Source organism: Streptomyces sp. NPDC031274, assembly GCF_055570235.1.
This window is the reverse complement of sequence record NZ_JBVIHP010000025.1, coordinates 1-56,239: the sequence shown is the minus strand read 5'-3', so window position 1 is coordinate 56,239 and position 56,239 is coordinate 1. Positions and strand designations below refer to the sequence as shown.

Genomic DNA, 56,239 nt, shown 5'->3' with positions numbered 1-56,239 from the left:
TACACGTAGTCCATCGCGGCGACCTCGCCGACCCGGGTCCGCTCGAAGGGTTCGTTGCCCCAGCGCGCGACCAGGAAGCCGCCCATCAGGATGAGCCCCGCCATCAGCGCGGCGACGGGCGCGAGGCTCACCCGGTCGCGGTCACGCTCCTTCGCGGTGATGCCCGCGCGCGGGAACAGCGCGAGTCCGGCCAGGAGCGCGGCCCCCGGCAGGGCGAACATGAAGACGCGGAGTGCCATCTCGCCGCCGTACGACTGCATGCCGAAGCCCAGGAACGGCACGAACGTCAGGACGAGCAGCGAGCGCTCCGTGTACTTGTGGTCGCGCCGTCGCCACCAGCCCCAGCAGGCGAGGGCCATGACGCCGCCGGCCAGGGCCACGCGTGCGTAGAGGACGAGTTGGTGGGTCGAGCTGCCGCCCTCGATCCGCCCGGACACCGACGACGACACATTGCCGCCGACGCCGCCGATCCCACCGAACAGCTCGTCGAAGTGCCCCGACCAGTAGGGCTCCGCGAGGAAGCCGAGCCAGACGGCGACGAAGACGGCGAAGAGGATCGGCAGGCCACGCAGCTCCGAGCGGCCCACCAGGACGAGCGCGGCAAGGACGCCGAGCATCACGAACGGCGTGAGCTGGTGTGCCGGGACCGTCGCCGCGAACAGGGCGATCAGGACCCCGAGCAGCACCGCGCGCTGGCGCCGGTCGGCGGGTTCGACGTCGAGCTCGCCGGGGCGGCGCTTGGCCCACAGGACGTGCGGCGCGCGGAACCACACGAGGAGCACCGCGACGAACACCAGATAGAGCAGATACGTGAAGCCCTGCGGCGAGAAGTAGTCCTGGCCGACCCAGCCGCTCAGGGCGAAGATCCACAGGCCGGTCCACTTGGCGCGCCAGCCCGCCCGCATGGAGCGCGTGAGCAGCAGCATCGGTGCCAGGTAGAGCAGTTGCATGGCCAGCGGCCACCAGCGGATGACCTCGGTCATGTCCGAGACGCCGCACGCCTTCGCCACGAACGTGGCCGCCGCGAAGAACCCGGGCCAGCTCCAGCGCGCGTCCAGGTCGGGCACCGCGGAGCCGGTCCTGTCGATGTACTCCATGAAGCCGAGGTGCTGCCAGGCCGTCGCGAACCGCGGCTCGTCCTCCAGGACGGCGGGCAGCGCGTGCAGGCACACCACCGTGGCGATCAGCGTCGCGAGGAGCAGGGCCTGATGCGGCCGTTCCATCCAGAGCAGCGAGGCGAAGACGACGACGAGCAGCGCGGCCCCGAGCAGGGTCGGCGTGGGCAGGACGGAGATGAGCCCGAGTCCGCCCATCTTGTCCAGGTCCGCCTCTGTGATGCCGAGGGCGGGCAGCCAGTAGAGGGCGAGCGCGAAGGCGAGGAACAGCGCCATGAAGAGGGCGCGGCGGCGGGGGAACGGTTCGGGGTCGACGACGGGCTCGGGCGGGGACTGAGCCACGCGTGAGTCGGTGCCCGGTTCCTCGGCGGGCGCCGTGACGGCTGAGGACACAGAGGCGGGCATCGGTGAGGACGGCGCCGGTTCGCGGGGCTTGAGCGGTGTTCTCAGCGCCCAGGTCGGCCGGTGCTCCATGTCGTCCCCCTCGTCCCGCTCGACCCGCCCGTCCCGCTCGGCCCCCGTGCCCGCGGGCTTCTCAGGAGCGGACTTCCCGGGCGCGGGCTTCGCGGAGAACGTGGTCCTCCCGAAAGCCGGTGTCCGCGTCCCGTACGCGGGCGTCCCCGGCCCGGGACGCATGTCGGGCCTGCGCTCCGGATGCTCGAAGTCCATCTGCACGGCCAGTTGCAGCGTGTCCGAGTCCAGTGTCTCGCGCAGCGCCCAGGCGGGCCCGCGCCGCTCCTTCGCCTGGCCCGGCACTTTGTCGGCGGGCGGGGGCGGCGCCTCGGATGTCCCCAGGTCGGCGAGATCGCCGTCCGGTGCCGCGTCGGCCGGCGCGGAGGAGGGAGCCCCCCGCGCCGCCCGGTACAGCTTCGGCGCCGCGATCGCCACGATCACGGCCAGGCTGGAGACCTCCGCGACGCCCGCCCCCGTGAGACCCATGCGCGGCAGCAGAAGGAGTGTCAGGCCGAGCACCAGCAAGCACAGCAGACCCTGCATCCAGGCGATCCCGGACGTACGGCTCTGCGCGCGCTGCACCGCGAAGTACGTCTCCATGACCACCCGCAGCGCCGCGCCCACCGCGAACCAGCGCAGCAGCGGCGTCGCGGCGTCCGCGTACCCCTGGCCGAAGACCCGCAGGATGAAGGGCGCGCAGAAGAAGAGCAGACCGCACACCGGCAGCATGATGCGTGCCATGCGGCGCAGCGCGGCCCGGGTGTTCGCCGCGAGCCGCGCCGGGTCGTGCGCGCCCTCGACGGTCAGTGACGCGCCCATGTTGATGGCGAGCAGATTGACCGTGCCGCCGATCGTGGTGGTGATGTAGAAGTACGCGTTGTCGACCGAGCTGACCTGCGAGGCGACGATCACCGGTACGAGATAGACCACGGCGAGCGAGAAGAGGGAGCCGGTGTAGTCGCCGGCCAGGAAGCGGCCCATCTCGCGCAGCGTCGGCGGCTGCGTCTTGTCGTGGGTCGCCTCGATGTGCCGTGGCACGAGCCGCCGGAAGACCAGCCAGCCGAGCGGCAGGACCGACACGGCGATCGCGGCGACCCACGACACGAACACGCCCGCCGTCGGGATCGCCGCGGCCACCGCGATGAGCAGCCCCAGCTTGACGACCGAGAAGATGGTGTTGCCGACCGGCACCCACAGCGCGCTGCGCAACCCCGTGAGCACCCCGTCCTGCAGGGTGAGCACCGACCAGGCGACGACCGCGGCGATGAAGCCGAGGCCGTTCAGCGGGCCGTGCAGGAATCTGTACGAGGGCCCCCACAGATCGAGCGTGAGCAGGAAGACCAGCGCGGCGACCGACACGACCAGCGAACTGGTCGCGTAGGTACGGACGATGAGCTTGCCCGTGGCGCGTCCCGCGACGGGGATGAAGCGGGCGAGGGCCCCCATCAGGGTGAGGGCGGTGAGGCCCGCCAGGAACTTCATGGCGGCGATCGCCGCCGAGCCCTGGCCGACCGCCGACTCGGAGTAGTACCGAGCGGCGGCGAGCCAGAAGCCGAGGCCGAGCACGCCGGAGATGCCGGTGTTCAGCATCAGTGCGTAGGCGTTGCGGAACAGGGGACTGCTGTTGCCGCCGCCGGAGCCGCCCCTGCCGGGCAGGCGCATCCTGCGAGGCCTGCCCGACCTGCCGGACGGCGGCTGCTGTTCGGCGGCGGGAGTCCCAGAGACGTCTGCCTGGGCGGTCGACGTGTCAGACACGGGTACGAGTTGCCTTCCGGCGGGCCTGTCGGGCTCTGCGGACCACGGCGTACCCCTTGGTGTGGGCACGGTCCCTGGCGAAATTGCGGGCGATCGAGCGACCCTCGACGAGGCGCTCGAACTCCTCGATGCCGGTGGAGCGGCGTACGGTCACCCGCTGTAGGGCGAACGGACCCTGTGCGCGCCGCGCGAGGCCGTTGCCGACCGCGAGCGACTGGGTGAATCCGGCGCCGCGCACCGTATGGCGCACCCGGCGGCTCGAATAGCCGTACGGGTAGGCGAAGGAGGCAGGGCGGGTGCCCAGTTCGTCGGTGAGGATCTCCTTGCAGCGCAGGAGCTCGAACCAGAGGTCGTCGTCGTCCAACTGGTCGAGCTGCGGGTGCGTATGACTGTGCCCGCCGATCTCCGTTCCCACCGCCGCCAGTTGGCGCACCTGGTCCCAGTCGAGCATCAGGTCGAGACCGCCCCCGGTGTCGTGCGCTCCGCGCAGCCAGCCCGTGGAGATGAACAGCGTCGACGCGAAGCCGCGCTCGGCGAGCACGGGCAGCGCGTGCCGGTGCACGCCTTCGTAGCCGTCGTCGAAGGTGATCAGGACGGGCTTCTTCGGCAGTGACCGGCCGGGAGTGCGCCAGACCGCGGCGAGCTCGGCCGTGGTGATCGGTGTGAACCCCCGCTCGCCGAGCAGTTCGAGCTGCTCGGCGAACGACCTCGGAGACACCGACAACTGCCGTGTGTCCAGGGTGGGTTCATGGGCGATCGAGTGGTACATGAGGATCGGCACGGGAGCGGTCATGGCGGTCCCCCTCGGCCGGTCGGTGCCGTGCTCATGCGGCAGCCCCCTCCCCGCCGTCCGCGTACTTCTCGATCTCCACGACCGAGAAAGTGGCGTCTGCCCTGCGCGCGCGGACGCTGCCGATGACGTACCCCCCGGCCGCCGTGACCACGCCCGCCACAATGGCTCCCGCGCGGCCCGCGCCGCCCGGACGGGCGAGCAGCGCGTCACGCACCCCCCGCCCGACACCTGCGGGCAGGACACGCGTGGCATAGCGCCGCTCGGACTCAAGCCCCTTGTCCGTGCCGACGCTTCGGGCGACGAGCGCCTTGGACAGGCCTTCCGCGTACGCCCGCGTACGGAAGTAGCGGAAGCGCTCGCGGGCCGCGGGGACGCGGTGGTGGATCACCGCGCGGTCGTCGATGAGCAGGATCGCGTCCGGCCTCGCCCGGGTGAGACGGATGCACAGCTCCGTCTCCTCGCAGCCCAGCGGACGCTTGTCGCCGTCGCGCCCGATGCCGGTCGCGAAGCCGCCCGCCACCTCGAAGGCGCTGCGGCGGAAAGACGCGTTGCCGCCCAGGACGTTGCGCACCCGCACACGGCCCTCGGGCAGCCCCTTGTACGTACAGCCGACGACCCAGTCGAATTCCTCGGGGAACCAGGCGGGCCTGCGCCGGGACTCCCAGATCGGCATGGTGCGCCCGCCCACGGCGAAGACCTTCGGGTCGGCGTACCCCTCGGCGAAGTGGCGCAGCCAGTCCCGCTCCGCGACGGCGTCGTCGTCGAGGAACGCGATGATCTCGCCGCCGGACGCGGCGATGCCGGTGTTGCGGCCCGCGGAGAGGCCGCGGGGGCCCGCGTTGGCGAGCACCCGCACCCCTTCGGTCTCCTTGTACTCCTTGGCGAGCCGGTCCAGGAGCGAGGCGTTGTGGTCCACCACGAGAAGTGTCTCGAGCGCCGCGAGGGACTGCGCCCGCACCGAGGCGACCGCCGCGAGGATGTCCTCCCAGCGGTCCTCGGTGTAGACGCAGATGACGACGGAGATGCCCGTGACCGTGCGGTCCCCGTGGCGTCCGGAAACGCTCAAGACACCTCTCCCTGACGCGTGCGGAAGGGGACGCCACGCGTGCGGCGCCGCTGCGCACGGCGGTTGGAGCGCTCCGTGAGGATCACCTTCAGGACCCGCAGGCCGTCGCGCACGGCCCTGAGATTGCTGACGCCGTGGATGCGCAGATACTCGTGGCTGGGGATCTCCTGCACCTTGAGCCCGGCCTTGACGACCCGGATGTTCATCAGGGTCTCGACCTCGAAGCCCGTGCAGTCGAGGTCGATCTTGTCCAGGCAGTGCTTCCAGAAGGCGTTGTAGCCGTAGCAGAGGTCGGTGTAGCGGGCGCCGAACTTGGCGTTCACCACGGCGCACAGGACGTGGTTGCCGAGCTTGCGGATCGGCGTCATGTCGTCCGTGGCACCGCCGTTGGCGAACCGCGAGCCCTTGGCGAAGTCCGCGCCGGAGACCAGCGCCGAGACGTAGCTGACGATCTCGTGCCCGTCGGCCGAGCCGTCCGCGTCGACCATGACGATGATGTCGCCGGTGCACGCCTCGAATCCGGTGATCAGGGCGTCGCCCTTGCCCTTGCCCAGTTGGGGGACGACCTTCACGTCCGGCCACAGTTCCCGCGCGACGGCCACCGTGTCATCGGTGGAGTTGCCGTCCACGAGGACGACCTCGTGGATCCAGTCGGGCAGTGACTTGAAGACGTAGGGAAGATTCTCCGCTTCGTTCATCGCGGGAATCACGACGCTCACCGGCGGTGTGATCGCCAAGTGCGTCGAGATCGGCCGGTAGTTTCCGGACAGCGCCGGTTTGTCTAATGGACCTTGGTCCGGCTCGGCGGCCGGGCGCACAAAAGAACTCACGAGTCTGATCCCTCTCGTCCGGTGGACCGCCCACCCCCGGGCAGTCCGGCTATGTATCCGGTTCGAAAGGGGGGTTCTCACTTACGCATGACGAAATGGATCTCCGTGCACGCCAAAGTGAGCTGGCATTGCGCGGGACGTAACTCGGCACGAATCGAGCAGCCGAGCACGGCACCCCCCTACCGCGCCCCGCACCGGAACCACCGCGATCTTGAGCCCTCCCCTAGATCGCATTGCGTGATGGACCGATGCGGGTGGATGTACGACGGTATTGATGATTGAGACCTTATGGCAAGGCCTGGAACGAGGCCTCACGTTTTTGATGATTTGGCCGGTCTTGGTGGGCACATATGGAGCGCCCCGTTCCTGCCTTCTTTCCTCTATTCCTGCTTTCTTGATCGAATTTGACCCATGCGTTTCAGCAGCTTGTCGGCCGGTTCGAAGAGTTCCGGCCGGGACAAGACGGTGTTGCGCAGGGCCCTTACCGGAGCGCGCCGCGCCCGGTGACCGATCGCCGCGGGATGGCGCAGAGCCACCCACCCCTCGGACACGGTGAGTTCACGTGTCTTCAGGGAGTCCTTGTACTGCTTCTGGCCCCGCCCGAGATCGAGATACGCGATGCCGTCGGCGGCGGCCGCCTCGGCCATGCGCAGATGCAGGATCAGGCCGGGCGAGTATTTGGCGAACGCAGGGTCGTAGGCCGGGAACCACTGGGCGAAGATCCGCTCGGAGCAGAGCCCGAAGTGCGCTGCCACCGGCGCCTCGTCGACGTAGAGAACGGAGAGCAGGCCGGTGAACTGATCGGACCTGGTGTGGAAGAGCTGGCGCACGAGCTGCTTGATCCAGGCGGACGCGAAGCGGTCGCTGCGGCCGGTCCTGCGGTACTGGGCCGACTTCCACTCCATCAGGGTGTGCAGGACCTCCGGGTCGCGCTCGTCGTGCACATAGCGGACGACGCCGTGGTGGCGCCCGAGCCTGCGCTCTTTCGAATGGGTCGTGCGGGTGAACTTCGGCGACTTCGCCTTGAGTTGGCCGAGATATGCCTCGTACCCCTGGTCGATGTCCATGACGGGGGAGGCGAAGGAGCCGGAGGTGCCTGCCTCGAACGGCTGCTGGCCGGCGGCCAGATGGTCGAACTCGTACATCGCGAGCCCGCAGGCCCGTAACAGTTCCCGCGCGTCCCAGGTGAAGCCGGGCCGATGCACCAGGCCCTGGCAGTCGGAGACGCCCAGACCGATGGCCCGGCCGACGCCGGTGATGGATCTCTGGAACGGGAAGAACGCCGCGGGTTCACCGTCCTCGCGTACGACCGCGATCCGCACGCCACGTCTCCAGTGGCCCACCGCGAGGGTGAACTCCGGTGAGAGGAAGGGATTGGCCATCTCCGGCGAGCCGTTGAGGTGCGCCTTGGACTGCATCGCTGTCCAGGCGACCCGGTCCGCAGCGGTGAGGTCTCCAGGGCGGTGCACGGTGATGTCCACGTCAGGGGGTCCGCCTCGTCGGGGTACGGCGTCGCAGTCGCCGTACCAGTACCAGCAGATAGATGAGTGAGCCGATCACGGTGATGGCGACGACCCCGCCGCGCACCGACCACATGTGAAGGGCGAGCATCCCTTGGGCCACCAACAGGTTGACGGCGACGGCGCCGGAAACGGAAGCCACGATCCGGCCCCATGGCTCAAGTCCGCCGAGCGCGGCACCGATCGCACAGCCCGGAGCGGCCAGGAGGAAGAACAGGGTGAAGGGTGCGCGCAGGGGCGATTCGATGTCCGTGAGCGCGAGCAGCGCGCCGACGGCGCCGACCGCCACAGCCATCCCCGCGAGCAACGGCAGCGCTTCTTCGTGACGGCTCGGCGGATCCCCGGGGCCGCGCCCGGTGTCTGATGACGGTGCCTTGATCCTGATGGTCTGCATTGGCGACTTTGCCCCCCGACGCGCCGGATGCCGGGCTTCAATGTCGCGCAGTCGACGGCGGCGCGTCAAGGTGCGGAGGCTGTGTGGAGATGTTCGACCCGGGCCCTTGAACCGGAGGAGAACTCGTTGTGCGCGCAAGGGAATTGGCGGCGAACTTGTTGACATGAGCACTACCGGTGTCGGGAGGTGAGTGGTACCACGGTCGTGGCAGAAATCCTGCTAAGGGAGGTTCCATGAGATTGTCCCGAATCACGGCATACGTATCCTCACTCCTCCTCGCCACCGCCTTCGCCCTCACCGGGGCCACCGCGGCACAAGCAGACCAACAGAGCGACCAACAGGCCGCGGCCACCGGCTATGTGGCGCTCGGCGACTCCTACTCCTCCGGCGTCGGATCCGGCGCCTACGACAGCACGAGCGGCGACTGCAAGCGCACTCCGCGCGCGTACCCCGCGCTCTGGGCAGCCGCGAACTCACCCTCCAGCTTTAATTTCACGGCTTGCTCGGGTGCTCGTACGGGTGATGTTGTGGCCAACCAACTCGGCCCGCTCGGCTCCGGAACGGGTCTGGTCAGCCTCTCCATCGGCGGCAACGACGCCGGCTTCGCCGACGTCATGACGACCTGCGTCCTTCAGTCCGAGAGCAACTGTCTCGCGCGGATCGCGACGGCACGCAGCTACGTCGAATCGACGCTGCCCGGCAACCTCGACAAGGTCTACTCGGCGATCAGCGCCAAGGCACCGGCCGCCAAGGTCGTCGTGCTCGGATACCCCCGCTTCTACCAGCTCGGCGGTGGCTGCGTCGCCGGTCTCTCCGAGAAGGAACGCAGCGCCATCAACAGCGCGTCCGACTTCCTCAACTCCACCACGGCCAAGCGCGCCGCCGACCACGGCTTCGCCTTCGGCGATGTGGCGTCCAAGTTCAGCGGGCACGAGATCTGCTCGGGCGACGCGTGGCTGCACAGCGTGAACTGGACCAACATCGGCGAGTCCTACCACCCCAAGGCCGCGGGCCAGTCCGGCGGCTACCTCCCCGTGTTCAGCGCCGCGGCGTCCTGACCCACTCGGTTCGGCGCGACCCGGTTCGGCGCCACTCAGTTCGGCGCGTAGGAGGAGGCCCCGTCCGTCGGGGTCTCCTTCTCGCATGTCACCGAGTACGCGACGGAGTTGGAGGTGGTCTTCACCGGGCTGCGCACCTCCACGCTGATCGCGTTCGCATACGTCGACCCCGGCTCCCCGGCGACCGTCTCCGTATGGTGCACCTGCTTGGTCTTCCCGCCTCCGGAGGCGAAGCTGAGGGTCTTCCAGCCGGGGTCGCCCGGCGTCCCGGACTTGGTCACCCAGCGGTAGTCGACGGTGACCGGAACTCGTCCCACGGTGAACGTCGCGGTGAACGAAGGGGCCTGCCCCGCGGCCGGTGGGCAGGCACCGCTGTACTGGGTGTACGCGCCGACGACCGAGACCTTGACGCTCTGCGCCGGGTGAGTGGTCGACCCGCCGCCGTTGCCGCCGCCTCCGCCGCCGGTCGTGGAACCGCCGCCGTCGGAACCGCCGTCGCCGCCATCGCCGGTGCTCGACCCTCCGCCGTCGCTTCCGCCCGACGTGCTGTTGCCGCCGCTCTTGCCCCCGTCGGAGCCGCCGTCACTCCCGCCGCCGCCGTTTCCGCCGCCTCCGCCCTCGGAGGAGCCGCTGCCGCTTCCGTTCCCGCCGCCGCTGTCGCGATTGAGCAGGGAGTAGGCGAGCCCGCCCAGAGCGAGCGCGAGGGCGACCAGGCCCGCCGTGAGGACGAGGACCGTGCGGCGCGAACGGGTCGGAGCGGTGGTGGTGGTCGTGGCGACGACGGGTTCACGCTGCTGGTCCGGTGGTGGCGGAATCGGCGAGGGCGACTGGTGTTGCTGTTGCTGTTGTGACGTGATGGTCGGCGTGTACGGGAGGGGCGTCTGGACACTGGGAGTGCCGCCCGCGGCGATCAGCCGCAGCTGGCTCTCGGCCTCCGCGGCGGAGATCCGGGCGGCGGGGTCCTTGCGCAGCAGCCCTTCGATGACCGGAGCCAGCGGCCCCGCGTTCCGGGGCGGCGGCAGCTCCTCGTCGACGACCGCACGCAACGTACTGAGCGGGGTGTCCTGCCGGAACGGCGAGCTGCCCTCGACGGCCGCGTAGAGCAGCACGCCGAGCGACCACAGATCGGACTCCGGCCCTGGGCGCCGCCCCAACGCCCGCTCCGGGGCGAGGAACTCGGGCGACCCCACCACTTCGCCCGTCATGGTGAGCGCCGAACTGCCCTCCACCGTGGCGATCCCGAAGTCGGTGAGGACCACGCGCCCGTCGTTCGCGATGAGGACGTTGCCGGGCTTGACGTCGCGATGCAGGACCCCGGCCTCGTGCGCGGCGCGCAGGGCGGCGAGCACCTCGGCGCCGATGCGGGCGGCGTGCCGCGGCCCCATCGGACCATCGGAGTCGAGGATGTCGGACAGCGAGAGCCCGCGCACGATCTCCATGACGATCCACGGACGGCCGTCCTCGCTCGCCACGTCATAGACCGTCACCACATTGCGGTGCGGGATACGGGCGGCGGCCCAGGCCTCGCGCTCCAGGCGGGCGTACAGCCGGTCGACCTCACTGGCCGGGATCCCCGCCGGGGCGCGCACTTCTTTGACCGCGACCTCGCGGCCGAGGACTTCGTCGCGGGCCCGCCAGACCGTGCCCATACCGCCTTCGCCCAAGGGGGCGAGGAGGCGGTAGCGCCCCGCGATCACACGCTCGTTCCCGCTCACGGGCGTCCCCCATCGGCAGCCGTGCGATTCTCCACAAAATTACCTCAACCGAGTGCTGTTGCCGCCCCCTTGAACACCAATCCACACCCAAGGGCGAATACGACACAGGCGGAACCGAGCGGCAGGAACCGGTGCGTGGCCCGGTGCAGCCACCGGGGCCCGCGGACCCGCCGTGCGGCGAGGGAGCCGACCCGCACCACGAGGAACCCGGCGGCCGTCAGCGTGACGGCGAGCCCCACCCCGTACGCGAGGACGAGCAGCAACCCGAACCAGGCCTCGCCCAGGGCGGCGGCGCCGACGAGCACGACGACGGCGGAGGGGCTTGGCACCAGGCCGCCCGCGAAGCCGAGGAAGAGGGCGCCGCGGAGCGTGGGCGGTGCTGTTTCCTGCGGGTGCGGGTGCGGGTGCGGGTGCGGGTGCGGGTGCGGGTGATGGTGATTTTCGTGTGCGTGCCGATGTTCGTGTGCGTGGTGGTGGGTGGGCCCCCGTCGCCGCCAGGCCCGTCGTAGGAGAAGGGCTCCCGCTCCGGTGACGAGAACGCCGCTGACCACTCCCAGCCAGGCGATGACGGACGGGGCGGCGGCCGAGCCTCCCGCCACGAGCAGCCCCAGGGCGGTCACCCCGAGGGTGTGCGTGGCGGTCACCGATGCGGCGAGGGGGAGCACGTCCCGCAGGGAGGCACGTCCCCTCGCGGCGGCGCTCGCGGCCATCAACGTCTTGCCGTGCCCCGGCGCGAGGGCGTGCAGCGCCCCGAGGAGCAGTGCGGTGGCCAGGGCGAGTGCGGCGAAGCCCAGGGTGAGGTCGTGACGGGCCACGAGGCCGGTGAGGGCCTGCGTCCACCGGTCCGCGCCGCGCGGCAGTACGGAGGCGGCCGGTGCCTCCTGTGGCCGCTCCTGGCCCAGGGCGGGGCCGCCGGAGGCGATCCGTAGGGTGGCGGCGCTTTCGTCGGGCGGCGATTCGAGCAGCCGTGCCGGGTAGCGGGTGAGGCGCTTCGAGACGGACTCCTTCGGTACGTCTGTCGCGCTCAGGGTCATCCGATCGCCGCGCGCCGTGACTTCCCGCCACCCGGGGCCCGGTTGGCCCGCGGCCCTGAACCGGGCGGGGAGTTCGGCGCCCCGGGGGAGCGGGGCGCCGAACTCGCACTCCACGCGCAGGGTGGTCAGGCCGGCCTGGCCGTCCCGGGTGACTGCCCGGGCCCGCTCCACGCGGAGTTCCGCCGCTCGTCCGGCGACCCGCAGCGAGCTTGCGCGGACGGCGTCGTCGCACCGCTTCTCGGCCCAACTCTTCATCCCCACGCGTTTGATGCGGGGTGCGGCCTGGGTGGCCGGGATCTCGGCCAGGTCCTCGACGTGGTCGATCCGTAGGTGCCCTGGGCTCGCCACGAGGCCGTCGTAGCGGTTGACGGTGAAGTTTCCCAGGGGGTGGGACCCGGCCTCGGTGGCGGGCAGCAGCGCGAGCGTCAGCCCTGCCAGCAGGGTGGCCCCGTGGACGAGGGGGCGGCGCCGCCTCATCGGGGCCCCGGGGCGTGTCCTGGCCGAACAGGCTTTTCCGCCCAGCCGCCCGATCGCCCCGCCCAGCCGCCCGATCGCCCCTCCCGTCCGCCCGACTGCCCCGCCCTGAACGTAGTCCCTGCTCGCCTCATCCTCATGACGCCGCCCCCGTCTTCGGCGGGAGCCCCGGGTTCAACTCCCGCGCCGCCGACAGCCAGTGCCGACCCGCGGTCGCGTTGCCCGTCGCCCTCTCGATCACACCCCGGTGGTACATGAACGACGCCTCGTGGAACCCCGTGGCCGTGGCCCGGCGTGCGTACGGCAGGGCCTCCTTGGAGTGGCCGTTGACGTGCAGGGCCCAGGCCAGGACGTCTGCCGTGTGGACCGTGTGCCGCCGTCCCCACTCCGCCTTCGCCGCCCGCAGCGCCGCCCTCCGCTCCGCGCGGTCCCCGTGGTCCGTCAACGCGATCGCCGTGTCCAGGTCCGCGTTGACGCCGTTCGCCCGGGCCAGGGACAGCCACGCGGACACCAGCGCGTACTGCTCCCGGGCCTTCGCCTCGTCACCCCGCGCGCCCCGCGCCTCGTACAACTCGCCCAGCGCGACCAGCGGCCCGGGCAGCGGCGCCCGCGCGACCACCTCCCGAAGCCCCCGTACGGCCCGTCCCGTATCGCCCTGCCCGGCCCATGCGCGGGCCCTGCACTCAAGGGCCGGGAGCGAGGAGGCGTCGGCCCGCAGCGCCGCCCCGCACTGCTTCAGCGCCTCCCCGTACCGGCCCTGACGCCAGGCCAATTGCCCCAGCGCCGTGGCGACGTACGCGACGTCCCCACGGTCCGAGCCCGAGCCGAAGCCCACAGCCCGGGACAGCGCTCGCCGCGCTCCCGCCACATCACCCCGGAGCTCCCGCACATACGCGTACCGCGTGAACACCGGCACCCCGGGCCGCCGGGCGTCGGCCTCGTCCGCGGCCCGCGCCGCCGCCCCGTACCGGCCGAGCTCGACCAGTGCGTCGATACGCGAGGCCAGCGCGCCCTCGCTGTAGGGGTTCACATCGAGGGCGGCCCGCGCGTGGCGCAGCGCCCCGGCGAAGTCGTGCCGGGCGGCAGCCAACGCCGCCTGCCCCGCGAGACCCGCGTCATTGCGCGGCCGAAGCTCCAGGGAGCGGTCGAGGGCGCGTTCCGCCTCGCGGTAGCGCGACGGGTCCCCCTGAGTGCGGGCCTGCTCGACATAGGCGGTCCCCAGCGTCGCCCATGCCCCGAAGTCCCGCGGCTGGTCCCGCAGATGGGACTGGAGCATCGCGACGCCACGATCGAGATCGGCACCCCGCAGCGCACCCGGCGCCACGGCGGCGGACGACGGCGGCGGCCGGTCGGGCCCACTCCCACCGTCGGCCACGACGGCACCCCCGGTGATCGCGACCGCTAGAGCGACGGCCGCCACCACGGTACGAGCGGCACGACCGGCTGGACGAGGCAACGCCATCACTGGCCCTTTCCCTAGATGTCCATGAGGAGAGATGTCGGTGAGAAGAGATGTCGGTGAGAAGAGGTGGAGAGGGCGCGACCCGCAGGGGGATAGGTGCGGGCCGCGCCGGTCATGGGGGCGGGATCAGCCCGCCACTCCGGAGGAACCGCGCCTGCGCCACCACGCGAGCCCGAGTCCGACAAGGAGCACCCCGGCCACCCCGGCGGCCCCGGACGCGATCAGCACGGCGTCGGTGTCGTCGCCGCCACCGGAACCCGAACCCGAACCCGAATCCCCGGACACGGCGCCGCCGCCGAGCGCGTTGCGCGCCGAGCTGTCGTCGGCCTTACCGCCCTTGGCCAGCGGCCCCCGGGAACCCGGCGTGGGCAGCGCCACGTACGGGAAGGTCCCGCCGAACTTCTGGTCGTTGGCGTTCACCGCGTCGCCCAAGTCGTTCTTGTTGCCCGTGAGTTCGCCCTCGACGGCCTGCAGTTCGATGTCGACGACGTCGTCGGCGAGTCGCCGCCCGTTCGGGAACCCGGCGTTGTCACCGTCGAGCACCCCCAGCCGCTTGGGCGAGTCCGCCGGTTCGACCGACGTGTTGAGCCGCAGCGCCTCGGCGGGCTTGACGTTCGGTGGCTTGTTGAGACCCTTCACGCCCGTCAGGAACACCGACACGAGGTCGTCGCGCGGCTCGGCGGGCGCCTTCAGCTTGTAGATCTTCTCCAGGAGCTTCGGCAGCTCGGGCTTGGTCACGTACTTCAGGAAGTCCGCGTCGTTCCAGGGCGCGGACGCGTTGAACTTGTCCTTGTCCTTCTGCGGCACGACCACCTCGTTGACCAGCGGGTTGCCGAGCCGCGAGACCTGGGTCCACGTGCCGCCCGCGTTCTTGCGCTGCGTCGTCGACCAGATGCCGACCGTGGGCTGCTTCGCCGACTGCCGTATCCGGGAGGTGGGCACCTGAAGGGCCAGGGAGTTCACGTTGTAGCCCTTGAGGGTGTCCCTCCCGACCTCCGACAGGTCGCCGCCGTACAGCAGGTCGAACACCCGCAGATCGAGGAAGAAGGGATCGTCGGCCTGCCCCGCGAACGTCGAGCCCCCGCCCTTGACCGGGGTCACCGCCTGATCACGCAGCTTCTTGTAGTTCGGCATGGACGCCTTGCCGACGTGCGACGGCGCGGTGGGCACGTCATCGGCGACCTTCGTGGTCGAGACGGCCTTCTGGTCCTTGAGCTCGATCAGTTCGAGGTCGTACGTCTGCGTCACGTTCAGGTCGGGATCGTCGAGGCTCGTCACGGGCCCGGTGTTGTAGAGGAACGTGTCGCCGTTCTTGGTCTTCGTGTCGAACGTCCACCGGTAGAGGAGGTCGCCCTGCGCGTCCCCGTCGCTGTCGATGTGGACGTCGTACTGGGCCTCGTCGGCCCACGGATAGAAGTTGGGCCCGCCCGCGGGCTCTTCGAAGGGCAGCCAGTTCGCCACGATCGTCGTGGAGTCGGGTTTGTCAGGGCTCACGAACGCGTACACGTCCGTGTTGTCGTACTGGGGCTGCCCGGAGATCAGCGGGGCCTCCCGGTGACTGGAGGCGTTCGCCGCCCCCGGTTCCAGTGCCGTCACGCCGGCGGCTGCGAGCCCCCCGGCGGCCAGCGCGCCACAGACGAGCGTCGCGAGGCCGCGCTTGCTGCGGCGCCCCGTCCGGCTCTTGGCGATAGCTGTCATCGCGTCCGTCCTTACTGTTCCTCGCGCGACCTCGCGCGGTGCGCGCGAGCCGCCTGACGAACGCCATTCGGTGCTCGGTGCCCGGCGGATTGCCCCAGTTCCCCATCCGCCGGCTTTCCCCGCCACGAATCCCGGGTGACCGGACAGTGAGTCACCCGGCCCGGGAGCGGGAGGAAGACAGAGCCGCCCGGGGCCGGGAAGAGGGGACGGGGGAAACGCATGGAGCCGGACGAACTGCTGCTTCTGATCGCGCAGGGGGACCAGTCCGCGTTCGAGAAGCTGTACGGCCTGGTCTCAGGGCCGGTCTACGGACTGGTCCGCCGTGTCCTTCGGGACCCGGCGCAGTCCGAGGAGGTCGTCCAGGAGGTACTGCTCGAACTCTGGCGGACGGCGGCCCGCTTCGATCCGGCGCGCGGCAGCGCCTTCGCCTGGATCTTCACGCTCGCCCACCGCAGGGCGGTGGACCGGGTGCGCAGCACTCGCGCGGCGAGCGAACGCGAACGGCGCGTGGCGGTCGAGCGCGGCGAAGGCCCTGCCTTCGACCAGGTCGCCGAGGCGGTCGAGGCCGGCCTGGAGCGCGAATGGGTACGCGGCTGCCTCCGCCGCCTCACCGATCTCCAGCGCCAGGCCGTCACCCTGGCCTACTACGAGGGCTATACGTATCGCGAGGTGTCCCGGCGTCTGTCCGTCCCGCTCGGCACCGTCAAGACGCGGATGCGGGACGGACTGCTGCGGATGCGCGAGTGCCTGGGCGCGGCCACGCGGGACGCGACATGAAGCGCGGGACTGGGTGGCATGGCTCGGGGCGGCAGTTCAGTGGCTCAGGGCGGCTCCCGCCAGGCATACGGCACCCTCGGCCGGTTCCATGCCTCCGCCCGACAGCGCACGCGGCGAGGCAGATGCCGCTCGAAGCGGTGCGGTTCGCCGGGGCGCGAAGGCGCCAGCACGGCGGGCCCACGGCAACGGGCGGCGACCACTCCGCCGCCCGTCCCGCGCGAGCGGGTGCTGACCGCCGTACATACGACGGAACAGGAGCCGCCCCGGCGGGCGTCGGACGCTCCGAACGCGCCCCCGCGCTCTCGCGTGCTTCTTCCCGCTGCGGCCCTCACCGTCTTCGTCCTGGCCACGTCCGTGATCCTCGCCTTTCAGCTGATCCGTGCCGATGGCCGACTCGCCCGCGAGCGTGCCGAAGCACGTGAGATCGCCCACGTCCTGGCGGCTCCTGGCGCCCTGGCGGCCGGGGAGAGGAGCGCGTGGGGGCCGCGGCATCGACGTCGTCGCGTCGGAGTCCAGGCGGCGCGCCGTGGTGAGCCTGACGGGGCTCGGGGCGCCGTCTCGGGGGCGCGCACACCAACTGCGGCTCGCGCGGCCCGCCTCGGCGCGCCGTTCTCTGGGCCTGCTCGACGGTGAAACGCCGTTGATCGCGACAGGTCTGAGCGCGCCCGGCAGGTCACTGGCAGTGACGGTCGAGCTCGATGGAGGGCTCGAAGAGGCCCACTTCTGCCCCTCTTGTCCAACTCGCCCTGGAATCAGTCGGATTCGGAGAGTAATCGTCAACCTCCTTACGCAGAAGGTGAATCATGCGACCGGGATACGCGAGTGTGGTGCGAGGGCGATAGAGTTAACCTGCCCTGGGCCGGGTGCCCTCGTACGGGTGGGGAGTGACATGGAACAGATAACGGTGCGCAGCAGGGCGCGTGTCCCTGCGATCACCTGCGGGAGCAGCGCGACCAGCTCGCGTCTCGACCGCCATCTCGCAGTGCTGGGCGGCCCCGCCGTTCCGCAGCGTGAGACGGCGGAGGCGACGTTGCTGATGCGTGAGCTGACCTCACGGGGTGCGCATGACCACAGTGGCCGAGGTGCACGTGTGCGAAGGGTCTCCCTCTTCGCTCCCTTGCGCAGGCTGCGGCGGTCGCTCTTTGGGGGTCGCTGACCGCGGGTGGTCGGGGGTTCGGCCGTCGCCAGCGGCGGATTGCTCCCATCCACCCGCCCCTTCCCTTTCCGCACATCACTCATCACACCCCTGCCCTAACACCCGTGTCACGCGCACCTGTTGACGCCGCAACTATCCAGCCCCGATGTGGCTGATGTAGGGGCCGAGCACCCCTGCGCGATCAGCGTGAGCATGGAGCACTCCCCGCGAGCGGCCCGGCCCTGAGTCGCCGCCACACCATGCAGCTCCTCGGCGCGGCCGATATCACCGTCGGCGTGTATGCACCGAGCTGACGATCACTCCGCTGATCTGGGGTTCTTGCGCTGGTTGGCAAGGAAGCGCGCCTTCTTCTGACGATTCCCGCACGTGTTCATGTCGCACCATTTGCGCGTGCGGCTCTGGCTGGTGTCGAAGAAGGCGGCTTGGCAGGTCGGTGACGCGCACAGGGCCAGTTTTCCGTCTCGTTCGCCCGCGATGATGCTGATCGCGTCGGCGGCGATCACGCTGAGGGCGTCTTCCACGCGGGAAGCCGAGCCGAGCCGCCATTGCCGCTTGCCCTCGGGCGTCAGGAACGCCGCGGCCCGACCCTGAACGCTGCGGTCATTGATGACTTGGACAGCGGTTGCGGGGAGAGCGCCCTGGAGCGCGGCCGCTGTCGCGGCGGCGTGGATCGACTCCCTCAGCTCCCGGGCGAGGTCGAGCTGGGCCGTGGTGCAGGAGTCCACGGCGAGGCCGTTCACTGCCAGCCAGTCGATGAGTCGGTGCGGCGCGGGAATGCGCTCCACGGGGTCGCCGTGACGCTCCGACAGGGTCCCCGTGAAGCTGGTCGCCAGCACGCTGCCGAGGCGGAATTCAGGGAACTCAACACGCATGGAACCACCTTAGCAGGTTGCGCACCGGCATGAAGAAATAGTAGAACCGTCTTAGACGGTTCCCGATAGTTCGTAGCCGGTCCCACGATGGCCAGGAGGTCTCATGCCCCGTCCCACCAGCGACGTGCAAGCATTTGAAGCCCACGCGACCGACGCTGACCTCGACGATCTGCGCGCGAGATTGGCCGCGGCGCGACTGCCGGAGGCCGAGACGGTCCATCGCGCCGCGCCCGGCCCTCACCGATGGGAACAGGGCGTCCCGCTCGCCGACCTCGTCGATGTCGTGCACTACTGGCGCACTGAGTACGACTGGCGGTCGTTCGAAGAGCGCCTCAACCAGATCGGCCAGTTCCGCACGACCATCGATGGTCTGGGAATCCATTTCCTGCACCGCCGATCCGCGCGCGCGGATGCCACACCTCTGCTCTTGACGCACGGCTGGCCGGACAGCATTGCCCGGTTCATCGATGTAGTGGACGAGCTGGCGGATCCGAAAGACGCAGACGCGCCGGCGTTCCACGTGGTGGTCCCGTCGCTTCCAGGCTTCGGTTACAGCGACAAGCCGACCACCACGGGGTGGGGAACCGAGAAGATCGCGGCCGCGTGGGTGGAACTCATGGGAAGGCTCGGCTACGGCAAGTTCGCAGCCCACGGCGGCGACTGGGGAGGCAATATCACCACGGTTCTCGGCGGCAGGTTCCCGGCGCACGTTCTCGGCATCCACACCACGTTCGCGGAGGGGCCGCCCGGGTTGACGACGGCCGGGCTGACGGCGGTCGAGCGCGAGTGGGCCGAGGAAACCAGCGACTTCTGGCGCCACCGCGCGGCGTACGCGAAGCAGCAGGCGACCCGCCCGCAGACCATCGGCTACTCGCTCGTCGACTCACCGGTCGGGCTTCTCGCCTGGATCCTCGACAAGTTCGCCGAGTGGTCGGACACCGAGGACAGCCCGTTCGAGACGATTTCCAGAGACCGCGTTCTTGACGACGTCACCCTGTACTGGCTGACGCGGACCGGTGCGTCGGCGGCCCGCATCTACTACGAAAGCCACAACTCGCTCGATCCCGAACTCCGGGTCGACGTCCCGTCAGCACTCACCATGTATCCCCGCGACGTCGAGAAGTGTCCGCGCCCCTGGGCGCAGGAGCGGTACCGGCAGATCGTCCGATGGAGGTCGCCCGAAGCCGGGGGACATTTCCCGTCGCTGGAGGTTCCCGAGTATTTCGTCAAAGATCTGCAAGAGGGCCTCGCGGCAGTCCTTGCCGCTGCCAGGTGATGAGGGGACGCCGACCGGGATAGGGGGAGCATCGCAAGGACGTCCGCTCACCGTCCCCCGTGCGCGTACCGGCGGACGGCGAGCGGTACGCACACGCCGAGCAGCACGAGGGACCAGGCGATGGCCCCGGCCACGGGGTGCGCCACCGGCCAGGCGGCGTCCGCGGGGACGGGCGCGTTGCCGAACAGATCGCGCACCGCCGTCGCCACCGCGCTGATCGGATTCCACTCGGCGACGGTGCGCAGCCACCCGGGGAGCCCGTCGGTGGGGATGTACGCGTTCGAGAGCAGCGGCAGCATGAAGGTCGCGCCGCCCAGCTGCCCCGCGGCCTCCTCGCTCTGTGAGGCGAGCCCGAGCAGGATGCCGATCCATGTCGTGGCGAACCGGAAGAGGAGCAACAGGGCGAAGGCGCCCAGGGCTTGGAGCGGACCGCCCTCGATCCGCCAGCCCATGGCGAACCCGACGAGCATCAGCGGCACAAGCCCCACGGCGGTGGTCAGCAGATCGGCGACCGCCTGCCCGAGCGGGACCGCCGAGCGGCTCATCGGCATCGTGCGGAAGCGGTCCATGACGCCCCGGTGGGAGTCCTGGGCCGCGGTGAACATGCCGGTCATGATGCCGTTCGCGGCGGTCGCGACGAGCATGCCCGGGACGAGGTAGGCGCGGTAGTCGCCGCCGGACATGGCGAGGGCGCTGCCGAAGACGTAGCCGAAGAACAGCAGGAAGACGATGGGCATCGTCTGCGTCATGACGAGGATGGCGGGCGCGTGCTTGATACGCCGCAGATGCCGGCCGAGGACGGCGGTGCCGTCGTAGAGGATGGCGTTCAAGGGGACCTCCGTGCGGGGTGATCGAGTGGGTGGGCGGGAAACTTCCGCCGTGAAGCGGCGGCTCAGGAAACGCGGGAGACGAGCCGCAGAAAGACCTCGTCGAGAGTCGGCGCCCGAAGAGTCGCGTCAACGACAGGAACCCCGGCGGCGTCCAGCTCACGAACGACCCGCGGCAGCGTGAGATCCACGTCGAGAGAGACGACCCCGGCGGTGCGCCGCTCGGCGTCGAGGGCCGGCTCCGTCCCGGTGAGCTGATCGAGGACGACCGCGGCGGCGTGCAGCGCCTGCGCCGTCGTGTCCTGCGGCAGGACGACCTCGACGTACGTCCCGATCTGCGCCTTCAGTGCGGCCGGCGTCCCCCGGTGCGCGGCAAGCCCCCCGTCGATCAGAACGACCTCGTCGGCGAGCTGATCGGCCTCCTCCAGATACTGCGTGGTCAGCAGTACGGTCGTCCCCTCCGCGGCCAACTCCCGTACGGCGTCCCAGATGCCGTTCCTGCTGTGCGGGTCGAGCCCGGTGGTCGGCTCGTCGAGGAAGAGGACGCGTGGCCGCACGAGCAGGCTGGCCGCGAGGTCGAGGCGCCGCCGCATGCCCCCGGAGTAGGTGCGGGCGGGCCGGTCGGCGGCGTCCGCGAGGCCGAACCGCTCCAGCAGCTCGTCGCCGCGCCCCCGCGGCGCCCGCAGCAGCCGCGCGAAGAGCCGCAGGTTCTCCCGTCCGGTCAGATCTCCGTCGACGGATGCGTACTGCCCGGTCACGCCGATGAGCCGACGCACCTCGGCGGCCTCGCGCACCACGTCGTGGCCCGCGACGAGCGCTGTCCCGGCATCCGGTGCCTGGAGCGTGGTGAGCAGCCGCACCGCCGTCGTCTTGCCCGCGCCGTTGGGGCCGAGCAGCCCGCAGACGGTGCCCTCGGGGACGGCGAGATCGAGTCCTCGCAGGGCGTGGACAGAGCCGTAGCGCTTCTCCAGACCCTCACTAAGTACAGCGTACGTAGAAGTCATGTCCGCACGGTACCTCACTACGTACGCTGTACGTAACTAAGATGGAGGCGAGGTGATGATCAATGGCGGGCCGAGCGGCCGAACCGGAAGTGATCTGGGCGCGCCCCGAGCGTGCGGGCCGTGGCCCGAAGCCCGCGTACAGCAGGGCGGACATCGCGGCGGCGGCCGTCCGCATCGCTGACGCGGACGGCATCGACGCGCTCTCCATGCGGAGGGTCGCGGGCGAGCTCGGCTGCGGCACCATGTCGCTCTACAACTACGTGCCGCGCAAAGAAGACCTGCACGAACTGATGGTCGACGCGGTGAGCGGCGAGTACGTGCTGTCGGCGGGAGTGCCGGACGGCGACTGGCGCGCGGAGATGCTGGCGCTCGCCCGCCAGACGCGCGAGATCATGCGGCGCCACCCGTGGCTGCCCCGGACCATGTCGGCGCTCTACGGCTTCAGCCCGAACGCCCTGCGCTACCTGGAGCACTGCCTCGGCGTCCTGGAGGGGCTCGACGCGCCCTACGGCACCAAGATGGAACTCATCGGGATGGTCAACGGCTCGGTCATGACGTACGTCGGCAACGAGCTCGGCATGGCGGAGCGCGCGCGGTCACTGCCGTGGTCGAAGGAGCAGGAGCAGCAGGTGCGGTTCGCCTACCTCGCCGGTCAGGTGGGCACCGGGGCCTACCCGAGGCTCGCGCAGGCGCTCGCGGAGGCGCCCGCGCCGGACGACGGGGACGAGCTCTTCGACCGCATGCTGAACCGGCTGCTGGATTCGTTCGCCTGAGCGGGCCCGGTGCGCGAGGTCTCTCAGGCCCGGCAGCCGGTGGCACGTAGCTCCCGGGGGCACGTGGCTCAGATGAGGGCGAACTGGCCGCCGGGCCCCTCCTCGTGGTGGTCGAGCACCGACGCGGGGCGCCGCGCGGCATCGGGCGCCGGAAGCACACCCGCGCGACGCAGCGCTTCCGCCGTGATGCGGGGGCCGAGATCCGCGGTCAACTCGGCTTGCTCGGGACGGAGTTCCGCGAGAAGCGCCAGCACCGTGATCAGCTCAAGGAGTTCGGACGTCCACGTCTGCGGCCACTCCACGGGCCGGATCGCCTCCAGGGAGCCCGCCTCGCCGGCCGCCATGCGCCGCTCGAACCACAGCTCGAGCACCCGTACCCCGCTCACCTCGAAGTCCCACGCCGCCCGCGGCACCGGCGAGATGCGGCCCGCGTCCACGCACAGCGCCTCCTCGTCGGCGTCGTACGAGAGTTCCGCGGGGCGGGCGGGCAGCGGCGCCCGTACGTAGGGCCGCCGTCCGCCGGGCAGCTTGGGCCGCTCTCCGTCGCCGCGCGCCTGGAGCGCGAGCAGGCGGCGCCCCAGTTCCGTACCCCGTTCCCAGACCCCGGCGTCGGACGTCAGCGGCACCCGGCACCCGGCCGCGGATGCCGGGGGAGCGCTCGCCACGGCCAGCGTCCAGGCGAGCAGATCCCCGGCGCCGACATCGTGCCCGAGCTCCGCGGAGAGGTGGGCGAGCAGCCCCGGCGCCACATTGGGTTCGAGCCCGCCGGGGCGGCGGAACAGCGGGCGGATCCGCCCCGGCCGCCCGGCGGGGGAGCGGCCGTCGGGCAGTACGGCGGAGGCGAGAACCGCGGGGCCCGTGGAGCCGGTGACGTAACCCTGTTCGACGAGGAACAGCTGCCCCTCGCCCGCGACCCGCCACAGTTCCGGGCGTGCGGTGTCGATGAGCCGGTGGTCGGGAATCAGCCACTGCTCGTCGAAGGGGCCGTGCAGGACGCGCACTGGATCGGGGCAGGGGCCCGACTCGGCGGCCAGGGGGACCGTCGCGCCCCGGTGGCCGGGGAGTTGGGCGACCGCGGTGTGCAGGGTGCGTGAGCGCGAGGGGCCGAGGAGTCTTTCGCGCTCGGCCGGGTCCGCCCGCACGAACGTGGCCCAGCGGGATCTGAGGGATGCGGCGTCCGGTCCCATCGGCCACCCGCGGCCCGGCCGGAGCGGTGCGACGGACCACGGCATCAGGTCGGCGAGCAGCGCCGCTTCGTCGTGCGTCACGCCCGGCATCGTACGTCGAGACCCTTACGTCGCGTCGAGGGTGACCGTGAAGGAGAAGCGGTCCCCGCGGTAGTGGATGCGTGCCACGTCCAGGGCGCGGCCCTCGGTGTCGTACGTGATGCCCGTGTAGTGCAGGATCGGGCTGAGCAGCGGCACTTCGAGGAGGCGGGCCGTCTCCGGGTCGGCGAGCGTGGCCTCGACGGTGTCGGTGATGCGGCTGATGCGGACGCCCACGACGTCGCGCAGGACCTTCGTCATGGGCCAGCGCGCCAGATCGTCGAGGTCGACGCGCTCCGCGAGTTCGGGGCGGATGAAGTTATGGGCGTGATTGGTCGGTTCGCCCGTCTTCTCGTCGCTGCGCAGCCGGTGGTACGTCGCCACCTCGGCCAGATCGGGGAAGTGCTCGGCGAGTTCGCCGGAGACCGGAGCCGTGCCGTGCGCGAGCAGCCGGGTGCTCATGCCCGACTGCTGGGCCACGATCGCGTCGACCGATCCGAGCAGCCGGACCGGGGAGCCGCGCCGGGCGCTGGGCTCGATGAACGTGCCGCGCCGCCGGTGCCGGGTGATCAGGCCCTCGTCCTCCAGCTCCTTGAGCGCCTGGCGCATGGTCAGGACGCTCACGCCGTAGTGCCCCGCGAGCTGCTCCTCGGTGGGCAGCCGGAGCGGGGCCTCGGGCGTGCGGCCGAGTATCGAGGCACGCAGGGACTGCGACACCTGATACCAGAGCGGCAGTTTGCGATTCAGGACGATCGAGTCCGGGGCGAATGCGGTCACGGTCTCTCCGAATCAGTCCGCAGCGGCTTCGAAACGGGATCAGTTGCCCGCTCAGTTACCTGATCGGTCACCGGGTCGGTCACCGGATCAGTTTCGAAAATGGCGCTCCAGACCCTCCCACACATCGTCGTATCCGCGCTGCAGATGGGAGGCCTGAGCTGCTTGTTCGGTCGCCGTCACCGGCCAGCGTGTCTCGAACATGAAGGCAAGCCCGTCGTCGATCTTCTGCGGCTTCAGCTCGGCGGCCGATGCCTTCTCGAAGGTGTCGCGGTCGGGGCCGTGGGCCGACATCATGTTGTGCAGCGAGCCGCCGCCGGGCACGAATCCCTCCGCTTTCGCGTCGTACGCGCCCTCGATCAGGCCCATGTACTCGCTCATCACGTTCCGGTGGAAGTACGGCGGCCGGAAGGTGTCCTCGCCGACCAGCCAGCGCGGCGCGAACACCACGAAGTCGACGCCCGCGAGGCCCGGGGTGTCGGACGGCGAGGTGAGCACCGTGAAGATCGACGGGTCCGGGTGGTCGTAGCTGATGGTGCCGAGGACGTTGAAGCGGCGCAGGTCGTACACGTACGGGACGTGGTTGCCGTGCCAGGCGACGACGTCGAGCGGAGAGTGGTCGTACGTCGCCTTCCACAGATTTCCGCAGAACTTGTTCACCACCTCCACCGGTCGCTCGTCGTCCTCGTACGCGGCGACCGGAGCCCTGAAGTCCCGTGCGTTGGCGAGGCCGTTCGCGCCGATCGGGCCCAGGTCGGGGAGCTGGAAGGCCGCCCCGTAGTTCTCGCACACGTACCCGCGGGCGCTCTCGTCCAGGAGCTCCACACGGAAGCGCACCCCGCGCGGGATCAGCGCCACCTCGCCCGGCTCCGCGCGCAGCAGCCCGAACTCGGTGCGAAGGAGCAGGCCGCCCTGCTCGGGGACGACGAGGAGTTCGCCGTCCGCGTCGCTGAACACGCGGTCCGTCATGGAGGAGTTGGCGTGGTAGAGGTGCACGGCCATGCCGGTGCGCTGGGTGGCGTCTCCGTTGCCGCCCAGGGTCCACAGGCCCGCGAGGAAGTCCGTGCCGGGGGCGGGCTCGGGGAGCGGGTTCCAGCGCAGGCGGTTGGGGTCGGGCGTCTCGGCGAAGGGCGCTGTGCGCAGGGCGCCGTTGTCGACGCGGGTGAACGCCGGGTGCGCGGCCGACGGGCGGATGCGGTAGAGCCACGAGCGGCGGTTGTGCGCGCGGGGCTCGGTGAAGGCGGTGCCGCTCAGCTGCTCCGCGTAGAGCCCGAGGGGTGCGCGCTGGGGCGAGTTGCGGCCGTGCGGCAGGGCGCCGGGCACCGCTTCGGAGCTGTGTTCGTTACCGAAGCCGGAGAGGTACGTCAGTGCCTCCGCCGTCTTGCGCGCGCCGTCCGCGTCCGCACGGCCCGCGTCGGTGGTGTGTTCCCGGCTCATCATCGCTCCCTCGTCAACGATTCCTATGGGACACCGTAGGATTCACGTTTTCCTTCCGCAAGGGGGATCCATGGATGTGAACAATGCTCTACTCTCCCGGGATGCCCCACCGTGACCCCCGTCGTGATGCCCGCAGTGATCCCCGCAGTGATGAGAAGAAGCCCCCGCCGCCCCCGAAAACCCTGCGCCGCGTGCCCGTGCAGGAGCGCAGCGCCGAGCGGCTGACCCGCATCCTCGACGCCTGCGCCGACGTCCTGGACGAGGTCGGCTACGAGGAACTGAGCACCCGCGCCGTCGCCCTGCGCGCGGGTGTACCGATCGGCTCGGTCTACCGCTTCTTCGGCAACAAGCGGGCCATGGCGGACGCCCTGGCCCACCGCAACCTCGACGCCTACGGAGAGCGCGTGGCGGCGCGCATGGCCGGGGTGGAGCGCGGCGACTGGCGCGGCGCCGTCGACGCTGCCTTCGACGAGTACCTCGCCATGAAGCGCACCGTCCCCGGCTTCGGCCTGGTCGACTTCGGCATCCCCTCGGCGCCCGGCGCGATGCCCGACGCCAACGCGGACGTCGCCGAGCGGGTGGCGGGACTGCTCGCCGCGCACCTCGACCGGCCGCTGGACAAGAAACTGAGCCGCACCGTGCTCGTCGGCGTCGAAGCGGTGGACGCGGTCCTCCAACTCGCCTTCCGCGTGCATCCGTCGGGCGATCCCGACCTGATCGACGAGACGCGGACCCTGTTGCACTCCTACTTCGCCGGTTCGCTGGACTGAACCCGACCCGCGCAGGGTCCTGACGGCATGCATACCGGTCGGTATGGTGAGTGCGCACGTGCGCCATAGCCGCCGCCCTGGACCCTGGAGGGTTCTCCATGCCCAGCACCGCCCTGCGTATCTGCCCCCTCTGCGAAGCCACCTGCGGGCTCACGCTCACCGTCGAAGGCAGCCGGGTCACCGGTGCGCGCGGCGACCGGGACGACGTGTTCAGCCACGGCTTCATCTGCCCCAAAGGCGCCTCCTTCGGAGAGGCCGACTCCGACCCCGACCGCCTCAAGGGGCCGCTCGTACGCAAGGACGGCGTACTTCAGGAGGCGAGCTGGGACGAGGCCTTCGACGCCGTCGCCGCCGGGCTGCGCCCCTTGATCGAGCGGTACGGGCCGCAAGCGGTCGGCGTGGTGCTCGGCAACCCGAACGTGCACACCATGGCGGGCGGCCTCTACCCGCCCGTGCTCCTCAACTCCCTCGGCACCCGCAACGTCTTCACCGCGAGCACCGTCGACCAGATGCCCAAGCACGTCTCCAGCGGGCTCCTCTTCGGCGACGCGTTCGCCATCCCCGTGCCCGACCTCGACCGCACCGACCATCTGCTCCTGCTCGGCGCCAACCCCCTGGACTCCAACGGGAGCCTGTGCACCGCCCCCGACTTCCCGGGCAAGCTGAAGGCGCTGCGTGCGCGCGGCGGCACGCTCACCGTCGTCGACCCGCGCCGCACCCGTACCGCGAAGCTCGCCGACCGGTACCTCGCGATCCGGCCCGGCGCGGACGCGCTGCTGCTCGCGGCCATGGTGCACGTCCTCTTCGAGGAGAAGCTGACCGACCTCGGCGCGCTCGACGAGCAGGTGGAGGGGGTCGACGACGTGCGGGAGGCCGTACGTCACTTCACCCCCGACGCCGTGACAGCGGCCTGCGACGTGCCCGCCGACACCATCCGCGCCCTCGCCCGCGAACTGGCGGCCGCACCCACCGCCGCCGTCTACGCCCGCGTGGGCGCGAGCACCGTCGCCTACGGCACGCTCACCAACTGGCTGGTCGACGTACTGAACGTGCTCACCGGCAACCTCGACCGGCCGGGCGGCGCCCTCTTCCCGCTCTCGGCGACCGACCGCGAGCCCCGCCCGGCAGGACCCGGCAAGGGCTTCGCGCTCGGCCGCTGGCGCAGCCGTGTGAGCGGGCACCCGGAGGCCAAGGGAGAACTGCCCATCGCCGCGCTCGCCGAGGAGATCGACACCCCCGGCGACGAAGCGATCCGCGCCGTCGTGGCCGTCGCGGCCAACCCGGTCCTCTCCGCGCCGGACGGCGACCGCCTCGACAAGGCCCTGGCCTCACTCGACTTCATGGTGAGCGTCGACCCGTATCTGAACGAGACATCGCGCCACGCCCACGTGGTCCTGCCGCCGCCCCCGCCCTCCCAGAGCGCCCACTTCGACTTCGCCTTCAACGCGCTCGCCGTACGCAACCAGGTCCGCCACACCCCCGCCGCACTGCCCCTTCTCGACGGCGGGATGGCCGAGACGGAGATCCTCGCCCGGCTCGTCCTCGCCGCGAGCGGGATGCACGGCGCCGACCCGGCGGCCGTCGACGCGATGGTCGTCGAGCGGACCCTCGGCAAGGCCGTCACCGAGCCGCACTCGGCCGTGTACGGCCGTGACCCCGAGGAACTCGCCGCTCAGCTCACCGGCGGGAGCGGCCCCCAGCGGCGGCTCGACCTGATGCTGCGCCTTGGCCCCTACGGCGACGGATTCGGCGCACGCGAGGACGGTCTCACCCTCGACCGGCTCCTGGCCCACCCGCACGGCATCGACCTCGGTCCGCTGGAATCCCGCCTCCCGCAGGTTCTCAAGACGCGCAGCGGACGCGTGGAACTCCTCCCGGCCCCGATCGCCGACGACCTTCCGCGCCTCACGAGGGCGCTGAGTGCCACCCCGGACGAGCTCGTCCTCGTAGGACGCCGCCATCTGCGCTCCAACAACAGCTGGATGCACAACGTCCGCACCCTCACCGGCGGCTCCAACCGCTGCACCCTGCACGTCCACCCCGAGGACGCCGCCCGCGTCGGCCTGGAGAACGGCGGCCACGCGCGCGTGGCCGCCGCCGGCGGCTCGCTCACCGTCCCCGTGGAGGTGACCGACACCGTGCGCCCCGGAGTGGTCAGCCTGCCGCACGGTTGGGGCCACGACCGCCCCGGCACACGCCTTGCCGTCGCGGCGGAGAACCCCGGGGCCAATGTGAACCAGCTCTTGGACGGCACGCTCCTCGACCCGCTTTCCGGGACGTCCGTGCTCAACGGCTTCCCGGTGTCCCTTACGGCCCTCGTTCCGGCACCGGCTGCGACAGCAAGTCGTTGACCTGGAGTTTTGCGCTTATTGCTCGCACGTCAACATCTTGTTAACGCTGGAGAACGGGTCCTAACGTCAACCGGACCGCCAGACCTGGTGGGAGTTCGATGGTGAACGTTAGGTAGCCCCCATGCTGACAATCCTCGGATTCGTCATGATCGCCACCTTCCTGGTGCTGATCATGATGAAGAAGATGTCGCCGATCGCGGCACTGGTCCTGATCCCCGCACTCTTCTGCGTATTCGTAGGAAAGGGAGCTCATCTCGGGGACTACGTCCTCGAAGGCGTCGGCAATCTGGCGCCCACGGCGGCCATGCTCATGTTCGCCATCGTGTACTTCGGCGTCATGATCGACGTCGGCCTCTTCGACCCGATCGTCCGGGGCATCCTGCGCTTCTGCAAGGCGGACCCGGTGCGCATCGTGGTCGGCACCGCGCTGCTCGCCGCGATCGTCTCGCTCGACGGCGACGGCTCGACGACCTTCATGATCACGGTCTCGGCGATGTATCCGCTCTACAAACGCCTCAAGATGAGCCTCGTCGTCATGACGGGCGTCGCGGCCACCGCCAACGGCGTCATGAACACCCTGCCCTGGGGCGGCCCGACGGCCCGCGCCGCGACCGCGCTCAAGGTCGACGCGGCCGATATCTTCGTCCCCATGATCCCGGCGCTCGCCATGGGCCTCGTGGCGGTCTTCCTGCTCTCCTACGCACTCGGTCTGCGGGAGCGCAAGCGGCTCGGCATGCTCTCCCTGGACGAGGTCCTGGAGAAGGAGACGGCGAGCGAGACGGTTCTGGTGGGTGCGGGTGGCTCGGCCGGTACCAGCGGCCGTACGTCGCTCATCAAGAAGGCCACTGGGGGAGCGGGCGCCGGAGCGGGCGCCGGAGCGGGCGCCGGAGCGGGTTCCGGCACGGACGCTTCCGACGCCTCCGGTGACGCCGGTGCCTCGGGCGACGACGCCGATGACGACGACGGCTTCCAGGGGCTCGACCCCAACCGTTCCACGCTGCGCCCCAAGCTCTACTGGTTCAACGCCGGTCTCACCGTGGTCCTGCTCACCTCCATGATCATGGAGTGGCTGCCGATCCCGGTCCTCTTCCTGCTCGGCGCCGCACTCGCCCTGACGGTCAACTTCCCGCACATGCCCGACCAGAAGGCCCGCATCGGCGCCCACGCGGAGAACGTCCTCAACGTCACCGGCATGGTCTTCGCGGCCGCCGTCTTCACCGGCGTCCTCCAGGGCACCGGCATGGTCGACAGCATGGCCAAGTGGCTGGTCGACGCGATCCCGGAGGGCATGGGCCCGCAGATGGGCCTGGTGACCGGACTCCTGTCGCTTCCGCTCACCTACTTCATGTCGAACGACGGCTTCTACTTCGGCGTCCTGCCGGTCCTCGCCGAGGCGGGCCAGGCGCACGGCGTCGGCACCCTCGAGATCGCCCGCGCCTCGATCGCCGGTCAGGCCCTGCACATGTCGAGCCCGCTGGTGCCCGCCGTGTACGTCCTCGTCGGCATGGCCAAGGTCGAGTTCGGCGACCACACCAAGTTCACCGTCAAATGGGCCGTGCTCACCTCGCTCGTGGTGCTCGGCTCCGGAATCCTCTTCGGCATCATCTGATGCCATCGACACCGGGCCGCGCCTGGTTGCTGCGCCTCGTCATCGCCTTCAGCTTCGCGCAGGGGGCGGTGTCGATGGCGCGTCCGGCCGTCTCCTACCGGGCCCTTTCGCTGGGCGCCGACGAGCGGGCGATCGGCGTCATCGCGGGTGTGTACGCCCTGCTTCCGCTCTTCGCCGCCGTACCGCTCGGGCGCAGGACGGACCACGGGCGGTGCGCGCCGCTCCTCCCGGTCGGTGTCGTCCTGATCTCCGGAGGGTGCGCCCTCAGCGGTACGGCGGGGTCGCTCGGGGCGCTCGCCGCCTGGAGCGGAGTGATGGGTCTGGGCCACCTCTGCTTCGTGATCGGCGCCCAGTCGATCGTCGCGCGGCAGTCCGCCCCCGACGAACAGGACCGCAACTTCGGCCACTTCACCATCGGCGCCTCGCTCGGGCAGCTGGTCGGGCCGATCGCCGCCGGGTCTCTCATCGGCGGTGACATGGGGCGTACGAGTGCTCTCGCCCTGCTCGTCTCGGGGGCGGTCGCTGCCGTCTCGCTCACCTCGCTGTGGCGCATCGAGCACGCCCGTCCTGCCGGTGCCTCGCCGAAGCGGGGGGACAAGGTCCCGGTGCTCGGCATCCTGCGTACCCGGGGCGTCCCCGCGGGGATCTTCATCAGCCTCGCGGTGCTCTCCGCGACGGACATCCTCACGGCCTATCTGCCGGTGGTCGGTGAGCACCGGGGCATCGCGCCCGCGACGGTCGGGGTGCTCCTCTCGCTCCGGGCCGCCGCGACGATCGCCTGCCGGCTCGTGATGACGCCGTTGATCAATCTGCTCGGTCGTACGGTGCTGATCGTCGTCACGTGTCTGCTGGCCGCGGTGTTGTGCGCGGGCGTCGCGTTGCCGGTTCCCGTCTGGGGGCTGGGGGTGATGCTTGTGCTGCTGGGGTTCTGTCTCGGGGTCGGGCAGCCGTTGTCGATGACGACGGTCGTGCAGGCCGCGCCGGACGGGGCGCGGTCCACGGCTCTCGCGTTGCGGTTGACCGGGAACCGCCTCGGGCAGGTTGCCGCGCCTGCGGGGGCGGGGTTGATCGCCGGGGTGGCGGGGGTTGCCGCTCCCTTCGTGATGCTCGGGGGACTGTTGCTGGTGGCGGCGGGGCTGGGGCTGAGGCGGAGCCCTGCGGGGCCTTCCCCGATCCCGCCCCTTCCCGAAACTGAGGGCTCTGCCCCCAGACCCCCGCTCCTCAAACGCCGGAGGGGCTAAAAGATCACCCCGTCACTCACTTCACCCGCATCTCACACCTCATAAGCCGCTCATGGCCCACCCTGCGCTCAGGCCCCGTCAGGGTCAGCGGCACCCGGGCGTAGGCGATCAGGCGGGCCACGGGGCGTGCCACCCGGCCCAGCCGTTGGTTCCCCTAGTCGATGCGCTCGAGGAAGGTGAGCACTCGGTGATTGACCTGCTCTGCGGCGTGTTCGTCGTGGGACGGAAGGCTGCTGTCGGTGAACAGGTGTTTGTCGCCGGGGTAGAGGAACAGCTCGGCGTCCGCTGCCGTCTCGATGAGCGCACGGGCGGCCTCCACATCGCCCTCCCCGGCGAAGAACGGATCCGCGTCCATGCCGTGGACCGAGACTGGGACCTCCTGCGGCCAGGAACCACCGAACTCCGAGACCGGGACGCACGCCTCAAGCAACAGTGCACCCGTTGCCCCAGCGCGTGTCTGGGCCAACTTCTGCGCCGGCAGAACACCGAGCGAGAACCCGACGTAGACGAGCTCCGCGGGCAGGCCCTCGGCGGCGGCGGCTCCGCGTGCGATGATCGTGTCGAACCCGACCTTCTCGGCATAGCCACTGCCCTCGTCGAGACGGTCGAACACCCGGCCCTCGTACAAGTCCGGTACGTGGACGGTGTGTCCGGCCCGTCGAAGACGCTCGGCGAAGTCGCGAATACCGGCGGTCAGCCCGTGCCCGTGGTGGAAGACCAGAACCTCAGACATGTTGCTCCCCTCATGCCGCGGTGCCCCGGTGACGCCGCGGCATGAGTATGGTCCGTGGCACTGACATCCATGACCTCGGCCCGACAGGATCAGCTCGCGGATCGGTCGGCCGCCGCTGAGTGAGCTGACGAGTTGACGAGCTGACGAGCGGATGTTCCCCGGAGGCGCCGGCTGCCTCCGGGGAACGGGGTGCTGCTCGGGTATCACCCGGTCACTACTGGTACTTGGTCACTGCTGGTACCTGGTTACTACTGATACCCGGTTGCTGCTGGTGTTACTGGACGATCTTGAGCAGCTTGTTCGGCGAACCGGAGCCCGGGCTGGTGACCTTGCCCGAAGTGGCTCCGTTCACCAGGGCCGTGGAGACCTGCGCCGGCGTGGCCGAGGTGTGGCCCGCCAGGTAGACCGCCGCGGCACCCGCGACGTGCGGAGTGGCCATCGACGTGCCGGAGATGGTGTTCGTGGCGGTGTCGCTGGTGTTCCAGCCCGCCGTGATCGAGACACCCGGCGCGAAGATGTCCAGGACCGAGCCGTAGTTGGACCAGCTGGCCTTGGCGTCCGTGTTGCTGGTGGCGCCGACCGTGATGGCCGCGGGGACCCGTGCCGGGGACGACGAGGAGGCGTTGACGCCCTCGTTGCCCGCGGCGACCGCGTAGCTGACGCCGTCGGCGATGGAGTTCTTCACCGCGTTGTCCAGCGTGGTGGAGGCGCCGCCGCCGAGCGACATGTTGGCCACGGCGGGGGCGCCCGCCGTGTGGTTGCTCGTCACCCAGTCGATGCCCGCGATGACACCGGCGGTCGTGCCGGAGCCGTTGTTGTCGAGCACGCGGACGGCCACGATCTTGGCCTTCTTGGCGACGCCGTAGGTCTTGCCCGCAATGGTGGTGGCCACGTGCGTGCCGTGGCCGTTGCCGTCCTGGGCGGTGTTGTCGCCGTCCACGGCGTCGTAGCCGTTCACCGCGCGTCCGCTGATCTCGGAGTGCGTGATGCGCACGCCGGTGTCGATCACGTACGCGGTGACGCCCGAGCCCGCGGTGTCCGGGTAGGTGTAGGTGCCGGACAGCGGCAGGCTCGTCTGGTCGATGCGGTCCAGACCCCAGGGGGCGTTGCTCTGGGTCGCGTCGGCCTGTACCCGCTGGTTCTGCTCGACCGAGGCGACGGCGGGGTCGGCGGCCAGCTGTCTCGCCTCCGCCGCGCTCAGCTCGACGGTGTAGCCCTTGAGTGCGGACTTGAAGGTCTTCTTCACCGACCCGCCGTACTCGGATATCAGGCCCTTGCCCTGGGGCGAGGCGGCGCTGAAGCCCGAGTTCTTCTTCAGGGTGACGATGTAGCTGCCCTTGACGGCATCGGCCGAACCGGAGCCGATCACGGTGCCCTCGGCGGGGGCGGCCTGGGCCGGAAGGGCGGTGACCGCACCGAACAGAGCGGCGGCGGTGGCGGTCGAGATCGCCGCGGCGATCACAGTCTTCTTGCTGCGCAGCATTGCCATTACGAGGGAGTCCTCCTCATAGGCGGCGCGCGCCCTGGGTCGGGCGGCGCAACTGTGGGGGCGTGTACGTGATCGCACACACAGCCAGGAGTGGAGTGTTCCGCTCCCGGCGCGAACAGCAGACTGTCGGCTCTACGGGCGTAGATCAAGGGAGTTGGCGTCATGACATGTGTCTGTCACATGCGCGAAATCGAACTTCGGAGAAACCCTCGGGGGGTAGATGCCGGACCGGGGGGAATGTCCCTCGCCCGGACACCCCTGGTGGAGAAAAACTATCAGCGCTAGTTTGGGGTGCGGACGGGGTACGGACGACAGGGCGGGACGACAGGGCGGGACGACTGGGCGGGACGACTGTCTACGGCCACCTGAACCGCCTGCGGCCACCTGAGACGAGACGACGACTTGAGGAGTGCGATGAAGGCCCACGACGGCATGTACATCGGCGGCGCCTGGCGGCCCGCCGTCGGCACGGACACGATCACGGTCCTGAACCCGGCCGACGAGCAGCCGATCGGCCAGGTCCCCGCCGGTACGGCGCAGGACATCGACGCGGCGGTCGGTGCCGCTCGCGAGGCCTTCCCCGCCTGGGCCGCGACCCCGCCCGCCGAGCGGGCCGCGCTCATCGGGGCGCTCCGGGACCAGCTGGTCGCCCGCAAGGACGAGATCGCCGAGACGGTGACGGCGGAGCTCGGCTCCCCGCTCCCGTTCTCGCAGATGGTGCACGCGGGCGTACCGATCCTGGTCTCCGGTTCCTACGCCGAGCTGGCGGCGACGTACGCCTTCGAGGAGAAGATCGGAAACTCCACGGTCTACCTGGAGCCGGTCGGTGTGGTCGGTGCGATCACGCCCTGGAACTACCCCCTCCACCAGATCGTGAACAAGGTGGCCCCCGCGCTCGCCGCGGGCTGCACGGTCGTCCTGAAGCCCGCGGAGGACACCCCGCTCACCGCGCAGCTCTTCGCCGAGGCCGCGCACGAGGCGGGCATCCCCGCCGGTGTCTTCAACCTGGTCACCGGGCTCGGCCCGGTCGCAGGGCAGGCGCTCGCCGAGCACGAGGGCGTCGACCTGGTCTCGTTCACCGGCTCGACCGCGGTCGGCAAGCAGATCGGCGCGACCGCGGGGGCGGCCGTCAAGCGCGTCGCCCTTGAGCTCGGCGGCAAGTCCGCCAACGTGATCCTGCCGAGCGCCGACCTGACCAAGGCGGTCAAGGCCGGTGTCGCCAACGTCATGTCCAACTCGGGCCAGACGTGCAGCGCGTGGACCCGCATGCTGGTGGACTCCGCGCGGTACGACGAGGCGGTCTCGCTCGCGGCGGAAGCCGCGGCCAAGTACGGCACCCGCATCGGCCCCGTCGTCAACGCCAAGCAGCACGCACGCGTGCGCGGTTACATCGACAAGGGCGTCGAAGAGGGCGCCCGCGTGGTCGCGGGCGGCTCCGAAGTGCCGCGTGAGCAGGGCTACTACGTCCAGCCGACCGTCTTCGCCGACGTCACCCCCGACATGACGATCGCCCAGGAGGAGATCTTCGGCCCGGTCGTCTCGATCATCAGGTACGAGGACGAGGACGAGGCCCTGCGGATCGCGAACGGCACCGTGTACGGGCTCGCGGGAGCGGTCTGGGCGGCCGACGACGCGGAGGCGATCGCGTTCGCACGCCGCATGGACACGGGACAGGTCGACATCAACGGCGGCAGCTTCAACCCTTCCGCGCCGTTCGGCGGTTACAAGCAGTCGGGCGTCGGCCGGGAGCTGGGCCCGCACGGGCTCGCGGAGTACCTCCAGACGAAGTCCCTCCAGTTCTGAACCCTCCTGCCTCCTGCCTTCTGATGCCAGCTTGATGCCAGCCCTCTAAGGAGTACGTCACCGTGGTCCGCGCCGCTGTTCTGCCCGCCGTCGGCTCTCCCCTGGAGATCACCGAGATCGACCTGCCCGAGCCGGGCCCGGGCCAGGTGCGGGTGCGCCTCGCCGCCGCCGGGGTCTGCCATTCCGACCTGTCCCTGACCAACGGCACGATGCGGGTGCCCGTACCCGCCGTGCTCGGGCACGAGGGCGCGGGGACGGTGGTGTCCGTGGGCGAGGGGATCACGCACGTCGCGCCGGGCGACGAGGTGGTTCTCAACTGGGCTCCTGCCTGCGGGAGTTGTCATGCCTGCTCGCTCGGCGAGGTGTGGCTGTGCGTGAACGCGCTGGCCGGTGCGGCCGATGTGTACGCCCACCGCACCTCGGACGGCGCCGACCTCCATCCCGGCCTGAACGTCGCCGCGTTCGCGGAGGAGACGGTGGTGGCGGGCAACTGCGTACTGCCGTCCCCGGCCGGTGTCCCGCTGACGGACGCGGCGCTCCTGGGCTGCGCCGTGCTCACCGGGTACGGCGCCGTGCACCACTCCGCGAAGGTCCGCGAGGGCGAGACGGTGGCGGTCTTCGGCGTCGGGGGAGTGGGCCTCGCGACGCTGCAGGCGGCCCGGATCGCCGGTGCCTCGCAGATCATCGCGGTCGATGTGTCCCCGGAGAAGGAGGAGTTGGCGCGGTCGTCCGGTGCGACGGAGTACGTGGTCGCCTCGGAGAAGACCGCGAAGGACATCCGCAAGCTGACGGGTGGTCAGGGCGTGGACGTGGCGGTGGAGTGCGTGGGGCGTGCGGTGACGATCCGTGCGGCCTGGGAGTCCACGCGGCGCGGCGGGCGTACGACGGTGGTCGGCATCGGCGGCAAGGACCAGCAGGTCGCCTTCAACGCCCTGGAGATCTTCCACTGGGGCCGGACGCTCTCGGGGTGCGTGTACGGGAACTCCGACCCCGCGGTGGACCTGCCTGTCCTGGCGGACCACATCCGCGCCGGGCGCTTCGACCTGAGCGGCCTGGTGACCGATCGCATCGCCCTGGACGGCATCCCGGCGGCCTTCGAGAACATGGTCGCGGGTAAGGGGGGTCGGGCGCTGGTGGTGTTCTAGGGGCCGCTGCGAGATGTACTCAAACGCCGGACGGGCTGGATGCTCGATACTCCAGACCGTCCGGCGTTTGAGTACGAACTCGGCGAACTCGGCACGGCCGGTGATGGCGGCGACCAAGGCATCGGCGGCCTCGCCGCGATCGCCCCGATCTCCGTCAAGGTCAAGATGCTTGCGTGGCGGGCGAGTTCTCGCTGACCGCAGCCGTGGCGGCGGCAGCAGCGGCAGCAGCCGCAGACGGTACGCCCGGCTCCGGCTCCGGCTCCGTCACGTCCGACGGCGCCGGAGCCGTCGTACGCAGCCGTGAGAAGGACTTGGCCGCCGCCAGGAACGCGAGCGTCGTCAGGACGAACGGCCAGGTGAACGTGTGCCCGCCGGACGGCGCGAGGAGCGCCGATATCGCCGAGCTGACGGCGGTCGCCGTGGCGGCGCCCACGATCGCGTACGCGAGCGTCGCACCCCGCGCGGGAAGGAAGACGCCGCAGAGCGCGAGCGCGACGAGCACCGAGTTGTATCCCATCGTGCCGTCCGCGATCTGCGCGGCCGGTGCCCCGAGCGCCCATGCCGAACAGATCCCGACCGCGCTGCCGAGGCACGCGACGGCCCCCGCGCGGCGGCTCGCGACGAAGAGGCCCACGAGCAGCACCGCACCGACGTACCACTGCGGCATGAAGAAGATCTGGGCGAAGTCGGCGAAGAACGCCTTGGCCAGGTCGGCGGGTTGGAGCGAGGTCGGGCCCGTCGCCGCGCGCGTCAGCGCGGCCAGGGCGTCCCCGTGGTGCCAGACGCGCTCGAAGCCGGGCGCCGCGATGGTCATCGCGCTCGCGAGCAGGCAGTACGGGAGGGTGAGCGAGGGCAGGTCCCAGGCGGCGAGGACGTTGACCGCCGCCGCCGTCACGACCGTGACCACCACACAGCCCGCGAGGGCGAGTGCGGCCGTGGACAGGTGCCCGGCGCCGAGGAACACGGCGAAGCACAGGGCGGTCAGGCAGGCGTTGAAGCCTTCGAGGCCCGTCGAGACGCGGTCGTGCGCCGCCCCGAGCAGCCGCGCGGTGGCCGTACCGACGGCCGTTCCCGCCAGGCCGTAGATGCCGTACTCCCAGCCCGCGGCGAAGAGCGCCACGCAGAAGAGGGCACCCGCCGCCGCGCTCGGCAGGAAGGTGACCTGCGCCTGGCCGCGCAGGACGTGGGTGGCGAAGGACAAGGCCCCAAGTGGCTGGCTCTTGGCATCCGTTGAGTGCCGCACGGCTCGCTCCCGTGTTACGTCCATGTTTCGCCCGGCAAGACGAATGCACCTTACATCTATTTATGGGGCGCGGCGATACCGGCGGTGATGCCGAGGTGCGTCTCCAGCGCCCGGGCCCCCGTCGGCGTCACCTTGACCGCCCGCTGCGAACCGATCCGCACGCACCACCCGGCGTCCAGCGCGTGGCGGCACAGTGCCGCGCCCGCGACCCCCGCCAGATGCGGCCTGCGCTCCGTCCAGTCGAGGCAGGCGCGGGCCAGCGGGCGCCTGCCGGTGTGCTCAAGGCCGATGCCCAGCTCCCCGAACCAGCCGATCCCCTCGTCAGTCAGAGCGAACCCCGTGTCCTGCCGCAGCAGCCCGCGCTCCGTCATCGCCCGGGTGATCGTGATCCCCAGACGGCCCGCCAGATGGTCGTAACAGGTGCGCCCCCGCGCCATCGCCCCGCTCGCGCTCGACTCCCGCAGCGTGCGCGGCGGCCGGACCGAGGCCCCGCCGGGGCGCGCGTACGCGGTCAGGTCCTCGATCAGCTGTGCCACCCGCGCGTCGGCGATGCGGACGTAGCGGTGGCGGCCCTGCCGCTCCTCGGCGAGCAGCCCGCCCGCGACCAGCTTCCCGAGGTGCTCGCTCAGCGTCGACGCGGCGACCCCCGCGTGTCGCGCCAGCTCGCCCGCGGTCCAGGCCCGGCCGTCGAGGAGCGCGAGCAGGCAGGCGGCGCGCGTCTCGTCGGCGATGAGCCCGGCGAGCGAGGCGAGGCGGGGTGTCGCGGGGTCCGTCATGGCCCAAGGATGCGCCGGGAACCGTTCGGCGCGCGCCGAACGGTCATCCGGCGGGCGCCGCCACCTGCGGGTACTGGAGCGCGAGACCGTCGAGCAGCGCCCGGAGGCCCGTCTCGAAGGCCCGCTCGTCGACCTCCTGCTGGCGGTCGGCCAGGAGGTGCGCCTGGCCCAGGTGCGGATAGTCGGCCGGGTCGTACGCGGTCCGGTCGTCCACGAAGCCACCGGCGAAGGAGCCGAGCGCCGAGCCCATGATGAAGTAGCGCATCAGCGCGCCGATCGAGGTGGCCTGCGCCGCGGGCCAGCCCGCGTCGACCATCGCCCCGAACACCGCGTCCGCGAGCCGCAGCCCTGCCGGGCGGCGGCCGGGTCCCGAGGCGAGCACCGGAACGATGTTGGGGTGCAGAGTGAGCGCCGCGCGGTAGGAGACGGCCCAGTCGTGCAGTGCCGTGCGCCAGTCGCGCTCGTCGGCGGCCTCGAACATCGACAGGTCGACCTGTGCGCTCACCGAGTCCGCGACCGCCTCCAGGATCTCGTCCTTCGTGCGGAAGTGGTTGTAGAGCGAAGGTCCGCTGACCCCGAGCTCGGCGGCGAGGCGGCGCGTCGAGACGGCGGCGAGGCCCTCGGCGTCCACGAGCGCGCGCGCCGTCTCGACGATGCGATCTCTGCTGAGGAGGGGCTTGCGCGGTCGGGCCATGCGGCACATAGTAGGGCTGCCGCGAGAAACTAGCAGTGCTAATTTAAATCTGACCCGAACGTGGTCCCAAGAGTCGATCCGAAGAGGTGCCCCGCGATGAATCTGGAGCTCAGCGAGGAGCAGTCCGCCGTACGGCAGCTGGCCAAGGACTTCGTGGCCCGCGAGATCGCCCCGCACGTCATCGAGTGGGACCGCGCCGAGAGCGTGGACCGCGGAATCGTGAAGAAGCTCGGCGAGGTCGGCTTTCTCGGGCTCACCGTCGACGAGGAGTACGGCGGCTCGGGCGGCGACCACCTCGCCTACTGCCTGGTGACCGAGGAGCTGGGGCGCGGCGACTCGTCCGTGCGCGGCATCGTGTCGGTCTCCCTGGGGCTCGTGGCCAAGACCATCGCGTACTGGGGGAGCGAGGAGCAGAAGCGGCAGTGGCTGCCGGGGCTCACCTCCGGTGAGTACGTCGGCTGCTTCGGGCTCACCGAGCCGGGCACCGGGTCCGACGCGGGGAACCTCTCGACGAAGGCCGTGCGCGACGGCGACGACTACGTCATCAACGGCTCCAAGATGTTCATCACGAACGGCAGCTGGGCCGATGTCGTGCTGCTCTTCGCGCGGACGAACGACGCCCCCGGGCACAAGGGCGTCTCGGCCTTCCTCGTGCCGGCCGACGCCCCCGGCCTCAGCCGCCGCACCATCCACGGCAAGCTCGGCCTGCGCGGCCAGGCCACCGCCGAGCTCGTCCTTCAGGACGTCCGCGTCCCGGCGTCGGCCATGATGGCGCCCGAGGGCAAGGGCTTCTCCGTCGCCATGTCGGCACTGGCCAAGGGGCGGATGTCGGTCGCCGCCGGATGCGTGGGCATCGCCCAGGCCGCCCTCGACGCGGCGGTGACGTACGCGAGTGAGCGCGAGCAGTTCGGCAAGTCCATCGCGGGGCACCAGCTGGTGCAGGAGCTGATCAGCGACATCGCGGTGGACGTGGACGCCGCACGCCTGCTGACCTGGCGGGTCGCCGACCTCATCGACCGCGGGCAGCCCTTCACCACGGAGTCGTCCAAGGCCAAGCTGTTCGCGTCCGAGGCCGCCGTGCGCGCCGCCAACAACGCGCTCCAGGTCTTCGGCGGCTACGGCTACATCGACGAGTACCCGGCGGGCAAGCTGCTGCGCGACGCCCGCGTGATGACGCTCTACGAAGGCACGAGCCAGATCCAGAAGCTGGTCATCGGGCGGGCGCTGACCGGGGTCTCGGCGTTCTGACGCGCACTCAGCTCCGTACTCGGAACGCGCATTCTGAAGGCGCGTTCTGAGTACGGGAGCTGAGTACGGGAGCGGATGTGCCGTGGCCGCTCCCGGGCGAGACTCTGATCATGAGTGAGACACCGGTCAAGCAGCAGAGCACCACCGCCTACTACGGCCAGGCGGTCGCGTCGTTCGCCGTGGCGCTCGGCGCGACGGCGGTCGGCATCTACAGCCTCGACGTCAGCGGCTGGATCCGCGCCTTCCTCGCCATTTCCGTCCTGTACCTGACGACGTCCGCGTTCACCCTCGCCAAGGTGATCCGGGACCGGCAGGAGGCGGACCAGCTCGTCAGCCGCGTCGACCAGGCCCGTCTGGAGAAGATCCTCGCCGAACACGACCCGTTCAAGCCGGTGGCCTGACCGGCATCCTAAGCGCTTGCTCACCGTCAGGGGTATGGTGTCCTCCCGACGGGCGGAAGGAGCGTGGACGATGAGCACGGCGGAGCAGACCGAGGGCGAGGACCTGCCATGGGGCGAGGTCACGCCTGATGCGGCACGGCGGCTGCTGATCGCCGCCGTCGAGGCCTTCGCCGAGCGTGGCTACCACGCGACGACGACCCGGGACATCGCCGGGCGCGCCGGCATGAGCCCGGCGGCGCTCTACATCCACTACAAGACCAAGGAAGAGCTGCTCCACCGCATCAGCAGGATCGGCCACGACAAGGCCCTGCGGGTCCTGCGCACCGCGGCCGACGGTCCCGGCAGCGCGGCACAGCGGCTCGCCGACGCCGTACGCTCCTTCGTCCGCTGGCACGCCGACCACCACACCACCGCACGCGTGGTCCAGTACGAGCTGGACGCGCTCGGCGACGAGCACCGCACGGAGATCATCGCGCTGCGCCGCCAGTCGGACGCCGCCGTGCGGGACATGATCAACGAAGGGGTGCGGGCCGGGGAGTTCGACGTCCCCGACGTGCCCGGCACCACGCTGGCGGTGCTCTCGCTCTGCATCGACGTGGCCCGCTGGTTCAACGTCGCGGGACAGCGGACGCCCGACGAGGTCGGCGCGCTCTACGCCGACCTCGTGCTGCGGATGGTGGGGGCCCGGGAGCAGGCCTCCTGAGCTCCTCGGCTTCCGAGGCTGCCGAAGCGGCTCAGAAGTAGTAGCGGGAGACCGACTCGGCGACGCAGGCGGGCTTGTCGCTGCCCTCGCGCTCGACGGTGACCTTGGCCGTGATCTGCACGCCGCCGTCCTTGGTCTGCTCGACCTCCGTGAGCACGGCGGTCGCCCGCACCCGGGAGCCCGAGGGCACCGGCGAGGGGAAGCGGACCTTGTTGGTGCCGTAGTTGACACCCATCTTCATGCCCTCGACCCGCATGACCTGCGGCACCAGGCTCGGCAGCAGCGAAAGCGTCAGATAGCCGTGCGCGATGGTCGTCTTGAAGGGGCCCTGCGCCGCCTTCTCCGCGTCCACGTGGATCCACTGGTGGTCGCCCGTGGCGTCGGCGAACAGGTCGATCCGCTTCTGGTCGACCTCGAGCCAATCGCTGTGTCCGAGCTGCTCGCCGACTCCGGCACGCAGGTCGTCGGCCGACGCGAAGATCCTCGGCTCTGCCATGTCCCTGGCCTCCTCAAAGTATTGAACTAAGCGCTTGCTCAGCATGCGGTGTGCGCCGACGTGTGTCAACGGACCGGTCGGCGGAGGGTGACGGACCTGCCATTAGGGTGTGAGGGGTGCCCCAGATCCCAGAGAAGATCCACGAGCTCACGGTCGGCCAGCTCTCGGCCCGCAGCGGCGCAGCCGTGTCCGCCCTGCACTTCTACGAGGCCAAGGGCCTGATCTCCAGCCGCCGCACGTCGGGCAACCAGCGCCGCTACCACCGTGACGCGCTGCGCCGCGTCGCCTTCATCCGTGCCGCCCAGCGCGTCGGCATTCCGCTCGCCACGATCCGCCAGGCGCTCGACTCGCTCCCCGAGGAGCGCACTCCCACCCGCGAGGACTGGGCGCGCCTCTCGGAGACCTGGCGCTCCGAACTGGACGATCGGATCGCACAGTTGGGCCGTCTGCGCGATCACCTCACGGACTGCATCGGCTGCGGCTGTCTCTCCCTGGAGAACTGCGTGCTCTCCAACCCGGACGACGTCTTCGGCGAACGCCTCACCGGCTCCCGTCTGTTGGTGGACCGCCGCTCCCGGTCGTGACGTCGGCCGTGGCCCCGGTCGTGACGTCGGTCGTGGCCTCGGTCCGTTCCTTCGGCCCCAGATGGCGGAAGGCCAGGCTCAGGAGCACCGCGGCGAGCGCGCCCGCCGCCACTCCGCTGCCGAGGATCGTGTGCGCCCAGGACGGCAGCGGCGCGTACAGCTCGGGGGTCATCACCGGCAGCAGCCCCACGACCAGGGCCAGGGCGACCACCACGCTGTCGGAGCCGTGTGTGAGGTCGACCCGGGACAGCATGCTGAACCCGAGGACGGCGATCACCGCGTAGATCACCAGGCCCGCGGCGCCCACCACCGGCTCGGGGATGGCGGCGAGCAGCCGGGTCAGCGGTGTCAGGAGGCCGCAGACGACGAGCAGTACGCCCGCGCCCGCCGTGACGAACCGGCTGCGTACGCGCGTCAGTTGGACGATGCCGATGTTCTCGGCGCTGGTCACCATCAGGGACGTACCGAAGACGCCCGCGCCCAGTGAGACGAGGGCGTCGGCGCGGGCGATGCGCGGCACGTCCCGGCCCGCGTCCGGGGTGCGGCCGACCGCCTCGCTGTTGAGCACCGTCTGCCCGGTGGCCTCGGCGAGCGAGGCGAGCGAGAAGACGAGCAGCGGGATCGCGGCGAGCAGGTCGAAGTGCGGGGTGCCGTAGGGGAACGGGTCCGGCAGGGCGAACGCGGCGCCCGACGCGAGATGGATGTCCGTGCCGAGCAGGAGCGCGACGAGCGTGCCGCCCGCGAGGCCGAAGAGCACCGCCATCTGCCGCCATACGCCGCGCAGGACGAGGAAGAGGACCGCGATCACGCCGAGCGTCGCGAAGCCGACGCCGGGGCCCGACGCCACCATCGGCGCGGTCACCTTGATCATGTTGATGCCGATCAGGACGACCGTCGTCCCCATCACGAGCGGCGGGAACAGCCGCACCACCCTTCCGTAGAAGGGCAGTACGCAGATCAGGAACACGGCGGCGATCAGTACGGAGCCGGACGCCGTGGCGGCCCCGTACTCCTTCCCGATCTGTAGGAAGATCGCCACCGCGGCCCCGCCCGGCAGCATCAGGAACGGCAGCCTGGCGCCGACGCGCAGCGCCCGCACCCCCAGGGACTGGAGCAGTGCCCCGATGCCGCACAGGACCAGGGTGGCGCTGAGCAGCGAGGCGGTCTGACCGGTGGTCAGGCGCAGTGTCGTGCCGATCAGGATCACCGAGGAGACGGGAGCCGCGACCCCGGCGAGCAGGTGCTGGAGGGCGAGCGGTGCCAGGCGCGGCAGGGGAAGGCGTTCGTCGACGGCGGCCACCACGGGCTCAGCCCTTCGCCGGTGCGGGCGCCGGGGTGAGCCAGGGCAGTTCGGACGCGGCGTAGCGGTAGGCGCGGAACACGGCGTTCGGCTCGGACGGGAAGAGCTTGCGGACCTCTTCCTCCTCGTAGCCGCCGAAGAACGGCACGATGTACTCCCAGCACAGATAGCCGTCCGCGGTGACCTCGAAGAGACGGCCCGCGGGGGAGTCGGTGACCAGGGTGTTGCCGTTCGGCAGGCGCTGGGCGCTGCCCATGAAGGGCGCGAAGAACGACTCGCGGGCCGGGTCGTGGTACTCCCAGACGACCTTGCCGCTCGTCCGCTCGATCTCCACGACCCGGCTGAACGGCACGTCCCAGTGCGGCCGGAACACGCCGTTGTCGAAGACGAGGAAGTTGCCGTTCTCCAGCTCGGTGGGGCAGTGCTGCTGGGAGACGACGCCGGGTTCGGAGCGCCAGATGATGTCGCCGGTCTCGCGGGATATGACGACGACGGCGGAGACCGAGCGGAAGCTGGCGAGGATGTTGCCGTCACTGGTCGGCAGGACGCTGTTGATCAGCGGGTAGTGCTCGCGGGCGTAGTCCGGGTGGAGCGGGAAGTCCGCGCGGCCGAGCCGCTCGGAGACCTTCCACTCCCAGGTGGTGTTCCCCTCGGCGTCCACCTCGACGATGGTGTCCGCCCACACGGTCGCGCCGTCGGTCTCTTCGGAAGCGGCCTCGGATCCGGGTACGCCGCCGCGTACGGCCTCGGCTTCCGCGCCGGTCAGGGGCTCCAGGGCGGTGTAGAGAATCCGCCCGTCGCCGTAGTGGTGGGCGTCGTGGTGCTGGAAGCGGTCGCGGTGCTCGCGCAGGACCGTGCCGTCCGGGGCGATCTCCTGCATGATCCCGCCGCGGTACTTGTGCCACATGGGGAAGAGCGCGGGCTCGTCGGGGAGTACGCCGTTGTAGGCGAGGTTCCCGTTCGGCAGGATCCGGGCGTGGCGGCCCGGGCGGTGCGGGAGGTCCCACCGGTGGGCGATCTCGCCGTGGGCGTCGATCAGATAGACCTCGCCGCCGCCGGTGAGCGGGGCGAAGAGGGTGTAGCCGCCGTAACTGGCGTCCTCGTCCAGGGCCATCAGGCCGGTGCCGCGGCGGCGGCGCTGATTCTGGTCCACGGGGGTCACGGGGGTCATGGGGGGCGTCCTCTCGTAGTCTCCGTTGCTTAAGTTTATTAAGCAGTGCCGAAGACGTTAACCCAGGAGATAGGCTTCGCGACATGGGTACGAGTGATGCGGACGTCCCGCAGATCGGTCCCGGGATCCGCAGGCTCCGCCGCGCCCTGGATCTGACGCTGGCCGATGTGGCGGCGCGGGCGGGGGTGTCGGCGCCCTTCCTCAGCCAGGTGGAGAACGGCCGCTCCCGCCCCAGCATGGGATCCCTCCAGCGCATCGCCGACGCCCTGGACACCACGGCCGTCCAGCTCCTGGCCTCCGCGGATCCGCCGCGCCCGGTGGATGTGGTGCGCGGGGGGTCGGCGTCCGTGAGCGAGGGGGAGGGCGCGCGCGAGGCGCGGATGCGACCGCTGGTCCGGGGGCATCAGCGGCTGCACGCGCTGGAGTTCACCGGGGACCACGACTGGGGCCGCGAGTACCGCCACCGGGGCGACGAGATCCTGTACGTCGCTGACGGCTCGGCCGAGGTGGAGGCGGACGGATCGGTGTACCGCCTGGACCGAGGCGACACGCTGTACTGCGCGGCCGAACTGCCGCACCGGTGGCGTCCGTTGGAGGAGGGCACGCGGGTGCTGGTGGTGGGGATCGCGGACGGGGTACGGGTGACGGACGCGGGGGGCGGCTGAGCCGCCGGTGCGGTGCGGGTCCGTCGTGGTGGCGGGGCCGCGCAGGTATGTCCGTCCTCGCTGTGCACCGGTGGGCGCTGCCTGCTACGGCTCCGGAGCGCAGTGTCGCCAACTGTGCCGACGACAAAGCGCTGGAGCGATCGAATATGTGGCTGGTAGCGTCACGCCCGCTCTTTCGTCCCGGCCCTTCCGGGACCTTTCGGGACCTTCCGGGCTTTTCCCGGCGCAGGCCCTACTGGGGCAGCGTGCTCAGCACGGAGAGCGCCGCCGTGACCAACTGCGCGTTGGAAGAAGCCCGTTCGCCGTCCGGCAGGACCAGCGTGTCCTCCAGGCCGATGCGCGTCGCGAGCCCCAGGCGCCCCGAGAGGCGCAGTACCGGCCATGTGCCGCCCTCCTCCCCGTGCAGGAGTACGGGGCGACCGTGTGCCTCGCCCAGCACGGCGAGGAGAGCCCGGGCCGAGTCGCGGGCCGTGCCGGGGTCCGGGTCCGTCACCTCCGCGAGGACCCGCAGGACCCGGGGGCCGAGCGCGGACGCGGCGAAGCGTTCCCCGCCGTCCGTCCCCGACCAGATGCCCGCCTCGACGCCCACGCCCCGGTCGAGCAGCGCCCCGGCCACCGCCTCCGCGCCCGGCTCGTGCCAGTTGACCGACGCGTGGTCGGGAAGGACCGTCCACGCGCGGATGTCCGCCACCCGCTTGCCCGGGTCCGGTTCGGCCCAGGAACCCGTGGTCACCCCGACGGGTACGGAGGCCACGGCGCGGACCGCTTCCAGCGTGGCCGCAACCGCACGCGGCGCCAACGTGTCTTGCCCACAAGGGGACTTGGGGTGTACATGAACATCCCTGGCGCCCGCCGCCACGGCCTGGGCCACGGACTCGGCCATCGCATCGGGCGACATGGGAATCAGCGCGCCATCGCCCGCGCCGCGGGCGCCGTTCACACATACCTGCATCACCACAGCACAGCACAGACGACGACACACAGGGGGAGGGCCGATGGGAATCGCCATCTGTTCGTTGAAGTGGGACGCCGCCCGGACGGGGCCACAGAAGATCACGTACGACAGCGACGGCTACCACCTCGTGCGGTTTCCGTACCAGGACGCCGAGGAGTCGTACGACCCGTGGCACATGCACGACCCCGGCAAGGGGTCCACGACCCCGTCCCGGTTCCCGGACGCCCGGTCCGGGCTCATCTGGCCGAGCCACGACGGCTGGGGCACCCTGTCGGCGATGATCTTCTGGCAGCCGAACGACCGGCCCACCGAGTACCGCGCACGCTACGTGCGCGATCCGCTCGGCGGCTCCACGGGGTACGACTCGACGGCCACCACCGACTGGGTGCCCACCAGGGGCGGGCAGTACAGGACCCACACCTGGCAGATGTTCGTGCATCCGCGGACACCGGTCGGCCTGAAGATATCGGCACGCGGCGCGGGCGACGTGAAGATCGCCGCGCCGCTCATGCTCGCCGAGTTCAAACTGGCCATCCAGTGGGACGTCTCTACGCCCACGCCCTAGGGCCTCAGGCCGAGACCAGCGGCCGTTCCCGTCGTGCCCGCGCCCGTGCCATGGCGGCGGGTGTGAGCACCGGGTCGGGCACGACTATTCCGCAGCCCGTGCAGACGGCGCCCGCTGAGGGCTCGTGCGCCAGGCCGGGTGTCCAGACGAGGTCGGAGCGGGCGCACACCGGGCAGCCCGTGCCCGGATCCCGCTCAAGCGCCGCGATCAGCCGGCGCAGTACCTCGGCGAGTGATTCTGAGGGGTGGACGCCGGGGTTGTCGCACCAGGCGACCCCGAACCCTCCCCAGGTGCACCGGTGCCAGTCGTCGACGCTGCCTGGCCGGCGAAGACCGTCGTGCTTCTCCTTGCGGCGGCGCTCCGCGAAGCCCTCCTCGTAGGCGAGCCAGACCGCCCGCGCCGCTTCCAGTTCATCGAGCGCGGCCACCAGCCGCGCCGGGTCGGGCGACCGGTCCTCGGGCCCGAAGCCCGCTCGGGAGCTCAGATGGTCCCAGGTCGCCCGGTGGCCGTAAGGGGCGAACCTCTCCAGGCACTTGCGCAGCGAGTACCGTCGCAGCGCCATATCGCTCAGCGGATCACGCACCTGTCTCGCGAGACTCCGGAATCCGGCCATCGCCCTGCACCTCCGTCGCACGTTCTCGGACGTTGCCGAGTAGACGTATCGACACGCGATTCGGCTCCCTCGACTTCCATCCGATTTTCGATGGCAGACATAAGACGGCGGTGAGCTGGAGCTATGTGCTGTTTTTGAAAAGGCGACGCATGTTCATCTTCCGGGATCGGCAACCCGCCAGTAACCTCCGCCTCACCTTCTCCCCACAGGAGCACAAGCGGAGCCCAGAGGAGCACACATGCGACGACGCATCGTCCGGCTCAGAACCCTCACCGCCAGCGCGGCACTAGCACTCGCCGCGTCCCTCCTCACGCCGCAGCCGGGTTCGGCCGCCGACGAGCCCCCACCGGCCACCGACTACTGCGAGGGGCAGTGCGCGGACGTCCTTCCGCCCGGCGCGAACGGCAACGCCACACTCGCCGAGATACTCAGTCACCGCGTCTTCGGCACGCAACCCGCACATGCGGAAGACCAGTTGGGGCCGTACGACAAGCTCTCCTCCGGCTATCCGTCGCTCACCGACGACAAGCTGACGGAGTTCTTCAACGACGCCTCCTTCGGTGTCCGCGACGGTCAGGCCGCCTCCGTCACCAAGCCGCGCGACGACGTGACGATCACCCGGGACAAGAAGTACGGCATCCCGCACATCAAGGGCAGCACGCGTTACGGCACCGAGTTCGGCGCGGGCTTCGCGGCCGGGCAGGACCGGCTCTGGCTCATCGACCTCTTCCGGCACATCGGCCGCGGCGAGCTGACCTCGTTCGCGGGCGGCGCGCTCGCGAACCAGGGTCTTGAGCAACAGTTCTGGCCACAGGCCCCGTACGAGGAGAAGGACCTGGAGAAGCAGGTCGAGTACATCAGGACGAGCCAGGGCGAGCGCGGCAAGCAGGCCATGGAGGACGCCCAGGCCTACATCGACGGGCTCAACGCCTACCGCGTGAAGTCCAAGAACGGCCGCTACTTCCCGGGCGAGTACGTCCTGACCGGCAAGATCGACGCGATCACCAACATCGGCGAGATCGCGCCCTTCAAGATCACCGACATGATCGCGCTCGCGTCCGTCGTCGGCGGGCTCTTCGGCAACGGCGGCGGCGGAGAGGTCGACGCGGCCCTCTCCCTGCTCACGTCACAGGAGAAGTACGGCGTCGAGAAGGGCACGAAGGTCTGGGAGTCCTTCCGCGCCCGCAACGACCCCGAGGCCGTCCAGACCATCCACGACGGCACGAGCTTCCCGTACGCGGGCAAGCCCGCGAACGCGCGCGGCACCGCGCTGCCCGACCCCGGTTCGGTCGAGCGCGAACAGCTCGTCTTCGACCGTGAGGGCGGCGCCACGGCCACGTCCAAGGCCCGCAAGGACCCGGTGAAGGCGCCCAAGAGGCTCAAACCGCTCCAGGGGATGTACGACGACGGTGTGCTGCCCGCCGACCTGTTCAAGAAGGACGGCCAGAAGAAGGGCATGTCGAACGCGCTCGTCGTCTCCGCGAAGCACACCGCGAGCGGCAACCCGGTCGCCGTCTTCGGCCCGCAGACCGGCTACTTCGCCCCCCAGCTCCTCATGCAGCAGGAGCTCCAGGGCCCTGGCATCAGCGCACGCGGTGTCTCCTTCGCGGGCGTCGGCATGTACGTCCAGCTGGGGCGCGGCCAGGACTACGCCTGGTCGGCCACGTCCGCCGGGCAGGACATCACGGACACGTACGCCGTCGAGCTGTGCGAACCGGGCGGCGCCGCGCCCACCAAGCAGTCCACCCACTACCTCCACCACGGCACCTGCACGCCCATGGAGAAGCTGGAGCGCAAGAACGCCTGGAAGCCGACCGTCGCCGACTCCACGGCGGCGGGCTCCTACCGCATGCAGGTGTTCCGCACGAAGTACGGCGTCGTGACGCACCGCGCGAGCGTCGAGGGCAAACCGGTCGCGTACGTCTCGCTGCGCTCCACCTACCGCCACGAGGCCGACTCGATCATCGGCTTCCAGATGCTCAACGACCCGACGTACGTCAAGGACGCGTCGACCTTCAAGAAGGCCGCCCAGAGCATCAGCTACGCCTTCAACTGGTTCTACGCCGACTCGCGCGACACCGCGTACTACAACAGCGGCGCCAACCCGGAGCGCGCCAAGGACATCGACCCCGCCCTGCCCGTCAAGGCCCAACAGGCCAACGAATGGCAGGACTTCGACCCGGAGAACAACACCTCGAAGCAGACCCCGCCCGCTGAGCACCCGCAGTCCGTCAACCAGGACTACTACATCTCCTGGAACAACAAACAGGCCAAGGACTTCAGCACGGCGGGCTTCGGCCTCAGCGCCGTGCACCGCGGCGACCTGCTCGACGGGCGGGTGAAGAAGCTCACCGAGAAGGGCGGCGTCACGCGGGCATCGCTGACCCAGGCCATGTCTCAGGCCGCGGTCACCGACCTGCGCGGCGAACAGGTGCTTCCCGAGCTGCTCAAGGTGGTGCGGAGCAAGCCCGTCACCGACCCACAGCAGGCCAAGGCGGTACAGCAGCTGGAGGCGTGGCAGAAGGCCGGGGCGCAGCGCAACCAGACGGCGGCGGGCTCCAAGACGTACGCACACGCCGACGCCGTACGCGTCATGGACGCCTGGTGGCCCCTGCTTGTCGAGGCCGAGTTCAAGCCGGGCATGGGCAAGGATCTTTACGACGCGCTGACGGCGCAGCTCGGCACCGACGAGTCACCCTCCGCCGGGCACGGTCCGACCGGGGCGCATGCCGGATCGGCCTTCCAGTACGGCTGGTGGGGCTTCGCGGACAAGGATCTGCGCGCGGTGCTCAACGAGCCGGTGAAGGGCGAGCTCGGCGAGAAGTACTGCGGCGAGGGGAAGCTGGACGCCTGCCGTGACGCGCTCCTGACCACCCTCACGCAGGCAGCCGCCAAGCCCGCGACCGAGGTCTACCCCGGCGACGCGAGCTGCTCGGCGGGCGACCAGTGGTGCGCGGACTCGGTCATCCACCGGGCGCTCGGCGGCATCACGCACGGGCCGATCCAGTGGCAGAACCGGCCCACGTACCAGCAGGTCGTGGAGTTCCCCAAGCACCGCTAGCCACCGCCGGCAGAGGAGAAGTCACGTCCTGGGGATCCGCCCTGCGGCGAACACGACACGCGCCAGTTCCTCGTGGCAGATGTCGCTGTGCGCGCCGGAGGGCGGACCGCCCCGCCGCACCACCGCCGAGGCGTCGACGCTCACACACCCCTTGGCGGGGATCGCCCGGCCCAGCTTGACGCGCTTGGCGCCGTCCACCGCCCGGATGCCGTCGTACCCGATGGCGCCCCAGCGCTCCCAGATGCCGAGGAAGGTCGAGGAGTCACCGGCCAGCTTCGACGCCAGGGGATAGATCTTGCCCAGGGAGTCGTCGTGGCGGGAGTAGCAGGCGACCAGGGGCCCGTCGATCCGCCGCTGCATCCCGCCCAGCGCGCCACCGCGTGAGGGAGCGTGCGGAAGCCGTTTGGAGAACGCGTAGTGCGAGAAGGCCCCTTGGAGCAGCGTGGTGGACTTCACGGTGCGCACCGACGCGGGCATGCCGCGCAGCGCGTACGCCACGAGGCGCGCGCCGAAGCTGTGCCCGATGAGATGCACCCGTACGTCCGGCGCCTCACGGGCGAGCAGTCCGATAGCGGGGCCGAGACCCAGCTGGCCGACCGATCCCGCCCGGCGTTTCATGGCGTAGTAACTGGCCTGGCGCAGGAGTTCGTGCGCCCCGTTCCAGAGCCGTTTGCGCAGGCTGCCGAAGAGTTCCTGCTGCCCTGTGCCCTCCATCGCCGCGGCGAACATCTGGCAGACCTCGACCGCGTCGTCGGTCAGCATGGCGGGCACGCCCGTCCAGGTGTCGTCGGCGAAGCGGTGGGCGGCGCTGTTCTGGTGCACGGCTACGAGGTCGCGCACGAGGCGTCCGTACTCGTAGAGGCGCGACCGCACCTCTGAGCGCTCCGCCAACAGGGCGCCGATGCGTTCGAGTTCGGCGTCGTGGCCGGGGAAGGTGCCGGCCAGGAGGCGCATGGTCGGCTCGTCGAGCAGGGGCCCCGCGCCCGGCGGCGGCCCCGTCCCGGTGGCCGTGACCGAGGGCTCGAAGTCCGGGATCCGCTCGTCGGGGAAGCGGATGGCGGGCCAGAACACGCCCACGTACCCCAGCCGTGCGTGCGGTCCCGCGAGCTCCTGGCACGGCGTGAAGAAGCGCCGGTAGAGGTCGGTTGCCATGGCGTGGTCGTTGTTCCAGCCGTGCGCGAGGACGAGGAGATCGGTGACGCGCTCACGTGGCACCTCGGCGATGAGGCGGTCGCGCTGCGTGGTGTCGACGTCCCCGTCGGCGTCGAAGGTCAGTTCCCAGTAGGGCTCCACACGACCATCGTCGCGCGGCCCCGGTGTACTGACCAGATGTCTCGCAGGGGAAGCTACGCCAGCTCACGCTCGCGCGTTTCCGGCAGCGCGAGAACACACACCAGGGAGACGACCGCCATCGCGCTCACGTACCAGCCCACCGACGAGGAGCCGAACGCTGACTGGAGCCGCGTCGCCACCAGAGGGGAGACCGCGCCGCCCAGCACGCCGCCCAGGTTGTAGGCGAGCGAGGCGCCCGAGTAGCGCACGTTCGTACCGAACAGCTCCGGCAGATACGCGCCCATCGGCCCGTACACCACGCCCATGCAGAACAGCGCGCCGCCGATCGCGAGCGCCATGAGCACCGGCTGCTCGGTGTCGAGGAGCGGGAAGAGCACCAGGCCCCAGACCACCGCGAGCCCGGCGCCCACGATGATCAGCTTGCGGCGGCCGGCGCCGTCGGAGCGGGTCGCCGCAAGCCACGTACCGGCCGCGAGGAAGAGGCAGGCGACCAGCGAGAGGCCCAGCATGGTGTTGCGGGAGACGCCCAGGGTGCCGGTGGAGTAGGCGAGGCAGTACGTCGTCGCCGTGTAGAAGAGGCCGTACGCGACGATCATCCCGCCCGCGCCGAGCAGCAGTTCGCGCGGATAGCGCCGCAGCACGTCCAGCGTCGGGACCTTGCTCGCCTCCTGCGCGTCCATGACCTTCGCGAAGACCGGCGTCTCGCTGATGCGCATACGGACGAAGAGTCCGACGCCGACGAGGAGGAAGGAGAGCAGGAACGGCACGCGCCAGCCCCAGGACCGGAACGCGTCGTCGGACAGGACGGCGGAGAGCAGCCAGAAGACACCGGTCGCCGCGAAGAACCCGACGGACGGGCCGAGTTGGGGGAAGGCCGCGTAGAGACCGCGCTTCTTCTTCGGCGCGTGCTCCACCGCCAGCAGCGCGGCCCCGCCCCACTCGCCGCCGAGCCCGATGCCTTGCAGGAAGCGCAGCAGGATCAGTAGGATCGGCGCCCAGATCCCCAGCGTGCCGTAACCGGGCAGAAGCCCGACGAGCGCCGTCGAGAGGCCCATCAGCAGCAGCGAGGCCACCAGCACCGACTTGCGCCCGACCCGGTCGCCGAAGTGACCGAAGACCACGGAGCCGATGGGCCGGGCCGCGAACGCCACCGCGTAGGTGGAGAACGAGGCGAGGGTGGCGTTGACCGGGTCCAGGGTCGGGAAGAACGCCTCGTTCAGGACGAGCGCGGCCGCCGTGCCGTAGATGTAGAAGTCGTAGAACTCGATGGCCGTCCCGATGAACGACGCCACGGCCACCCGGCGCAGGCTCTCGGAGCTTCCGTCCGGCCGGGGGGCGGCGTCCGGCTGCGGGGCGGCGTCCTGCGGGGGCTTGTCTGGTGAGATCGCATCGCTGTGCACGAGCGGCACTCTCACGGTGGATGTAGGGACCAGTCAATACCTCGAACGGCTCGTCTCGATCATTGAGACTGGCGGTGAGCTGCGGTGACGCGGTGCAGATGGATGAGGATGTCGTGCGTGGGCGCGAGCCGGATCTTGTGGGGTCCGTCCGGGAACGCCGTCCCGATGCTCTGGGTGAGTCGGCCCTTGCCCAGCCACTTCCTTGCGGCCGCGGGGGCGGTCCGCAGGTCGAGGAAATAGTCGTCGTGGCGCACCTTGTCGAGCGTGTACTCGTTCATGCCGCGGGTGGCCGCGCCCACGGAGCGGGGCTTCCACACCTCGGAGTCCGCGCTCTGCGCCATGAGCGACCCCCGGTCGAAGGTGAACCCGATGCTGACGTACCGCTCACCGAGCCTGTCGCGCAGGAAGGCGCCCTGCATCTTCGGGTACCGGGGGTCGTAACTCTCGTACCCCACATGGGCGTTGTGGGCCGACAGAAGCACCTTTTCGCCGGTGCGCCGCTGCCACCAGGCGGTGTTCTGTGCCATCAGGCGGTCGCGGTAGAGCATGCCGTCCTTGATCCCCTCGGGAGTGTCGAAGGGGAAGGCGTAGATCGTGGCGGTCTGTGAGATGGACCGGGCGTGATGGAGCACGAAGGTGAACTCCCGGTCGTTCGAGCGGGGTTGGAGATCCTTCAGGAGCTTCAGTGCCTCCCGCGCCTTCCCCGCCAGCTTCCGTCGCTCCTCCAGCGGTCTGGCCATGTACGCGTCCCCGTCCGCGAGACGGCGGATCGGCGCGTACAGCTCGGTGATCCTCGGCAGCAGATCGGGGTCGTTCGCGCGGACGTACTCCTCCACCCCGTCGAACAGCTCATGCCCGAGCTCCGGGTAGTTGAGGTCGTCGCCCATGAAGCGCACTTGGCGGCCTGGGTGCTTGTCGTTGTACGCGCGCATCCATGTCAGGAGATCGACGTACTCCTCGGTGTCCCAGGGCGTCTTCGCCAGCTCCTTGTGGACGAGCTCGCGCACGTCTGACGCGCCCCCGTGGACGTACGCGTCGAAGCGCAGACCCGTCGTCCAGCTGACCTCCTGGGTGAAGGTGGTGAACCCCTTCTCCTCCACGAGATAGCGGAACACGCGGTCCTTCATCGTGAAGAACTCGTGCGAACCATGGGTGGCCTCTCCCAGCCCCACCACTTTGGCGTCACCCACCATCCGGCCCATCGCCCGCAGGTCCTTCGTGGAGCCGCCCGGGTCGGTCGAACGCAGCGGGTGGGCCGCGCGCTCGATCGCCGGGACCGGGTCCACGGGCCTTGCCTGGGCCGCCTGGTCCGCCTGGGCCGCTTGGGGAGCCACCAGCGCCCCGAGGCCGAGCGTGCCGGCCAGTACCAGGGGAACCGTGCGGCGTGCCGTCCGTGTCATGCGGGATCTCCTCAACTCGGGTGTACGGAGCTGAAGATCACGATCCCGGTCCGCCGGGGGCGCCTGCCATCCAGCAGGCACCCCTCTCGCGGGTGGGGATTTCCCCCTGGGGGAGTCCCTCACGGATAGCGCAGGTACCGCCTCCGCACGGCACGGAAGCGCGCGAGGTCCTCCTGCCAGGCGGCCACCACCTCGTCCGTGCCCGCGCCCGCGTCGATCATGGTGCGGACCCGCGTCGAGCCCGTCAGCTTGTCGATCCAGTTGTCGGAGCGCCAGGCGAAACCGCTCCACACCTTCTTGGCGGTCACCAGGAGCGCGATGCCGGTGCGCACCGGGTCGAACGCGTCGCGGTCGTGCACGTGGAGCTGGACGCCGCCGATCGTCCTGCCCTGGAACTTGGAGAACGTCGGCGCGAAGTAGGCCTCCCTGAAGTGCACCCCGCGCAGGCCCACGTCATTGGCGGCGGCGGCCCACTTCCGGTCGATGCCCTCCGCGCCGAGCAGTTCGAAGGGGCGGGTGGTGCCGCGCCCCTCGGAGAGGTTCGTGCCCTCGAAGAGGCAGGTGCCGCTGTAGACCAGGGCGGTGTCGGGCGTGGGCATGTTCGGGCTCGGTGGCACCCACGGGAGCTCGGAGGCGTCGTAGAAGTCCGAGCGCTGCCACCCCGTCATCCGTACGGTCTCCAGGTGGGCCGGGCGCTCCAGGAACTCGCCGTTGAACAGCAGCGCGAGCTCCGTCACCGTCATCCCGTGCGCCTGCGCTATCGGCTGCCGGCCGACGAACGTCGCGAACTCCTTGTGCAGGACGGGCCCCTGCGCGGCGCGCCCCGTCACCGGATTCGGCCGGTCGAGGACCACGAACCGCTTGCCCGCGAGCTCGGCCGACTCCATGCAGTCGAAGAGCGTCCAGATGGTCGGGTAGCCGGAGCCCATTGCTGGGCTCCAGCCCCCTCAGAACCGTGCGTGCGCCTCGCAGCGCACACGGCTCAAGCAGACCCCTCGGGTC

At 70.5% G+C, this 56,239-nt stretch carries 48 protein-coding genes and 2 pseudogenes (1 of these 50 cut by a window edge); 20 read left to right on the top strand and 30 right to left on the bottom strand.

What is annotated here, in order from left to right:
• From ACZ5CR_RS32935 to ACZ5CR_RS32910, 6 genes are all read right to left on the bottom strand, one after another.
• Positions 1-3,323: the 5' portion of a lipopolysaccharide biosynthesis protein gene (locus tag ACZ5CR_RS32935; protein ID WP_468864262.1), read on the bottom strand. It extends 598 nt beyond the left edge of the window; 3,323 of the gene's 3,921 nt are visible here — the first part of the coding sequence; it begins with the start codon at positions 3,321-3,323; its stop codon lies beyond the left edge, outside the window.
• Positions 3,316-4,116: a polysaccharide deacetylase family protein gene (locus ACZ5CR_RS32930; protein WP_468864260.1), complete on the bottom strand. Its 801-nt coding sequence runs from the start codon at positions 4,114-4,116 to the stop codon at positions 3,316-3,318. The genes ACZ5CR_RS32935 and ACZ5CR_RS32930 overlap by 8 nt, the downstream gene beginning before the upstream one ends.
• A gap of 31 nt (positions 4,117-4,147) precedes the next feature.
• Positions 4,148-5,182 carry a glycosyltransferase family 2 protein gene (locus ACZ5CR_RS32925; protein ID WP_468864259.1) on the bottom strand — a complete coding sequence of 345 codons (1,035 nt, stop codon included), beginning with the start codon at positions 5,180-5,182 and terminating at the stop codon, positions 4,148-4,150.
• On the bottom strand, positions 5,179-6,012 hold the full coding sequence (locus tag ACZ5CR_RS32920) for a glycosyltransferase family 2 protein (protein WP_468864257.1): 834 nt from the start codon (positions 6,010-6,012) through the stop codon (positions 5,179-5,181). Before ACZ5CR_RS32920 ends, ACZ5CR_RS32925 begins: the two co-directional genes overlap by 4 nt.
• A 380-nt stretch (positions 6,013-6,392) precedes the next feature.
• Positions 6,393-7,493 (bottom strand): GNAT family N-acetyltransferase, encoded by a 1,101-nt coding sequence (locus ACZ5CR_RS32915; RefSeq protein WP_468864254.1) that lies wholly within the window; start codon positions 7,491-7,493, stop codon positions 6,393-6,395.
• 1 nt (position 7,494) lies between these two features.
• Positions 7,495-7,926, bottom strand: coding sequence for a hypothetical protein (locus ACZ5CR_RS32910; protein ID WP_468864252.1), 432 nt, complete (start codon positions 7,924-7,926; stop codon positions 7,495-7,497).
• 233 nt (positions 7,927-8,159) lie between these two features.
• Here ACZ5CR_RS32910 and ACZ5CR_RS32905 point away from each other — a divergent pair, with 233 nt between their 5' ends.
• A complete protein-coding gene (locus ACZ5CR_RS32905; protein ID WP_468864250.1) occupies positions 8,160-8,984 on the top strand; it encodes an SGNH/GDSL hydrolase family protein in 825 nt (274 codons plus the stop codon).
• Positions 8,985-9,019: 35 nt separating this feature from the next.
• Here the strand turns inward: ACZ5CR_RS32905 and ACZ5CR_RS32900 are convergent, their stop codons facing one another.
• From ACZ5CR_RS32900 to ACZ5CR_RS32885, 4 genes are all read right to left on the bottom strand, one after another.
• A complete protein-coding gene (locus ACZ5CR_RS32900) occupies positions 9,020-10,633 on the bottom strand; it encodes a serine/threonine-protein kinase (protein ID WP_468864427.1) in 1,614 nt (537 codons plus the stop codon).
• A gap of 110 nt (positions 10,634-10,743) precedes the next feature.
• Positions 10,744-12,210 (bottom strand): nickel transporter, encoded by a 1,467-nt coding sequence (locus ACZ5CR_RS32895; protein WP_468864247.1) that lies wholly within the window; start codon positions 12,208-12,210, stop codon positions 10,744-10,746.
• 133 nt (positions 12,211-12,343) lie between these two features.
• Positions 12,344-13,669, bottom strand: coding sequence for a tetratricopeptide repeat protein (locus ACZ5CR_RS32890; RefSeq protein ID WP_468864245.1), 1,326 nt, complete (start codon positions 13,667-13,669; stop codon positions 12,344-12,346).
• A 126-nt stretch (positions 13,670-13,795) separates the two neighbouring features.
• Entirely contained in the window at positions 13,796-15,367 is a 1,572-nt protein-coding gene (locus ACZ5CR_RS32885; protein ID WP_468864243.1) for a DUF4331 domain-containing protein, read from the bottom strand.
• A 219-nt stretch (positions 15,368-15,586) separates the two neighbouring features.
• Here ACZ5CR_RS32885 and sigK point away from each other — a divergent pair, with 219 nt between their 5' ends.
• The 3 genes and pseudogenes from sigK to ACZ5CR_RS32870 all read left to right on the top strand — a co-directional run bounded on the left by sigK (position 15,587) and on the right by ACZ5CR_RS32870 (position 17,300).
• Positions 15,587-16,144: an ECF RNA polymerase sigma factor SigK gene (gene sigK / locus ACZ5CR_RS32880; protein ID WP_468864241.1), complete on the top strand. Its 558-nt coding sequence runs from the start codon at positions 15,587-15,589 to the stop codon at positions 16,142-16,144.
• A gap of 385 nt (positions 16,145-16,529) precedes the next feature.
• Positions 16,530-16,814: pseudogene (locus ACZ5CR_RS32875) on the top strand (anti-sigma factor domain-containing protein); the annotation flags it as partial.
• A 219-nt stretch (positions 16,815-17,033) separates the two neighbouring features.
• On the top strand, positions 17,034-17,300 hold the full coding sequence (locus tag ACZ5CR_RS32870) for a hypothetical protein (RefSeq protein WP_160504136.1): 267 nt from the start codon (positions 17,034-17,036) through the stop codon (positions 17,298-17,300).
• 296 nt (positions 17,301-17,596) lie between these two features.
• Here ACZ5CR_RS32870 and ACZ5CR_RS32865 read toward each other — a convergent pair whose 3' ends face one another.
• Complete coding sequence (locus ACZ5CR_RS32865) at positions 17,597-18,172, bottom strand: CGNR zinc finger domain-containing protein (RefSeq protein ID WP_468864239.1); 576 nt, start codon at positions 18,170-18,172, stop codon at positions 17,597-17,599.
• A 103-nt stretch (positions 18,173-18,275) separates the two neighbouring features.
• Here ACZ5CR_RS32865 and ACZ5CR_RS32860 point away from each other — a divergent pair, with 103 nt between their 5' ends.
• On the top strand, positions 18,276-19,448 hold the full coding sequence (locus ACZ5CR_RS32860) for an epoxide hydrolase family protein (RefSeq protein WP_468864236.1): 1,173 nt from the start codon (positions 18,276-18,278) through the stop codon (positions 19,446-19,448).
• Between the two features lie 47 nt (positions 19,449-19,495).
• Here the strand turns inward: ACZ5CR_RS32860 and ACZ5CR_RS32855 are convergent, their stop codons facing one another.
• Together ACZ5CR_RS32855 and ACZ5CR_RS32850 are read right to left on the bottom strand one after the other, a co-directional pair.
• Positions 19,496-20,278 carry an ABC transporter permease gene (locus ACZ5CR_RS32855; RefSeq protein ID WP_468864233.1) on the bottom strand — a complete coding sequence of 261 codons (783 nt, stop codon included), beginning with the start codon at positions 20,276-20,278 and terminating at the stop codon, positions 19,496-19,498.
• 62 nt (positions 20,279-20,340) lie between these two features.
• Complete coding sequence (locus ACZ5CR_RS32850; RefSeq protein ID WP_468864231.1) at positions 20,341-21,279, bottom strand: ATP-binding cassette domain-containing protein; 939 nt, start codon at positions 21,277-21,279, stop codon at positions 20,341-20,343.
• 62 nt (positions 21,280-21,341) lie between these two features.
• Between ACZ5CR_RS32850 and ACZ5CR_RS32845 the strand changes: the two genes are divergently transcribed.
• The gene (locus tag ACZ5CR_RS32845) at positions 21,342-22,052 is read left to right on the top strand and encodes a TetR/AcrR family transcriptional regulator (RefSeq protein WP_468864228.1); all 711 of its coding nucleotides are present in this window, start codon (positions 21,342-21,344) and stop codon (positions 22,050-22,052) included.
• 68 nt (positions 22,053-22,120) lie between these two features.
• On the opposite strand, the gene ACZ5CR_RS32840 is transcribed toward ACZ5CR_RS32845, so the two are convergent.
• From ACZ5CR_RS32840 to hmgA, 3 genes are all read right to left on the bottom strand, one after another.
• Positions 22,121-23,329, bottom strand: a complete 1,209-nt coding sequence (locus tag ACZ5CR_RS32840) for a type ISP restriction/modification enzyme (RefSeq protein ID WP_468864225.1) — start codon at positions 23,327-23,329, stop codon at positions 22,121-22,123.
• 15 nt (positions 23,330-23,344) lie between these two features.
• Positions 23,345-24,094: a GntR family transcriptional regulator gene (locus ACZ5CR_RS32835; protein WP_468864223.1), complete on the bottom strand. Its 750-nt coding sequence runs from the start codon at positions 24,092-24,094 to the stop codon at positions 23,345-23,347.
• Between the two features lie 87 nt (positions 24,095-24,181).
• Entirely contained in the window at positions 24,182-25,528 is a 1,347-nt protein-coding gene (hmgA, locus tag ACZ5CR_RS32830; protein WP_468864221.1) for a homogentisate 1,2-dioxygenase, read from the bottom strand.
• Between the two features lie 191 nt (positions 25,529-25,719).
• Here hmgA and ACZ5CR_RS32825 point away from each other — a divergent pair, with 191 nt between their 5' ends.
• The 4 genes from ACZ5CR_RS32825 (at position 25,720) to ACZ5CR_RS32810 (ending at position 31,499) form a co-directional block, all read left to right on the top strand.
• Entirely contained in the window at positions 25,720-26,298 is a 579-nt protein-coding gene (locus tag ACZ5CR_RS32825; RefSeq protein ID WP_468864219.1) for a TetR/AcrR family transcriptional regulator, read from the top strand.
• 98 nt (positions 26,299-26,396) lie between these two features.
• Positions 26,397-28,649 (top strand): molybdopterin-dependent oxidoreductase, encoded by a 2,253-nt coding sequence (locus ACZ5CR_RS32820; protein WP_468864217.1) that lies wholly within the window; start codon positions 26,397-26,399, stop codon positions 28,647-28,649.
• Between the two features lie 121 nt (positions 28,650-28,770).
• Entirely contained in the window at positions 28,771-30,258 is a 1,488-nt protein-coding gene (locus ACZ5CR_RS32815) for a CitMHS family transporter (protein WP_468864215.1), read from the top strand.
• Positions 30,258-31,499, top strand: a complete 1,242-nt coding sequence (locus ACZ5CR_RS32810; protein WP_468864213.1) for an MFS transporter — start codon at positions 30,258-30,260, stop codon at positions 31,497-31,499. Before ACZ5CR_RS32815 ends, ACZ5CR_RS32810 begins: the two co-directional genes overlap by 1 nt.
• A 154-nt stretch (positions 31,500-31,653) precedes the next feature.
• Here the strand turns inward: ACZ5CR_RS32810 and ACZ5CR_RS32805 are convergent, their stop codons facing one another.
• Positions 31,654-32,232: a dienelactone hydrolase family protein gene (locus ACZ5CR_RS32805; RefSeq protein ID WP_468864210.1), complete on the bottom strand. Its 579-nt coding sequence runs from the start codon at positions 32,230-32,232 to the stop codon at positions 31,654-31,656.
• Positions 32,233-32,506: 274 nt separating this feature from the next.
• Positions 32,507-33,721: a S8 family peptidase gene (locus tag ACZ5CR_RS32800; protein ID WP_468864207.1), complete on the bottom strand. Its 1,215-nt coding sequence runs from the start codon at positions 33,719-33,721 to the stop codon at positions 32,507-32,509.
• A gap of 414 nt (positions 33,722-34,135) precedes the next feature.
• On the opposite strand from ACZ5CR_RS32800, the gene ACZ5CR_RS32795 reads away from it, so the two are divergent.
• From ACZ5CR_RS32795 to ACZ5CR_RS32785, 3 genes are all read left to right on the top strand, one after another.
• Positions 34,136-35,524, top strand: coding sequence for an aldehyde dehydrogenase family protein (locus ACZ5CR_RS32795; RefSeq protein WP_468864204.1), 1,389 nt, complete (start codon positions 34,136-34,138; stop codon positions 35,522-35,524).
• Between the two features lie 62 nt (positions 35,525-35,586).
• Positions 35,587-36,669: a Zn-dependent alcohol dehydrogenase gene (locus tag ACZ5CR_RS32790; RefSeq protein ID WP_468864202.1), complete on the top strand. Its 1,083-nt coding sequence runs from the start codon at positions 35,587-35,589 to the stop codon at positions 36,667-36,669.
• A gap of 39 nt (positions 36,670-36,708) precedes the next feature.
• On the top strand, positions 36,709-36,864 hold the full coding sequence (locus ACZ5CR_RS32785) for a hypothetical protein (RefSeq protein WP_468864199.1): 156 nt from the start codon (positions 36,709-36,711) through the stop codon (positions 36,862-36,864).
• Here ACZ5CR_RS32785 and ACZ5CR_RS32780 read toward each other — a convergent pair.
• The 3 genes from ACZ5CR_RS32780 to ACZ5CR_RS32770 form a co-directional block, all read right to left on the bottom strand.
• Positions 36,830-37,870: an urea transporter gene (locus tag ACZ5CR_RS32780; RefSeq protein ID WP_468864197.1), complete on the bottom strand. Its 1,041-nt coding sequence runs from the start codon at positions 37,868-37,870 to the stop codon at positions 36,830-36,832. The two genes, ACZ5CR_RS32785 and ACZ5CR_RS32780, sit on opposite strands and share 35 nt — an antisense overlap.
• Before the next feature lie 98 nt (positions 37,871-37,968).
• Entirely contained in the window at positions 37,969-38,688 is a 720-nt protein-coding gene (locus tag ACZ5CR_RS32775; RefSeq protein WP_468864195.1) for an ArsR/SmtB family transcription factor, read from the bottom strand.
• 43 nt (positions 38,689-38,731) lie between these two features.
• On the bottom strand, positions 38,732-39,391 hold the full coding sequence (locus ACZ5CR_RS32770) for a TetR/AcrR family transcriptional regulator (RefSeq protein WP_468864192.1): 660 nt from the start codon (positions 39,389-39,391) through the stop codon (positions 38,732-38,734).
• Between the two features lie 87 nt (positions 39,392-39,478).
• Between ACZ5CR_RS32770 and ACZ5CR_RS32765 the strand changes: the two genes are divergently transcribed.
• From ACZ5CR_RS32765 to ACZ5CR_RS32755, 3 genes are all read left to right on the top strand, one after another.
• Positions 39,479-40,630 carry an acyl-CoA dehydrogenase family protein gene (locus tag ACZ5CR_RS32765; protein WP_468864190.1) on the top strand — a complete coding sequence of 384 codons (1,152 nt, stop codon included), beginning with the start codon at positions 39,479-39,481 and terminating at the stop codon, positions 40,628-40,630.
• 110 nt (positions 40,631-40,740) lie between these two features.
• Positions 40,741-41,031: a YiaA/YiaB family inner membrane protein gene (locus ACZ5CR_RS32760; protein WP_249590892.1), complete on the top strand. Its 291-nt coding sequence runs from the start codon at positions 40,741-40,743 to the stop codon at positions 41,029-41,031.
• 70 nt (positions 41,032-41,101) lie between these two features.
• Positions 41,102-41,734: a TetR/AcrR family transcriptional regulator gene (locus tag ACZ5CR_RS32755; RefSeq protein ID WP_468864188.1), complete on the top strand. Its 633-nt coding sequence runs from the start codon at positions 41,102-41,104 to the stop codon at positions 41,732-41,734.
• A 31-nt stretch (positions 41,735-41,765) separates the two neighbouring features.
• On the opposite strand, the gene ACZ5CR_RS32750 is transcribed toward ACZ5CR_RS32755, so the two are convergent.
• Positions 41,766-42,230 carry a MaoC family dehydratase gene (locus tag ACZ5CR_RS32750; protein WP_468864186.1) on the bottom strand — a complete coding sequence of 155 codons (465 nt, stop codon included), beginning with the start codon at positions 42,228-42,230 and terminating at the stop codon, positions 41,766-41,768.
• Positions 42,231-42,346: 116 nt separating this feature from the next.
• Between ACZ5CR_RS32750 and soxR the strand changes: the two genes are divergently transcribed.
• Complete coding sequence (gene soxR, locus ACZ5CR_RS32745; protein ID WP_468864184.1) at positions 42,347-42,814, top strand: redox-sensitive transcriptional activator SoxR; 468 nt, start codon at positions 42,347-42,349, stop codon at positions 42,812-42,814.
• Here the strand turns inward: soxR and ACZ5CR_RS32740 are convergent.
• Positions 42,771-44,117 (bottom strand): uracil-xanthine permease family protein, encoded by a 1,347-nt coding sequence (locus ACZ5CR_RS32740; protein ID WP_468864181.1) that lies wholly within the window; start codon positions 44,115-44,117, stop codon positions 42,771-42,773. The two genes, soxR and ACZ5CR_RS32740, sit on opposite strands and share 44 nt — an antisense overlap.
• Before the next feature lie 4 nt (positions 44,118-44,121).
• Complete coding sequence (locus ACZ5CR_RS32735) at positions 44,122-45,285, bottom strand: aryl-sulfate sulfotransferase (RefSeq protein WP_468864179.1); 1,164 nt, start codon at positions 45,283-45,285, stop codon at positions 44,122-44,124.
• 83 nt (positions 45,286-45,368) lie between these two features.
• On the opposite strand from ACZ5CR_RS32735, the gene ACZ5CR_RS32730 reads away from it, so the two are divergent.
• Positions 45,369-45,950 (top strand): helix-turn-helix domain-containing protein, encoded by a 582-nt coding sequence (locus tag ACZ5CR_RS32730; protein ID WP_468864177.1) that lies wholly within the window; start codon positions 45,369-45,371, stop codon positions 45,948-45,950.
• A gap of 232 nt (positions 45,951-46,182) precedes the next feature.
• Here the strand turns inward: ACZ5CR_RS32730 and ACZ5CR_RS32725 are convergent, their stop codons facing one another.
• A complete protein-coding gene (locus ACZ5CR_RS32725) occupies positions 46,183-46,905 on the bottom strand; it encodes a 3-keto-5-aminohexanoate cleavage protein (protein ID WP_468864175.1) in 723 nt (240 codons plus the stop codon).
• 40 nt (positions 46,906-46,945) lie between these two features.
• Here ACZ5CR_RS32725 and ACZ5CR_RS32720 point away from each other — a divergent pair, with 40 nt between their 5' ends.
• A complete protein-coding gene (locus ACZ5CR_RS32720) occupies positions 46,946-47,470 on the top strand; it encodes a hypothetical protein (protein WP_468864173.1) in 525 nt (174 codons plus the stop codon).
• A gap of 4 nt (positions 47,471-47,474) precedes the next feature.
• Here ACZ5CR_RS32720 and ACZ5CR_RS32715 read toward each other — a convergent pair whose 3' ends face one another.
• Positions 47,475-48,083 carry a hypothetical protein gene (locus tag ACZ5CR_RS32715; RefSeq protein ID WP_468864171.1) on the bottom strand — a complete coding sequence of 203 codons (609 nt, stop codon included), beginning with the start codon at positions 48,081-48,083 and terminating at the stop codon, positions 47,475-47,477.
• Positions 48,084-48,321: 238 nt separating this feature from the next.
• Between ACZ5CR_RS32715 and ACZ5CR_RS32710 the strand changes: the two genes are divergently transcribed.
• Complete coding sequence (locus ACZ5CR_RS32710) at positions 48,322-51,144, top strand: penicillin acylase family protein (protein WP_468864169.1); 2,823 nt, start codon at positions 48,322-48,324, stop codon at positions 51,142-51,144.
• A gap of 21 nt (positions 51,145-51,165) precedes the next feature.
• Here the strand turns inward: ACZ5CR_RS32710 and ACZ5CR_RS32705 are convergent, their stop codons facing one another.
• The 4 genes and pseudogenes from ACZ5CR_RS32705 to ACZ5CR_RS32690 form a co-directional block, all read right to left on the bottom strand.
• Entirely contained in the window at positions 51,166-52,437 is a 1,272-nt protein-coding gene (locus ACZ5CR_RS32705; protein ID WP_468864167.1) for a serine-threonine protein kinase, read from the bottom strand.
• Between the two features lie 53 nt (positions 52,438-52,490).
• A complete protein-coding gene (locus tag ACZ5CR_RS32700; protein WP_468864165.1) occupies positions 52,491-53,837 on the bottom strand; it encodes an MFS transporter in 1,347 nt (448 codons plus the stop codon).
• Positions 53,838-53,896: 59 nt separating this feature from the next.
• A complete protein-coding gene (locus ACZ5CR_RS32695; RefSeq protein ID WP_468864163.1) occupies positions 53,897-55,237 on the bottom strand; it encodes an erythromycin esterase family protein in 1,341 nt (446 codons plus the stop codon).
• A 119-nt stretch (positions 55,238-55,356) separates the two neighbouring features.
• A pseudogene (locus tag ACZ5CR_RS32690) lies at positions 55,357-56,154 on the bottom strand (exo-beta-N-acetylmuramidase NamZ family protein); the annotation flags it as partial.
• Positions 56,155-56,239: the final 85 nt, after the last annotated feature.

What these genes read in the sequence shown, in the direction of transcription:
- ACZ5CR_RS32750 (WP_468864186.1), bottom strand. Translation starts at nt 42,230, where the DNA reads ATGGCAGAGCCGAGGATCTTCGCGTCGGCCGACGACCTGCGTGCCGGA.
- ACZ5CR_RS32695 (WP_468864163.1), bottom strand. Translation starts at nt 55,237, where the DNA reads ATGACACGGACGGCACGCCGCACGGTTCCCCTGGTACTGGCCGGCACG.
- ACZ5CR_RS32760 (WP_249590892.1), top strand. Translation starts at nt 40,741, where the DNA reads ATGAGTGAGACACCGGTCAAGCAGCAGAGCACCACCGCCTACTACGGC.
- ACZ5CR_RS32870 (WP_160504136.1), top strand. Translation starts at nt 17,034, where the DNA reads ATGGAACAGATAACGGTGCGCAGCAGGGCGCGTGTCCCTGCGATCACC.
- ACZ5CR_RS32815 (WP_468864215.1), top strand. Translation starts at nt 28,771, where the DNA reads ATGCTGACAATCCTCGGATTCGTCATGATCGCCACCTTCCTGGTGCTG.
- ACZ5CR_RS32885 (WP_468864243.1), bottom strand. Translation starts at nt 15,367, where the DNA reads ATGACAGCTATCGCCAAGAGCCGGACGGGGCGCCGCAGCAAGCGCGGC.
- ACZ5CR_RS32930 (WP_468864260.1), bottom strand. Translation starts at nt 4,116, where the DNA reads ATGACCGCTCCCGTGCCGATCCTCATGTACCACTCGATCGCCCATGAA.
- ACZ5CR_RS32820 (WP_468864217.1), top strand. Translation starts at nt 26,397, where the DNA reads ATGCCCAGCACCGCCCTGCGTATCTGCCCCCTCTGCGAAGCCACCTGC.
- ACZ5CR_RS32770 (WP_468864192.1), bottom strand. Translation starts at nt 39,391, where the DNA reads ATGTGCCGCATGGCCCGACCGCGCAAGCCCCTCCTCAGCAGAGATCGC.
- ACZ5CR_RS32720 (WP_468864173.1), top strand. Translation starts at nt 46,946, where the DNA reads ATGGGAATCGCCATCTGTTCGTTGAAGTGGGACGCCGCCCGGACGGGG.
- ACZ5CR_RS32890 (WP_468864245.1), bottom strand. Translation starts at nt 13,669, where the DNA reads ATGGCGTTGCCTCGTCCAGCCGGTCGTGCCGCTCGTACCGTGGTGGCG.
- hmgA (WP_468864221.1), bottom strand. Translation starts at nt 25,528, where the DNA reads ATGAGCCGGGAACACACCACCGACGCGGGCCGTGCGGACGCGGACGGC.
- ACZ5CR_RS32730 (WP_468864177.1), top strand. Translation starts at nt 45,369, where the DNA reads ATGGGTACGAGTGATGCGGACGTCCCGCAGATCGGTCCCGGGATCCGC.
- ACZ5CR_RS32810 (WP_468864213.1), top strand. Translation starts at nt 30,258, where the DNA reads ATGCCATCGACACCGGGCCGCGCCTGGTTGCTGCGCCTCGTCATCGCC.
- ACZ5CR_RS32840 (WP_468864225.1), bottom strand. Translation starts at nt 23,329, where the DNA reads ATGCCGGGCGTGACGCACGACGAAGCGGCGCTGCTCGCCGACCTGATG.
- ACZ5CR_RS32775 (WP_468864195.1), bottom strand. Translation starts at nt 38,688, where the DNA reads ATGACGGACCCCGCGACACCCCGCCTCGCCTCGCTCGCCGGGCTCATC.
- ACZ5CR_RS32905 (WP_468864250.1), top strand. Translation starts at nt 8,160, where the DNA reads ATGAGATTGTCCCGAATCACGGCATACGTATCCTCACTCCTCCTCGCC.
- ACZ5CR_RS32910 (WP_468864252.1), bottom strand. Translation starts at nt 7,926, where the DNA reads ATGCAGACCATCAGGATCAAGGCACCGTCATCAGACACCGGGCGCGGC.
- ACZ5CR_RS32735 (WP_468864179.1), bottom strand. Translation starts at nt 45,285, where the DNA reads ATGACCCCCGTGACCCCCGTGGACCAGAATCAGCGCCGCCGCCGCGGC.
- ACZ5CR_RS32795 (WP_468864204.1), top strand. Translation starts at nt 34,136, where the DNA reads ATGAAGGCCCACGACGGCATGTACATCGGCGGCGCCTGGCGGCCCGCC.
- ACZ5CR_RS32800 (WP_468864207.1), bottom strand. Translation starts at nt 33,721, where the DNA reads ATGGCAATGCTGCGCAGCAAGAAGACTGTGATCGCCGCGGCGATCTCG.
- ACZ5CR_RS32900 (WP_468864427.1), bottom strand. Translation starts at nt 10,633, where the DNA reads ATGGGCACGGTCTGGCGGGCCCGCGACGAAGTCCTCGGCCGCGAGGTC.
- ACZ5CR_RS32755 (WP_468864188.1), top strand. Translation starts at nt 41,102, where the DNA reads ATGAGCACGGCGGAGCAGACCGAGGGCGAGGACCTGCCATGGGGCGAG.
- sigK (WP_468864241.1), top strand. Translation starts at nt 15,587, where the DNA reads ATGGAGCCGGACGAACTGCTGCTTCTGATCGCGCAGGGGGACCAGTCC.
- ACZ5CR_RS32715 (WP_468864171.1), bottom strand. Translation starts at nt 48,083, where the DNA reads ATGGCCGGATTCCGGAGTCTCGCGAGACAGGTGCGTGATCCGCTGAGC.
- ACZ5CR_RS32710 (WP_468864169.1), top strand. Translation starts at nt 48,322, where the DNA reads ATGCGACGACGCATCGTCCGGCTCAGAACCCTCACCGCCAGCGCGGCA.
- ACZ5CR_RS32805 (WP_468864210.1), bottom strand. Translation starts at nt 32,232, where the DNA reads ATGTCTGAGGTTCTGGTCTTCCACCACGGGCACGGGCTGACCGCCGGT.
- ACZ5CR_RS32895 (WP_468864247.1), bottom strand. Translation starts at nt 12,210, where the DNA reads ATGAGGCGGCGCCGCCCCCTCGTCCACGGGGCCACCCTGCTGGCAGGG.
- ACZ5CR_RS32850 (WP_468864231.1), bottom strand. Translation starts at nt 21,279, where the DNA reads ATGACTTCTACGTACGCTGTACTTAGTGAGGGTCTGGAGAAGCGCTAC.
- ACZ5CR_RS32865 (WP_468864239.1), bottom strand. Translation starts at nt 18,172, where the DNA reads ATGCGTGTTGAGTTCCCTGAATTCCGCCTCGGCAGCGTGCTGGCGACC.
- ACZ5CR_RS32765 (WP_468864190.1), top strand. Translation starts at nt 39,479, where the DNA reads ATGAATCTGGAGCTCAGCGAGGAGCAGTCCGCCGTACGGCAGCTGGCC.
- ACZ5CR_RS32845 (WP_468864228.1), top strand. Translation starts at nt 21,342, where the DNA reads ATGGCGGGCCGAGCGGCCGAACCGGAAGTGATCTGGGCGCGCCCCGAG.
- ACZ5CR_RS32785 (WP_468864199.1), top strand. Translation starts at nt 36,709, where the DNA reads ATGCTCGATACTCCAGACCGTCCGGCGTTTGAGTACGAACTCGGCGAA.
- ACZ5CR_RS32860 (WP_468864236.1), top strand. Translation starts at nt 18,276, where the DNA reads ATGCCCCGTCCCACCAGCGACGTGCAAGCATTTGAAGCCCACGCGACC.